Origin of the sequence: Tenacibaculum sp. (assembly GCF_050290165.1) — a bacterium.
GTDB lineage: Bacteria > Bacteroidota > Bacteroidia > Flavobacteriales > Flavobacteriaceae > Polaribacter.
The window spans coordinates 1-57,671 of record NZ_JBNKHD010000019.1; the positions used below are offsets into that span (position 1 = coordinate 1).

The window sequence follows — 57,671 nt, forward strand, 5'->3', positions numbered from 1 at the left end:
ACTTTTAGAAAAGTACAAATAACTGTAAATGAGTAAAGTATTATTTTAACCCCCTTTGTTGAATAATTTTTTTACAAAAAAATTCTTTAAAGTATTGTAATTTTTCAAATACCGATCTACATTTGCACACCATTAATCAACAATGGTTCACAAAATTCCTCCTTAGCTCAGTTGGTTAGAGCATCTGACTGTTAATCAGAGGGTCCTTGGTTCGAGCCCAAGAGGAGGAGCAAAGGCAACGTAGAAGCCGATAATTTCTACAACAAACATATATTTGTTCTACAAGAACATTCCTCAATAGCTCAGTTGGTTAGAGCATCTGACTGTTAATCAGAGGGTCCCTGGTTCGAGTCCAGGTTGAGGAGCAAAAAAGACTTACAATATTGTAAGTCTTTTTTTATTTTTACAGTATGCGATTTCCTAAAAAACTACATCAAAAGATTACACAACGAGTAGCTCAAAACTCTTTGAGAACACTCGGTAAAGAAAATTCACTTATCGATTTTTCTTCCAATGATTATTTGGGTTTTGCGAAATCAGAAAGCCTTTTTGATAAGACTCATCAATATTTAATTGATAATAACATTAAAATCAATGGAGCTACTGGGTCACGATTACTTTCAGGAAATCATAAGCTGTATACAACCGTTGAAAAACAACTAGCAGAACTTCATAATTCTGAAACGGCTTTAGTTTTTAACTCTGGTTACGATGCTAACATCGGTTTTTTTGCTTCGGTACCTCAACGTGGTGATATTATTTTATATGATGAATTTATTCATGCATCCATACGAGATGGCATACAACTATCGAACGCAAAATCGTTTAAGTTTAAGCATAACGATTTAATTCATCTTGAAGAGCTATTAAACCGTGTTCAGCATAAAGACTCAGAAATTTACGTGGTAACCGAATCTGTTTTTTCTATGGACGGGGATTCTCCCGACTTGGCAGCAATGTCTCAAATAATCAAGAAACACTCCAATGTACATTTTGTTATAGATGAAGCACACGCTCTTGGGGTTTTTGATTTTGGATTGATTCAGAAACTACAATTAGAAAATGACATTTTCGCTAGAATTGTCACCTTTGGAAAAGGTTTAGGGTGTCATGGCGCATCTATTTTGGGAAACGAACAACTCCAACAATATCTTGTTAATTTTGCACGTAGTTTTATCTACACGACGGGATTATCACCTCACGCATTGGCTACTGTAAAAATTGCTTACGACGAATTATCAATCAGCAATTCTAAAGAAAAGCTGCAACAAAACATTCAACATTTTGTTTCAGATTCAAACCGATTGCAATTAAACTTTATCAAGAGTAATTCTGCAATTCACTGTTGTATTATTTCTGGAAACGAACGCGTAAAAAAAATCGCTTTACTATTACAACAAAATGGATTTGATGTAAAACCTATTCTATCACCTACCGTTCCTCAAAACCAAGAACGCTTACGTTTTTGCTTACACTCTTACAATTCTAAAGAAGAAATCACTAATGTTTTAGAGAACCTTGCTACTTTTGTTTAAAAAATAAAATGCAAGATAACTATACCATTTTAGCAGTATTTGAATATTCTACTGAAGCACAAGTCGTAAAAGCTAAATTAGAATCAGAAGGGGTTAAAACCATGCTAATGGATGAAAAAACAATAGACTCTGACCCATTGATTAGTCAAGCTATTGGTGGTGTAAAACTACTTGTACACAACAATGATATAGAAAACGCTGCTACTATTTATAACGAAATACGAAATTACACAAAGGATGAAAATGGAAACGATATTCATTGTCCTAAGTGTGATTCAACAAAAATACTAGTTGCCGATTTACAACATAAAAACATCTTTTTTATGCTCTTTCCTTTTTTTGAAAGTAGAAAATTAATCTGCAACAATTGTAAAACAATTTTTAAATGAAGAAATATTTTATCACAGGAATATCAACAGAAGTAGGCAAAACAGTTGCTTCTGCTATCATAACTGAAGCCTTACAAGCCGATTACTGGAAACCTATTCAATCAGGCGATTTAGAGTATTCCGACACTCATAAAGTTGAAAAGTTTATTTCAAACTCAAAAACTGTTTTTCATCCAAACTCATATGCTTTACAAACACCTATGAGTCCGCATGCATCTGCTGAAATTGACGGCATTACTATTGAGATAGACAAGATTAAAGAACCTACAACAAAAAATCATTTAGTCATTGAAGGTGCTGGGGGGTTATTGGTTCCTTTAAATGACAAAAACACATTGCTTGATGTTATTAAACCCGATTATAAAGTTATTGTGGTTTCTCGTCATTATTTAGGAAGTATCAATCATACCTTATTAACAGTTAATTTACTAAAAGAAAAAGGATTTGAGGTTTCGTTAATTTTTTCTGGAAATGAATACAAAACAACAGAAGACATTATCAAAAAAATGACTGGTGTTCCTGTAATTGGCCGTATTGAAGAAGAACCTTATTTCGACAAAAATGTAATTAAAGAATACGCAGAGTTATTTAAAGACAACTTATAAATGAAAACCATTACCGCAAAACATCTTTGGTCTTTTCCTTTACTTTTTGGTTTTTTAGGAGCTATCATAGGTTTAGTTTTGCGCTACGCTTTTACAGGAAGTATTGCCAACTTCCCTTTTAAGTTTGTACTCCACTCACATTCGCATGTAATGTTGTTGGGCTTACTTTTTAATGCTCTAATTGTTTTACTCTTTACAAGGTTTACCAACGGAATAGACAAAACCTCTTACCTTCTTTATATTGCTCTACAAGTTTGTGTTGCTATTTTATTGATAGGTTTCGTCCTTCAGGGCTATGCCTTCGTTACTATTCTGTTCTCTACCATACATTTATGGATTAGTTATTGGCTAGTTATTAGATTATGGAGGCATTTGAAAGGTGAAAAAACTACTATAGTATTAATTAAATCAGGAATTGTTTTTCATTTTATATCTTCAATAGGTCCCTATGCTTTAGGGCCTTTAATGGCTTTGAAAATGCAAACTTCTCCTTGGTACCAACAAGCTATTTTTTTCTACTTACATTTTCAATATTTCGGATCGTTTTTCCTTTGGATGCTTGCCATACTCTTTCAAAAAACAACAATTAGCCTCTCAAAAACCCAAATTATCTTAATTGTTACTTCTCTTATATTATTGTATGCTCATTCATTAAAATACAGTTTTAATCATTCAGCTATTCAAATTGCAGGAAGTATTGGTGCAGGAATTTTAATCATAGCGCTTTTCAAACTTAAAAATTCATTTTTACATCAAAAGCTTCAATATCAACTACTTTTCGGAACTTTACTATTCATAGGAATTTTGAATGGTCTTGGTAGTATTCCTTACTTTTCTAATTTGGTAGTATCTAACAGATTTATGCTAATTGCCTGGTTACATTTACTTTTTTTAGGGATGTATGTACCTTTTATTTGGATAGAATTAAACCAAAGAATCTCAAAAAAAACATGGATTGGTTATGCTTTTTTTGTTCTCTCTTCTGAATTCATTTTAGTATTTCCTTCATTTTTTTCTGAGTTGTTTTCAATAGCCATTATGTGGTTATTGTTTCTTGCTTATTTTGGGATAGTTTTATGTATTTCTATCGTACATTTGACTGCTCTTTTTCAAAAGAATTAAACATTATGAATTTACAAGAACGCGATAAAAAACATTTGTGGCACCCACTAAAACAGCACCAAACACACCCTAATAGCTTAGGTATTGTGAAAGCTAAAGGATGTATACTAACCGACGAACACGGTAACGAATATATCGATGCGATTTCGTCTTGGTACACTTGTATGTTTGGGCATTGTAACGACTACATTACAAGTCGTGTTTACAATCAAATGCAAACTTTAGATCAAATAATGTTTAGCGATTTTACACATGAACCAGCGGTAAAATTATCGGAAGAGTTGATTAAAATTCTTCCCGAGAATCAAAATAGAATTTTCTTTAACGACAATGGTTCTACTGCTGTAGAAGCTGGTATTAAAATGGCTTTGCAATACTATTTTAATAAAGGTGAAAAGCGTACAACCTTTATTGCTTTTGAAGATGGTTTTCATGGGGATACTTTTGGAGCTATGTCTGTTTCTGGATTATCAGTGTATAATGGTCCGTTTGAAGAATTTTTAATGGACATTCAACGTATTCCTGTTCCGAATGGAGAAAATAATGATCTTATAAAACAGCAATTACAACAAATTATAGCTGAAAACGAAGTTGCAGGATTTATTTATGAACCCTTAGTTCAAGGTGCAGCTGGAATGAAAATTCACCAAGCAGAAGATTTAGATAAGATCTTAGAAATTTGCAAAAAAAATGACATCTTAACTATTGCCGATGAAGTAATGACGGGGTTTGGAAAAACAGGTAACAATTTTGCTTCTGATGAAATAGCAACCAAACCTGATATCATGTGTTTGAGTAAAGCCTTAACAGCTGGTTTGGTTCCTATGTCGATTACTTCGTGTACCGAAGAAATTTACACTGCCTTTTTAGATAATGATATTGCTAAAGGCTTTTTTCACTGCCATACCTATTCTGCAAACCCAATAGCATGTAGTGCTGCATTGGCTAGCATAAAGTTATTACAAACTCAAGAAATTCAGGATAATATTCAGTTTATTGAAAAGAATAATAAATCATTTGCTAAAAAGATAGAAAATCACTCAAAAGTAAATTCAACAAGAAATAAAGGTGTCATTTTAGCTATCGATTTAAACACCAATTCTGGTCGTTATGGGTCGTTACGTGACAAACTATTACAATCTTTTATGAATGAAGGTGTCTTCTTACGTCCGTTAGGGAATACCATTTACATTCAACCACCTTATGTGATTAGTGAAGAACAGCTTGATAAAATATATACAACTATTGAAAAAGTTCTAGATACTCTCTAGAACTTTTTCTTTTTCTAATAAATTAATTTCTTCTTGAGTTTCTTTAATTCGAACATACAAATCTTCATAAATCCACTCACCATCTAGTTTAATTCCTCTAACAATTAAAACTCCTTCACCTTTATCACCTCTTATCGGGATAGAAAAATCAACATTTCCATCATCGTTTGTTAGCGAAATATTTCCAGACGGAATTCCGTATTTTTCAATAGGTTCTCCTAAACTTTCAATAACTAATTCATTTTTGGATGCTTGCTCTATAGCATATTCTACAGGAGTAGAATTGTTTATCATTTTTGACACTCCAAAAAATGCTGCTCCTACACCTAAAACAATCAATAAAATAAACCCTAAACATCCTGTTAATGGTATAAACCACAACCAATTTCTCCCAAACCAACTTTTTTGACCTTGTTCACTCATAACTTAAAATTTTTCCCCAAGATAAATATTTTTATTTTCTTTAGAATCCCTGATTTTACCTTTATTTTTGCAGAAATTTTATAGTGTTGAAAGAACTTATCTCAATAACATCTTTTGCATCAGTTTCTGCCTTAGGAAGCACTTCCGAAGAAATATGGAAAAACTATCTGAACAACCATCACTTTTTAACTTTAAAAGAGTTCGAATCTTTTAAAGCATGGGTTGCACTATTAACTGAAGAAGATAAATATGCTATTGAGGAGGTTCAAAACTCAGACAATAAGTATAAAAATTTAGATCCTTCTGTTTTATACACCTTGTTTGTGGCTAGAAAAGCAATGGAGCAAACCAACTGGAAAGCTTCTGACAATTTTGGAATCAATATAGGTTCTTCTCGCGGTGCCACTTCTTTGTTTGAAAAATACCATAAAGAATTTTTAAAAACGGGTAAATCGTCAACCTTAAGTTCTCCAACCACTACTTTAGGAAATATTTCCTCTTGGATAGCACACGATTTACAAACTAACGGACCAGAAATTTCACATTCTATTACTTGTTCAACCGGACTACATTCTCTGTTAAACGGAGTTGCTTGGTTGCAATCGGGAATGTCTGAAAAGTTTATGATTGGTGCTAGTGAAGCTTCTTTAACCGACTTTACCATTGCACAAATGCAAGCCTTAAAAGTATATTCTAAAGAAAAAAATGGATACCCATGCAAAGCTTTCGACCTCAACAAACCTAAAAACACTATGGTATTAGGTGAAGCTGCTTCTGTTTTTTGTTTAGAAAAAGGAATTAAAGAAAACGCCTTAGCTTTTATTGAAGGTATAGGTTATGCTACAGAAGTTTTAAAACACAATACTTCTGTATCAACTAATGCTGAATGCTTTCAAAAATCGATGAAAATGGCTCTAGGTACTATTCCTTCTGATGAAGTTGACGCTATCATAATGCATGCACCAGGTACCATCAAAGGGGATCAGTCAGAAATCAACGCGATTCAAAAAGTATTTTGTAACAAAACACCATTTTTAACAACCAATAAGTGGAAACTTGGGCATACTTTTGGCGCTTCTGGCTTATTAAGTTTAGAATTAGCTGTATTAATGTTACAACATCAACAAGTTATTGAAGTTCCATTTGCTCAACCTCAAGAACATCCCAAAAAATTATCAAAAATTTTGGTAAATGCTGTCGGTTTTGGAGGGAATGCTGTTTCTGTTTTGTTAACGAAATAAAAATTGCCGCTTTCGGGCAATTTACATACTTTTAGTAGCTCATTTAAATAATTGCTTTATGATGGAATGGTTTTCTGAATTGACTTCTTTTCAAAAAATGTATTGGGGAATTACAGGTATTTTTACCCTAATTTTTGTGTTTGTACTTATTGGAAGTTTCATTGGTGCAGATACTGATGATATTGGTAATATTGATGCGGAAATAGATGCTGACACCGGAGCTGGATTTCAATTTTTTACCTTTAAAAATATGGTTGCATTTTTTACCATTTTTGGCTGGAGTGGTATTGCCTGTATAGACGCAGGCTATTCAAAAACTACTACTCTTTTTATTTCTGTTATCTGCGGATTATTAATGATGACCATTATGGCAGCCCTATTCTATTATATTAGTAAACTTACAGATAGTGGTACTTTAAAAATGAAAAATGCACTAAATCAAATTGGTGAGGTATACTTGACTATTGGAGCAAATCGCTCTAAAATGGGTAAAGTACACATTAAAGTACAAAATTCACTTCGTGAATTAGATGCCTTGACAGATAACGATACTGAATTAACTCAAGGAATGATTATTAAAGTAACTGAAGTTACCTCAAACGGAATATTAATTGTTAAATCTCAGAAATAAAAATTGACTATGTTAAAATTTACATTATTACAAATTGATGGTTTTGGATTTGCAGGTCCTATTGGACTTGTAATTGCCATTCTATTTATTTTCATTTTACTCGTTACCTTAATAAAACGATATAAAAGGTGTCCATCCGACAGAATTTTAGTTGTATATGGTAAAGTGGGTGGTGGACAATCGGCAAAATGTATTCACGGAGGTGCTGCCTTTATTTTTCCTGTAATTCAAGACTATGAATTCTTGGATTTAACACCTATTTCTATAGAAGTAAATCTAGTAAATGCTCTTTCTAAACAAAATATTCGTGTAAATGTTCCTTCTCGATTTACCATTGGGGTTTCTACTGAGCCAGGAGTAATGCAAAACGCTGCTGAACGTTTACTTGGTCTAGCAATGAACGATATTCAAGAATTAGCCAAAGAAATCATTTTTGGTCAATTACGTTTAGTGGTTGCTTCAATGGATATTGAAGAAATTAACTCTGATAGAGATAAATTTTTAACCAACATATCACAAAGTGTAGAATCGGAATTAAAAAAGGTTGGTTTAAAACTCATCAACGTAAACATTACCGATATTGTTGACGAATCAGGATATATTGAAGCATTAGGTAAAGAAGCTGCTGCACATGCAATCAACGCCGCTCGTAAATCTGTTGCTGAAAAAAACAGAGATGGTTCTATTGGTGAAGCAAATGCTGTACAAGATGAGAGAACACAAGTTGCTGCTGCTAATGCACAAGCTGTAGATGGTGAAAACACCGCAAAAATTGCAGTTGCAAACTCTGACTCATTACGTCGCCAAAGAGAAGCAGAGGCTGAAAGGGTAGCTATTGCTTCTGAAAAAGTACAATCAGCAAAAGCCTTAGAAGAATCATATGCTGCTGAAAAAGAAGCCGAAATTGCCAGAGCAGAGAGAGAACGTTCTTCGCAATTAGCCGATATTATTGTACCTGCTGAAATTGACAAACGAAAGGTTGAAATTGATGCAGAAGCAGAAGCAGAAAGAATTCGTAGAAAAGCGAAAGGAGAAGCAGATGCTATTTTATTCAAGGCACAAGCAGAAGCGCAAGGACTATATGAAGTATTAACCAAACAAGCAGCAGGTTTAGATCAAATAGTAAAAGCTGCTGGTAACGATTCACAAAACGCAGCCTTATTATTAATTGCTGACAAATTACCTGAATTAGTAAAATTACAGTCAGAAGCAATTAAAAACATTAAGATTGACAAAGTTACCGTTTGGGAAAATGGTGGAGGAAAAGATGGAAAAACCTCAACATCTAACTTTATTTCAGGAATGTATAATGCAGTACCACCGCTACAAGAAATGTTTAATATGGCAGGAATGCAATTACCTGATTATTTGAAAGGGAAAGAGCTCACAAACAACGATACAAATGTTATTGACCAAGACGATTCTCCTTCCATAAAAAAATAAGATTCATAAAATTCCGCTTTCGAAGCGGAATTTTTTATTTTTACCACCACAAACAACTCGAATTTATGAATGAAATTAGACACGATTGGACGAAAGAGGAAATTCTAGAAGTATACAATAAGCCTTTAATGGAGCTTTTGTACGAAGCTTCAACTATACATAGAAAATACCACGACCCAAATACGGTACAAGTAAGTACACTAATCTCAATTAAAACTGGTGGATGTTCTGAAGATTGTGGATATTGTCCGCAAGCAGCACGTTATCATACTGACATTGAAGGAAATGATTTGATGACAGTAAACCAAGTAAAAGCACAAGCTTTACGTGCTAAAGAAGGTGGTTCATCAAGAGTATGTATGGGTGCTTCTTGGAGAAACGTAAAAGACGGACCAGAATTTGACCAAGTGTTAGAAATGGTTCGTACTATTAATAAATTAGACATGGAAGTTTGCTGTACCTTAGGTATGGTAACCGAAAATCAGGCAAAACGTTTGGCAGAAGCTGGTTTATATGCTTATAACCACAATATTGATACTTCGGAAGATTATTATGATGATGTAATTTCTACACGTGCCTTTAAAGATAGAATTGATACTATTGAAAATGTACGTAAAACCAACGTAACAGTTTGTTCTGGAGGAATTATAGGTATGGGAGAATCATTAGAAGACCGAGCAGGAATGTTAGAAACCTTAACACGTTTTTCTCCACATCCAGAATCTGTGCCAATCAATGCTTTAGTTGCTGTTGAAGGTACTCCATTGGAAGAACAACCTCCTGTAAACATTTTTGAAATGGTTCGTATGGTAGCGACTGCTCGTATTGTGTTACCAGATTCGCAAGTACGTTTATCGGCAGGAAGAACTCAAATGAGTAGAGAAGGACAAGCTATGTGTTTCTTTGCTGGGGCAAATTCTATTTTTGCAGGAGATAAATTATTAACAACTCCGAATCCAGATATTAATGAAGATATGAAGATGTTTGAAGATTTAGGATTGAACACACAAAAGCCTTTCTTTAAACATGAGCAAAGAGAATCGATAGAAGCTGAAGATTCTCAATACGAAGCCTTAGGTGAAAAACCAAAATGGACAAGACCAGATCATAAAATTGAACGCAACGAACAAAAGAAGCAAGAAGCTATAGCAATAAGAAAGCAATAAGAAAAAAGCGATGTTTAAAACATCGCTTTTTTTATTAGAAGTCAAACCCTATGTAAAATTGCCAGACTCTATTTTTGGGTTTGTCTTCATCATAAATATCATTTAATCCTAAATGATACCTTACTCCTAAACTTACACCACTATTGGTTTTAAAACCTCCTCCAAAATTTACTCCCCAATCAAAATTATTGGGATTAAACTCTTGAGATGTATTATAAAGAGAAAAACCACTATCAAAAGTTTCTTTATGTGATATAGATAACCCTATCTGAGGTCCTGCCTCTAAAAAGAAATTTTCAGAAGGATATAGTTTCAACATTAAAGGAAGGTTGATATAATCTAACTCTTGTTTATAGTTACCAGTACCATCAATAATTTTATATCCTTGTTGCGAATACAATAATTCTAACTGAAGTGAAGCATTTGCACCTATAAAAGATTCTCCATAAAAACCTATATGGAATCCATGCAATTGTTCTGTTTCAGAATCTCCATCAAAACTAACTGCTGACAGGTTATAACCTCCTTTAATACCTGCTTTGGATTTTTTGTTGTTTTCTTGTGCATATACAGATGCACCAATCATTGTTATAAATAATATTACCAATTGAAAATTTTTCATCTAACTCCTTTTTATGTATTTACCTTACTTACGTAATTGTACTTGATTTGGTTTTAAAAAGCTTTAGGCTACTACTGGAGTAGCCATAAAGCTCCAATCAACTAACTTAAGAAATGTTTAATTTTTATATCTTTTTAAATGTAAGGGTTACAGACGCATCTGTTTTACTTTGTAATGTAACCATGGTGCTGGTATAAGTAGTAATAATCCAATCGTTACTTAAAGCGCTTAATGCTGTATTGCTTGCAAAAGAAATATTTAAAAACACTTTAATGTCTGAACTTACATTATAAGTTCCTTCAATATTTTCTAAGGTAGTATTTACAGTATTTCTTGCTATCAACTTTAAATCGTTTGTGAATTCTATGGTGTAATCTGCATATTCATTCGCTTTATTTATACCTGCCTCAATAAAGCTTTCTACCTTAAATTTAGACTTACTGATAATAACTTCTACTTCTTCAGCTGTTTCCTCTGCTGTCTCCTCTTCTTCTTCATAAGAAGTACATTCTTCTATTGAATCTTGGAACTCTGCATCGCTGTTCACCTGCACAGTAGTTTCATCACTTAATTTTACAGTAATAGGATACTTTACAGAAAAGTACTCGTCTGAGTTTAAATCGGTCATGAAATTGTATAACTGTTCTTCCGATTCTACTACAACAGCCCCTGTTTGTTCAATATTTGCATCATACGTTAGCATGGTAATTGGAAAGCTAATATTTACACACGAAATAGCATCTTCCATAGCATCAGACACTTCTTCACAATGTGATTTTAATTCATCAAAACCTGCTTCAGAAGCTATAGTCAATTCTATATAGTTACTTAATTTAACTCTAATTGGAAAGCTAAAAACAACCGTATCTTCATCGTCATTAAACTCTCCCATAATTTCTAATACCTTTACATAATCTAAACTACTTATCAAAGTTATTTCTTGGCCATTCACAGTAGCTGTTAATGGAAACAATAACTCTGTACATGAGTTGTTATCTAAGAAATCATCTTCAGAACCATCATTCATAGTTGTTCTTTCATAATTTTTAGCAGTTTGTGATGTTGATGAATTTGCATTAGGATTTTCACCTACTTGTACATATTCTTCAGACTGACACGAAGTAAAAACCGTCAAAGTTGTTAATGCAATTATGGTGATTATTTTTATCGTTTTCATTTTAGTAAATTTTAGTTTTTTAAACATTTGTTTTCTGAGCTCTTTCTGTCCTTTAGAAAACTATAAAACATTTTACCCTACCTTTGTTTCTGATTTTTTTTCTATTTTAACTCTATAAAAGTATTCATATGACTAAAAAATCATTGTGTAACGAAGAAGATTTTAACGAGTTTTATCGATCTAACATTCAATTTGTTACCAACTTCTCCTCGTATAAATCTAATGATAAAGATACTGCCCTAGATTTAATACAAGAAGCTTTTTTAAGAATGTGGGAAAAATGCTCGGAAATATCGTATGAAAAAGCAAAATCATATTTATTTACCAGCGTAAACAACCTTTTTTTAAACAAATTAAAGCACGAAAAAGTAGTTTTAAATTACGCTAAAAACTCCCCTTACATTGATATTAATAATCAAAGTCCGGAATACTTATTAGAAGAAGAAGAATTTAAAAACAAACTAAAAAGAGCTATAGAAGACTTAACAGAAGCTGAACGAGAAGTTTTTCTATTAAATAGAATAGATGGCAAAAAATATAGAGAAATAGCAGAATTACTTACGATCTCTCAAAAAGCAGTAGAAAAAAGAATGTCTTCTGCATTAAAAAAACTAAGAACAAAAATAGAATTATTATAAGGGTAGGGAAATTTACTTCTTTATTGTCTAAAAGTTAGTTAAGTACGAAAATGAAAGATGAGAAATACATATTAAAATGGTTAAACGGAGAAATTTCTGAAGAAGAATTGTCTCTATTAAAACAAGATAAAAGCTTTAAAAATCTTGAAAAAACAGCGCACTATTCTTCTCAAATAGAGACTCCTAAAGTGGACATTGAAAAAGCTCTTAAAGAGTTTGAATTGAAAAAAACTACTGTTAAAAAAAGCAAAGTTATTTCATTTAATTATAAGAGTGTATACAAGTATGCCGCTGCTGTAGTTGTTTTATTAGTTTCTTCCTACTTTTTATTTTTTAATAACTCCGCTAGCTTTAGTACGCAATATGCAGAAACAAAAACCTTCAATTTACCTGATGATTCTGAAGTAATATTAAATGCGAACTCTAACATTTCTTTCAATAAAAAAAATTGGAAAGACAATAGAAATTTACACCTTGATGGAGAAGCCTATTTTAAGGTAAAAAAAGGAAAATCTTTTACTGTAAATACTTCTTTAGGTAAGGTTACTGTTTTAGGAACTCAATTTAATGTTAAGGAACGTAAAAACTTTTTCGAAGTAAAAACCTTTGAAGGGTTGGTGAGTGTACAATATAAAGATACTTTAGTAAAACTCCCAAAAGGAAAAACTTTTAAAGTAATCAACAATACAATTCATGGAGTTACTACGTTTAACATTAATGATAAATATTGGCTACAAAATGAATCTAATTTTAAAAGTGTTCCCTTAAAGTTTGTTATTGACGATTTGCAAAATCAATACAACTATACCATACGTACTAAAAATGTAAATCTAGATCAGCTTTATACTGGTGGTTTTACTCATAACGATATAAATGTAGCTTTACAGGCAGTTACTATTCCATTACAGTTATCATATAAAATAGAAGGAAAAAATATTACTATTTATAAGTATGATAAGTAACAAAATAACTTTTCTTTTTCTTTTCTTTTTTTCTTTTGCTGTAAAAGCTCAAGATAACATAGCAAAAACTCTACTAAAGGATGTTTTAGTAGAAATTGAAAAAAAGCATCAAGTAACATTTACCTATTCTGATAAGGATTTAGAAAACATTTACATTGTAAAACCCAATAACGACTTATCATTACCTCAAACTATAGCTTACCTTAAATCAGTAACTCCTTTCAATTTTAAGATTTTAGATAGTCGATTTATTACAATATCGTACTTAGATAAGAAAATTACCATCTGCGGAAAAATTTTAGACTCCAACACTCTTGAACCATTAGCTTTAGCTACTATTATAGTTAATAATACCAACAACGGAACTTCTTCAGACAATAACGGTGAATTCGAACTTGACTCTGTTACCGTTAATGCTGACATTACCGTTTCATATGTAGGTTATAAGTCTATTACATTACCTGCAAAAAGCTTATTTTCTGAAGGCACATGTAAAGAAATTTACTTGGACGATTTGATGGAAAAGTTACCTGAAGTAATAATCCCTAATCTATTAACTACTGGATTACAAAAAAACATAGATGGTAGTATTGTTTTAAACACAAAGAAATTCGGAATTCTTCCTGGTTTAATTGAGCCCGATATTTTAAAAACCATTAAAGCTCTTCCCGGTATAGAAAGTGTAAATGAAAGTGTATCCAACATTAATGTAAGAGGAGGTACCAACGATCAAAATTTAATGCTTTGGGATGGAATAAAAATGTACCATACGAGTCATTTTTTTGGTTTAATTTCTGCATACAATCCATACTTAACTCAAAAAGCTACAGTAACCAAAAATGGTACTAGTACAAAGTTTAGCGATGGTGTTTCAAGTACAATTAACATGCAAACAACGAATACTATTTTCGATAAAATTTCTGGAGGTGCTGGTTTTAATTTATTGAGTGCTGATGTATTTATACAAATCCCTATAACTAAAAAATTAGGGCTTCATGCTTCGGGTAGAAGATCTATTACCGATTTTGTAGACACTCCCACCTATGACAATTATTTTAGTCGAAGTTTTCAAGAAAACTCTATCGCTTCAAACCAAGAAAATAAAGCTTCTACTGATTTTTATTTTTATGATTACTCTTTTAAGGTTTTATATGACATTAACCAAAATCATTTATTACGAGCCAATTTAATAAACATACAAAACAGCTTAGACTATACCGAAGAATATACCTCTGGAAGCACAACTATTGAAGAAAACAGTTTATTAAAACAAGAAAATATTGGAGCTAATATTAGTTGGAATGCTAAATGGACTTCTAGCTTTTCTACAGAATTTTCTGCTTTTATTTCAGATTACAAAATAAATTCATCAGACTTCAATAAAGAGACCGATCAGTTTCAAACTCAATTTAATAATGTTTTAGAAACCGAGATTAAATTTACTACGAATCACCTTCTTTCCGATGCTATGACTCTTACTAATGGAGCTGTTTTTAACGAAATAGGTGTTGCTAATAAAACAACTGTAAATGCACCTACCTATACAAAATCTGTAAAAGAAGTTTTGCTTAAATCTGCTCTTTTTTCTGAAATAGAATTTCATAAAAACAATACATATGCAAGGTTTGGTTTACGTGCCAATTACTTTCACGATTTCAATAAGTTTATTGTAGAACCAAGAATTAATGTTAGACAAAAATTACGTAATGGTTTCTTTTTAAAATTAGCCGGAGAATTTAAAAATCAAACAACCACACAGAAAATAGACTTTCAGGATAACTTTTTAGGTATTGAAAAAAGAAGATGGGTTTTAGCAGATAACAATAAAACTCCAATTATAAAAAGTAAACAAGCATCCTTTGGAACCGAATATTCTAAAAACAACCTGCAAATAGACATAACTGGGTTTTTCAAATTTGTTGAAGGGATAACTGTTGCTAATCAAGGTTTTTATAACAACGTACAAACATTAAACTCTATAGGAGATTATAAAGTAAAAGGAATTGAGTTTTTGGTCAATAAAAAAAGTGAAAAAATTAGTACTTGGATAAGTTATACTTTTTCTGAAAACAATTACGATTTTACAGAATTTACACCTAATACATTTCCTAGTAGCTTAGATATTACACATTCTTTTAGCAGTGCTTTAAATTATAACCTCAACGATAATATAAAACTCTCCCTGGGTGCTATTTTACGTTCTGGAGTCCCATATACAAAACCTGTTGTTGGTAACGAAACGATACAAGATGGAAATAGAATTATCGTAAATTACGATACTCCAAATAAAGAGAGACATCAAAATTTTTTCAGGGTTAATGCTTCGTTCAGTTATAACTTCAATCTGTCAAAAAAATTAACATCAATTGCTAGGGTTGGTTTTACTAATATTACAAACAGGAAAAATATCGTAAACACTTATTATATTGTTGATGAAAATGATACTGATAAAGCTAAAAGAATAGACACTTATTCATTACCATTTACTCCAAATCTTAGCTTCAGAATTAACTTTTAATTCTTATAAAATCTTCCTCAATTTTTAACACAATTAACTCAAAAATACATCGTAACAATTTCTTAACTTTGCTGCTTTAAACTGAGAGCTATGGGATTAAATCTTTCTAATGTTGATAGAGTAGAAACGATTACCAAAGAAGACTTTATCAAAAACTATTTTAAACCACAAAAGCCTGTGGTAATTGAACGCTTTATTGAAGATTGGCCTGCATATTCCAAATGGTCTTTAGACTATATGAAAGAAATTGCTGGTGACAAAACTGTTCCTTTATATGACGATAGACCTGTTGATTATAAAGATGGTTTCAATGAGCCTCATGCCACAATGAAAATGAGTGAATATGTAGATTTGCTAAAACGTGAACCTACTAAATTTAGAATTTTTTTGTGGAACATTTTAAAGGAAGTGCCTCAGTTGCAAAATGATTTTAAGTTTCCAGATTTTGGCTTAAGTTTAATGAAAGGGTTACCAATGTTATTTTTTGGCGGACGCGATTCATATACATTTATGCATTATGATATCGACTTAGCTAATATTTTCCATTTTCATTTTGAAGGAAAAAAGAAATGCATTTTGTTCGATCAAAAACAAAACAAGTTTTTATACAAAATTCCACACTCATTAATTACACGTGAGGATATTGATTTTAACAATCCTGATTTTGATAAGTGGCCTGCATTAAAAAAAGCTAAAGGATATGTTGCAGAGTTAGAACATGGAAATGTATTATATATGCCTGAAGGATATTGGCATTATATGCGTTATGTTACTCCTGGTTTTTCGATGAGTTTACGTGCTATTGCTCGTACACCTAAAAATTTAGGTAAAGCTGTTTATAATGTATTTGTTATGCGTACAGTTGATAATTTTATGCGTCGTATAAAAGGTCAAAAATGGATTGATTGGAAGAACGAACAAGCCATAACTAGAACAAATAAAGCAAACAAAATTGCATCATAAAAAAAGCGCCACTTTGGCGCTTTTCTTTTATATCTATTTCCCAAATAGTCTTTGAAAAAAGTTTTTAGTCTTTGTTTTTGACTCTTTAAATTCTTCCTTTGCTTCCTTAGCAAAATCAGCCAAATGCTCACTTGTCTCTCCTGCAACTTCAGAAGCCTTTTCTGTTATATCATCTAATACTTCTTTAGCTCCGTCGACAAACTCGTTCGCTTTCTCTTTTGCTTTTTGAACAGCTTCATCAGAAACAATTTCTTGAACTTTTTCTTTTGCTTCTTCAACCATGTCTACTATATGTTCACTAGCTTCTCCAACCAGCTCACTGGCTTGTCCAGCTACATCATCTATAACATCTTTTGCTTTATCTAAACCTTCGTTTAAATTACCTTTTATGTTTTTCTCTTTAGACATGATAAAAAATGGTTAGAACCAACCTCTTTGGTTTACTTGGTAAGTATCAATAAACTCTTGGTCAGATTTTGTTAAATAAATTATTCCTTCAATAAAAGGAATAATCCCAGCAAACCCACAAGTTATAATTGTGGCAACAAGTTGAATCACACCTTCTTTTGTGTATCCTAAAAGAAACTTATGAACTCCTATTGAACCAATTAAAATTGCTAAAACACCAGCTAACACTCGTTTACTTTCTTGATTAGGAACTGTATTCCCATTTTCATCGATTACATTCATTTTTTTGTTTTTTTATTAAATTATAAGATGCTAAATTTATAAAAAAGCTTCGTCTTTTGGCTCCCATAATTCAATTTTATTTCCATCTAAATCTAGTATCCAACCAAATTTACCATAATCATATTCCTCTATCTTATCTATAACTGTTACTCCTTTTTGCTTTAACCCTTCTAATAATTCTACTAAATTTTCAACTCTATAGTTAAACATAAAATCTTTTTTAGAAGGCTGAAAATAACTAGTATCCTTAGCAAACGGACTCCATTGTGTGGAAGCTTTTTTATCTTCGTCATCTTTCCACCAAAATGTACACCCCCAATCATCAGTATTAAATCCTAAGTTATTTTTATACCATTCTTTGGTCGCTTTAGGATCTTCTGTTTTAAAGAATACTCCTCCTATTCCTGTTACTTTACCTTTTTTCATTTTATTTATTTTTAATGACAGATTCGTAGATAGACACCCATTCATCAACAGATATTTTCGTACACAATTCAGCTATCAAATCGTATGGGATATCATCCATTTTTTTAAGACGGATGCAACTTTTACCCATATCTAATTTTCGTTTAGCATGTTTAGGATATTCCCCAACAAACCAATCGTGTAACTCTTTTTTAGCGTAAATTCCATTGTGATATAAGTTTACTGAATTCTTTTGCGACGCTAAATTCATAAAAGGTAACGGTAATTTTGGGTCACAATGATAGCCCTCAGGATATTTCGAATGAGGAACATAATATCCAATCATATTATAGTTGATTCCTTCTTCAAAACCCTCAGGTAAGTTTTTTCGAATAACTACTTGAAGCTTTTTTATTACCTCTTGTCTTTCTTCTGGTAATTGAGCTATGTATTCCTCTACTGTTGATGCTTCATATTTCATATTATATGAATTTGAAGCTACAAGTTAGCAAAATTTTGCTTTGATTTTATCTACAATGGTTTGCGCTAATTTTTCTTTACTTTCTATGGTCCAACCAGCTACGTGAGGAGAAAGCAACACATTCTCTGCATTAATTAAGTATTTAAAAGCTTCTGGCATTTCTTGATCTGTAAACAGATTTTCAAACGATTTCTTTTCATATTCCAGCACATCCAAACCTGCTCCTAATACTTTTCCTGATTGTAAAGCCTGAACCAAATCTTTGGTTACTACAGATTTTCCACGTGCTGTGTTTAACAACCAAAAAGGATTTGAAAAACCATTAATAAACTCTGAGTTAATCATATTCTCTGTTAACTCTGTTTGTGGAGTGTGTAGACTTAAAACCTCTGCTCTTTTTTGAAGTTCTTCTAAAGAAACTTGTTCACAATTTTCATCTCCTACATTTGGTTTAATATCATAACAAAGAACCTTTACATCAAACCCTCTAAGCTTTTTTGCAAAAGCTTTCCCCATGTTACCATAACCAACAATTCCAACTGTTCTCCCATCCAGTTCAATTCCTCTATTTTCTTCTCGCAACCATTTTCCTTCTCGTACTTCTTTATCTGCTTTATTCAATTTATTAAAGAGAGAAAGTAACATTCCTAAAGTATGTTCTCCTACCGCATTTCTATTTCCTTCTGGTGCTGAAATAAGCTCTACTCCTTTTTTTTCAGCATACTCACAATCAATATTTTCCAAACCAGCCCCCACACGACCAATAAACTTCAAATTTGTTGCTTTGTCTAAAAATTGACTATCAATGGTAAAACGACTTCGAATAACAATTCCTTCATACTGATGAATTTTTGTTTCAATCTCTGATTTTGTAGACGTGTAATCTTCGTAATTTTCAAAACCTAACTCTTGGAGTTGTTTTAATAATAAAGGGTGATTAGTATCTAAATGAAGTATTTTCATTTTTTATTCTGTTCTAAAACAAAAAAGCCTTCCAAAGGAAGACTTCATATTATTAATATTGTTCGTTTTCGTTTGGAAAGTCCTTGCTTTTTACATCAGCAATATACTGCTCAAATGCATTTGTCATTTCGGTATGTAAATCTAAATATCTACGTAAAAAACGAGGGTTGAATTCGTGCGTCATCCCTAACATATCATGCATTACTAATACCTGTCCATCAACACCAGCTCCTGCTCCAATTCCTATAACAGGAATTGTTAATGCTTCCGCTACTTTCTGTGCTAATTTTGCTGGTACTTTTTCAAGGACAAGAGCAAAACATCCTAATCTTTCTAACATTAAAGCATCTTGCATTAATTTTTCTGCTTCTTCCTCTTCTTTTGCTCTTACTGTATAGGTTCCAAATTTATAAATAGACTGCGGTGTTAACCCTAAATGTCCCATTACTGGGATTCCAGCATTTAAAATTCGTTTTATTGAGTCTTTAATTTCTTTTCCTCCTTCTAATTTAATTGAGTGCGCTCCACTTTCTTTCATTATTCGGATAGCTGAACGTAATGCTTCTTTAGGATCTGATTGGTAACTTCCAAAAGGCAAATCTACTACAACCAAGCAACGATCAATTCCTCTTACTACAGAACACGCATGATAAATCATTTGATCTAAAGTAATTGGCAATGTTGTTTCGTGTCCTGCCATTACATTTGATGCTGAATCACCAACCAAAATCACATCTATTCCTGCACCATCAACAATTTTTGCCATGGTGTAATCATAAGCTGTAAGCATAGAGATTTTTTCTCCGTTAGCTTTCATCTCTACAAGAGATTTTGTGGTAACTCTTTTATATTGTTTTTTTGCTACAGACATTTCTTTTGTTTTATGGAATGTAAAAATACACAATTATTCAATGTTATTATTCTTTATAACTACTTAACAAATTGTTTCTATTTTCTAAAGTCGTTAATCTTCTGTTAATTAAATATTCTTGGCTTATTTTTTTAATAGCTTTACTTACCAAAACCAAACTGACATGCAAAAAATACTCACCTTACTTATTGTCATCATCCTTTCATCAGTTGTAAACGCTCAAGAAAACTCACATAAAGAAGCTATTAAAAACACTATTGAAACTTTTTTTGAAGGGCTACATAAAGGTGATAGTACCATAGTTAGTACTACCTTGCATCCCAGTATCAAAATACAAACAACTTTTACCAACAAAGAAGGTAAAAAAATGTTAGTTACTGAAACCAGAAATAAGTTACTAACTAGCATTGCTAATAAAAAAGCCGAACACACTTATTTAGAAAAATTACTGTCTTGGGATATTAAAATCGATGGAAACTTAGCATCTGTTTGGACTCCTTATGAGTTTTATTTGAATGATGCATTTAGCCACTGTGGAGCGAATTCATTTCAGCTTTTTAACAATAATGGAAAATGGGAGATTATATACTTAGTTGATATGAGACGTAGAGGTGATTGTGAAGCTAACAAACAATAAATGCATGAAAAAGCTTAGTTTACTTTTCTTACTTTTTTCTTGTTTCTGTTTTGCTCAAGAATACAAACCCTTTATGCCTGAATTATTTCAAGGATTACCTAATGTAAGGGATTTTTCAATGAACAAAAACCATGATGAGTTTTATTTTACTGTTGAAAGCTACTTAAAAGAATTTTCTTTTATAGCCTATTCAAAAAAAATAGATGGAAAATGGCAAAAACCTAAGGTTGCCAATTTTTCTGGTCAACATAAAGATTTAGAACCTTTTTTATCTCCTGATGGATTGCAACTCTTTTTTGCTTCTAATAGAAAAGACAATATCTCTGGAGAAATAAAAAAAGATATGGATATATGGTATGTTACTAGAAAATCTTCATCTGGTGACTGGTCAGAACCTATAAATATTGGTAATAATGTAAATACAACAGCTGATGAATTTTATCCTTCAGTAACTGAAAAAGGGGATTTATTTTTTACTGCCGAATATGAAAATTCAAAAGGAAAAGAAGACATTTATGTGAGTAGGTTGGTTAATGGAGTTTATACAAAACCAACTCCTCTTAGTGCCGGAGTAAACTCAGAGAAATATGAATTTAATGCCTTTGTAGCACCTGATGAAAGTTTTATCATTTTTACTTCATATGGTAGAAAAAATGATTTAGGAAGAGGTGATTTGTATATCAGTAAAAAAGACAAAAATAATCAGTGGCAGCCAGCAATTCATTTAACAAAAGTCAATTCTAATAAACTTGATTATTGTCCGTTTGTTGATATGAGTGCCAATACTCTATATTTTACTACAAGTATTTCCAGTATTGCTAAATCTCTACCAAAAAAAATGATTATGAATGAAATTATCAATTATATAAACCAAAATCCTAATGGATTGAGTAGAATTTACGTAACTTCTTTCATCAAAAAATAGCCTTATCTTTGAATAAATGACTCAACTAGATCCTTCTAACATATTATCGCCTGACAAGTGGGTAGACAACTATGCTGATTATTTATTTAATTATGCCATAGCTCGTGTAAATAATGCAAACGTTGCCAAAGATTTGGTACAAGAAACGTTTTTTGCTGGGCTAAAATCTGCCAAAAATTTTGAAGGAAAATCTACTGAAAGAACATGGTTGATTTCAATATTAAAACGTAAAATTATTGATTACTATCGAAAAATAAATTCTAAGAAAGGACAAGCCGAAGTTAGAGTAAATTTTTATGATAGCGGTGATAATGAAGGTAGTTGGATTGAAGAACGTGTTCCTCAATCGTGGAACAATGAAGCTGAACAAAATATTGAAAATGAAGAATTGAGAATTCAATTAGATAAGTGTATTGATAAGTTACCAGAAAAATATGCCATGGTTTTTAGAATGAAAACTATTCAGCAATTTGAAACTGAGGATATTTGTAAGGAGTTAAATATTTCTCCGTCGAATTTATGGGTTATCATTCACAGAGCACGAACACAATTAAGAAGTTGTATGGAAAAAAACTGGTTTAATAAGTAATAACAATGTTTAAATTTTTTAAAATTACATGTGATCAAGCCACTACTATTTGCGATAAAAGTCAATATGGTGAAGCTTCTGTATATGAAAAAATGCAACTTAATTGGCATTTACTGGTTTGTAAAATTTGTGCTTTATACTCTAAACAAAACAAAAGAATGTCCGAAATTTTTAATCTAAAAAACGGTCATTGTAATAAAAATAATGCTTGTTTATCGAGTAAAGATAAAGAAGCTTTGAAAGAACAATTAAATAATTTTAATTAACCGATTTGGTTTTTAAAAACCATTTTTTTGATTTTTTGTTAGATTGAGACGGAATTTATCGCAGTGATAAATTCCGTTTTTTTAATTTTGCTCCAGAAAAAATAATAGTATGCACTTTTTACCAGAAAAACTAGATAATTATGTTGTTGAGCATTCTCAAGCTGAACCAAAACTACTACAAGAATTAAGTAGAGAAACTTGGCAAAAAGTGTTAAATCCTCGCATGTTAAGTGGTGCTTTTCAAGGAAGAGTTTTGTCTATGCTTTCAAAATTAATTCAACCTAAATCAATTTTAGAAATTGGAACTTACACTGGGTATTCTGCTTTGTGTTTAGCAGAAGGATTGGCTAAAGATGGTATAATTTATACCATTGATAAGAACGAGGAATTAGAAGAACTTCAACACAAGTATTTTCAAAAATCGGAATATAAAGATCAAATAACTCAGTATGTAGGAAATGCTCTAGACATAATTCCAACTATAGACAACAAGTTTGATTTAGTGTTTATAGATGCCGATAAATCTAACTATGTAAACTATTTTCATTTGATTATTGAAAAAATGAATAAAGGGGGGATTATCTTATCTGACAATGTACTTTGGAGTGGTAAAGTAGTGGAAGAGCTAGATCCTAAAGATATAGACACTAAAATTCTTTTAGAGTATAATAGACTTTTAAATGAAGATAGTCGCTTAGAAACCGTTTTATTACCCATACGAGACGGTTTAACAATTAGTAGAGTCTTATAAAAACAAAAAGCAAACCTTGAGGTTTGCTTTTTAACTTTATAGCTGTAATAAGGATTTAATTATGCGTTAATCTTTCAGCAATAAATAACTCTTTTGCATAGTCTTCAATAAAAGCATCTATTTGCCATTTTTCTATCCCAGGTACACAAATAATGTGAGCCATATCATTTTCTGAAGCCAATTGGTATTTTTTACATAAAACATCAGATGGTTTATCTAACACCACGGTTAGCGCTTCATTATTTCTCCAAGCTTTTACTCCTATTGCGTTTAATTTTTGTTCTGTATACCCCGCTAATTCTTGTGATTTTCTTGCTCTGGATATCAATCCTTCTTTCCCATGTTTTTCTATAAAAGCCCATAACAATAAAGGTGTTAATCCATTTCTTGAACCAGTAATAGTAGTATCTAAAGTTCCAACATATGAAACTGAGTTTACAATTCTGTTTCTATGCTTACGCTTCGCTAAAACTATTCCGCAAGGTATTGGCCCACCAATAAACTTGTGCCCAGATATAGAAATACTATCAATTCCTTCTGCAAAGTCAAATTTTGGTTTTGGATCAACAAAAGGAGCAATACATCCTAAAAATGCAGCATCACAATGAATGTAATAATCTTTGATAGCGTACTTTTTAATAATTCCTTTTATTCTATCTAAGTCATCTACAGCTTCTGTCATGGTAGTTCCAATATTTAAAAAGAAAACTGCTGGTTTATCTCTATGTAGGGTTATCAAATTCTCTAAATCTTCATAATCCATTTCACCATTCTCTTGACTTCTTACAACTATATTTTTCAAGTTAAGCAGGTGTAAGTTCTTTTTTACACTGTAATGTGTAGACTCACTGTAGTAAACTACTGGATTATTAAAACTTTCTCTCGCTAAATACAATCCATACAGGTTCCCTTCTGTACCTCCATTAGTAACATAACCCCATACATCATCAGTTGAAGAAGATAACATATTGGCAAAAAAACTAATAACCTCTCTCTCAACATCCTTAGTATCTATAGATAATGTTGAAGGAGATTCTGGGTCACCTACATTGTTAATACATAAATTTAAAAAAGGTGCAAATTCACTGTAATTGAAATCTTTTGCTAAAGGATAACCAAGAAAATGAGATGAAGCCTCGCTAATTCTATCATAAATTTCTTTTATTCTGCTCATATTTACCTGTTTTAAATATTATTAAATCACTTAACAAATATATCCTTAAAGGATATATATCTATAAAACACATATCAATAAAGAAAAAAAAACTATTTTTAAACTTTAAACAGGTATAAATACTTTTTAAGAGTAAAAAAGTATTTTAAAACAGAAAAACTTACCATGCATCAATTAGATAACGTAGATAAAAAGCTCTTAGAGGAGCTACAAAAAGACTGCAAACAATCCATAAAACAACTAGCAAATAAGGTAAATCTATCCATAACTCCAACCCATGAGCGTATTAAAAAAATGGAAACCATTGGGATTATAGACAAATATGTTGCCTTATTAAACTTAGAAACAATTGATAAGAGTTTAATTGTGTATTGCCAAGTAACCTTAGTAAAACATCAAGAAACTGCCTTTAAAGAATTTGAAGAGTATATGTCTAAAATAGATGAAATCGTAGAAGTATCTTACATCGCTGGTGTGTACGATTTCTTATTAAAAGTTGTTTTGAAAGACATGAATGAATATCAAGATTTTGTACTAAAAAAATTATCGCAGTTAGAAGTCATTTCAAACATTCAAAGCTCATTTGTAATGAAGCAAGTAAAAAACACTACAAAAATAAAATTGACATAGTTTTTGTAAACTATGTCAATTTTATTGGTTTAACGATTTCTTTTTATAGGTCCTGTAAAATCGTCAATATTATCTTTTACTTCGTTTACTTCGTTTTTTATATCTCTTACAAAGTCGGTATCTATACCTTGATTTTTGGCACTCTCATTAATTTCACGTTTAATATCGTTTGTAGCATCTTTAATTTGACGCATACCCTTTCCTAACCCTCTAGCTATTTCAGGGATTTTATCGGCTCCAAACAGCATTACAACGATTAACAAGATTACAAAAATCTCTGGTCCTCCAATAAATAAAAATATTCCGTTCATCACTACAAAGATAATTAAATTCGATGTGCTATTTTCTTTAAGAGAATAAAAAAAGCAACCTAAAACGGTTGCTTTTTATTTTATAATAATGCGAACTAGTCTGCTAGAATAATCGCTTTGTTATCTTTCATTTCAATGGTTCCTGATTTGATAGCTAACGTTAAAACTTTATCATCTCCTGCTAACCTTTCAATGCTTCCATGTAAGTCATCAAAAACTAAATGATTTTGAGTATGTACGTGTACTTTAACTCTTCCTTCATTTAAAATAGACACTACAGGTGCGTGATTATTTAAAATTTGGAATTCTCCATTTACACCTGGCACTACAACAGAATCAACTTCTGATGAAAATAAAATAGCTTCTGGTGTTACAATTTCTAAATACATAAATTTAATGCTTTAGGCTTTAAGCTATAAGCTTAAGGCAATTAATTACGCTTCTGCTAACATTTTCTCTCCAGCATCAATTGCTTCTTGAATTGATCCTTTTAAGTTAAATGCCGCTTCAGGATATTTATCTAACTCTCCATCCATAATCATGTTGAATCCTTTGATAGTATCTTTAATATCTACTAATACTCCTGGGATTCCAGTAAACTGCTCAGCAACGTGGAATGGTTGAGATAAGAAACGTTGTACACGACGTGCTCTATGAACTACTAATTTATCTTCTTCAGATAATTCTTCCATACCTAAAATTGCGATAATATCTTGTAATTCTTTATAGCGCTGTAAAATCTCTTTTACTTTTTGTGCACAGTTATAGTGCTCATCACCTAAAATATCAGCAGTTAAAATTCTTGATGTAGAATCTAATGGGTCAACCGCAGGGTAAATACCTAACTCAGCAATCTTACGAGATAATACTGTAGTAGCATCTAAGTGAGCAAACGTTGTTGCTGGTGCTGGATCCGTTAAATCATCCGCAGGTACATAAACCGCTTGTACAGATGTAATAGATCCTTTCTTAGTAGAAGTAATACGCTCTTGCATTGCTCCCATCTCTGTTGCTAATGTTGGTTGGTAACCTACCGCTGATGGCATACGCCCTAATAATGCTGACACCTCAGAACCTGCTTGTGTAAAACGGAAGATATTATCAACGAAGAATAATACGTCTTTTCCTTGTGCTTCACCAGCTCCATCACGGAAATACTCAGCAATTGTCAATCCAGATAAAGCTACACGAGCACGTGCTCCTGGTGGCTCATTCATCTGACCGAATACGAAAGTTGCTTTAGAATCTCTCATTCCAGCTTTATCAACTTTTGATAAATCCCATCCTCCATTTTCCATAGAGTGCATGAAATCATCACCGTACTTGATAATTCCTGATTCTAACATCTCACGTAATAAATCGTTTCCTTCACGAGTTCTTTCACCTACACCAGCGAATACAGATAAACCTCCGTGTCCTTTTGCGATGTTATTAATTAACTCCTGAATTAATACAGTTTTTCCTACTCCTGCTCCTCCGAACAATCCAATTTTACCTCCTTTTGCATAAGGCTCAATTAAATCGATTACTTTAATCCCTGTAAATAACACTTCGGTAGAAGTTGATAAATCTTCAAACTTTGGAGCTGTACGGTGAATTGGTAAACCAGCATCTCCTTCTTTAGGTAAATTCCCTAATCCGTCAATTGCATCACCTGTTACGTTAAATAATCTCCCGTAGATATCATTACCTATTGGCATTTGAATTGGGTTACCAGTAGCAATTACTTCTTGCCCTCTTTGTAAACCATCAGTCGCATCCATAGAAATAGTACGAACTGTATCTTCACCAATATGTTGTTGAACTTCTAAAACTAAAATTGAACCATCGGCTTTTTTTATTTCTAACGAATCATAAATCTTTGGTAATTCAGCATTTTCTGTATTAAACTCAACATCGATTACTGGACCAATAATTTGAGAAACTTTACCTGTTATTGTAGACATTACTATGTGTAATTAAAGTTATTTTATTTACTATATGAGCTTTAGCTCGTTTTTTCAAGGTGCAAAGGTAATTTTTTTAATGGAATTTAAAAAACGTTTCCAAGTATTTTTCCGTAAAAAAATTAAACAAAAAAAAGCCCCACTTTCGTGAGGCTTATTTTATATAGAAGTGTTTATTAAATTACTTAACTAATTTAATTTCAACACGTCTGTTTTCAGCTCTACCAGCTCTTGTTTTGTTATCAGCAATTGGATAGTCTTCACCAAATCCTGCAGAAGTTAATCTATCAGCAGCGATTCCACCTTTACCTACTAAATAATCTAAAACAGCTTTAGCTCTTTTTTCAGATAATTTTTGGTTAGTAACGTTAGAACCTGCACTATCTGTGTGACCTTGGATACTGAAGTTAGCTTTTGGGTACTCCTTCATGATTCCAGCGATTAAATCTAATTTACCAGTAACTCCAGTTCTGAAAGTAGATTTTCCTGAGTTAAAGTAGATAGCTCTTGCGAATTCGTTTAATTGCTTAACAGCTTCTTCTTTGATTACTACTTCTGGACATCCGTTGTTAGATGCAACACCAGCTTCGTTTGGACACTTATCATCTTTGTCTAATACTCCGTCTCCGTCAGTATCTGGCCAAGGGCATCCGTTGTTTTCAGCTGGACCAGCAGTTTCAGGACATTTATCTTTTCCATCTACAACACCGTCTCCGTCAGCATCAGGACATCCGTTGTTAGCTTGAGTTCCTTTTTCTGTTGGACAAGCATCATCTTTATCAGCAATACCATCTCCATCAGCATCAGGACATCCGTTTAAAGCAGCTAAACCAGCAACTTCTGGACAAGCATCGTCAGAATCTTTGATTCCGTCTCCGTCAGTATCAGGACACCCGTTGAATTCTTTTAATCCAGCAACTTCTGGACAAGCATCATCTTTATCGTAGATTCCATCTCCGTCAGTATCTTTACCTCCGAATCTGAATACTAAACCAATTGAGTGTTGGAAGTGATCACGAACTTTATCAGCAAATTCTTTTTTCCCTCCAGTTTGAAAGTTTAAACCTAAGTTATCGTTAAACCAAGTATTGAATCCTGCTCCAACATTTAACATTCCTTCACCTTCATCAGCCAAAGAAGTATAACCTCCACCAACATATACATAAGGATCCCACCATCCGGTTTCTCCAATTAAGTTGTTTAAGTCATACTTTACGTTAGCATCGATAGCCCAGTAAAGCTCGTCCATATCATCCTCTACACTGAAAGTTTCAATTTTATTTAACGACCCAGCTAACTGTAAAGTAAATCCGTCGTTTAAATATCTATCAACAGTTACTCTTGAAATTGAAGGCAAGATATTCCAGTCACTAGTACCGATATAATCTTTAGCATAATCTCCAAATTCTGAAGGGATTCTAATGTCAACTGCATTAACCCCGAAACCAACCGCCCAAGGGTTGTTTGAATCCTGTGCGCTAACGTTTACAGCAGCAAACGTAATTAAAGCCATCACAGCTAATTTTAATTGTTTCATTATTAAAAATTTAAATTAAAAGTTCGTTTATATACTCGCAAATGTAAGTTGTTAAAACTTATTTACAAAAACAAATCTACAAAAACTTATAAAAATTGCAAGTTTTTGACTAAGATATTTATATCACGTTTAACTCTTTTCCAACCTTGATAAAAGCGTTTATTGCTTTATCTAAATGCTCTTTTTCATGAGCTGCTGAAAGCTGTACACGAATTCTTGCCTGATCTTTTGGAACCACAGGGTAAAAGAACCCTATTACATAAATACCTTCTTCTAATAGTTTATTTGCCATTACTTGCGACAACTTTGCATCATACAGCATTACTGGTACAATAGCTGCGTCAGCTCCTACCAAATCGAAACCTGCTTTTTCCATTTCTGCACGGAAATAATTCGTATTCCATTCTAATTTATCTCGTAATGATGTATCGTTAGATAACAAGTCAAATACTTTTAAAGAAGCTCCTACAATCGCAGGTGCTAAAGAGTTTGAAAACAAATACGGACGTGAACGCTGACGTAAGATTTCAATAATTTCTTTTTTACCTGTCGTATACCCTCCCATTGCTCCTCCTAGGGCTTTTCCTAGAGTTCCTGTAACAATATCAACACGATTCATTACATTTTTAAGTTCTACTGTTCCTCTTCCTGTTTTTCCGATAAACCCAGCTGCATGACATTCATCTACCATCACCATTGCATCGTACTTATCTGCTAAATCACAAATCTCATCTAACTTCGCTACGATTCCATCCATAGAAAAAACTCCATCAGTTACAACAATCTTAAAACGGTGACCTTGCTTGTTCGCTTCAATTAATTGTTCTTCTAGTGATGCCATATCATTATTATCATAACGATATCGTGCCGCTTTACACAAACGCACTCCATCAATAATAGAGGCATGGTTTAAACTATCAGAAATAATAGCATCTTCACTTGTTAATAATGGCTCAAAAACTCCACCATTTGCATCAAAAGCTGCAGCATATAATATAGTATCTTCTGTAGTGTAAAAATCAGCAATCTTTTTCTCTAACTGTTTGTGAATATCTTGCGTACCACAAATAAAACGCACAGACGACATTCCAAAACCATGAGTATCCATTGTATCCTTAGCCGCTTGAATTACTTCTGGATGATTAGACAGCCCTAAATAGTTATTAGCACAAAAGTTAATCACCTCTTCTCCTGTAGAAATTTTTATTACTGCGTCTTGCGACGAAGTAATAATACGTTCTGATTTATACAATCCAGCATCTTTAATATCCTGAATTTCCTGTTGTAACTGTTCTTTTATTTTTCCGTACATAATTTATGTTTGAAAGTTGTTTGCTATATATAAAAGGTCAAAGTTAGTTTTTAAACTTCTTCAACCAAAATTTCTTCATCAATATATACAAGTAGTTTTTTTTGCACTTTAAAATTCATTGTCTGCAACACTCTAGCATATCTTAATAATTGTTGATGATAAGCTTTCGATGGTTTTCCTGTTTTATAATCAATAATAACTACTTCATTATTTTGGTTAAACACCAATCGGTCTGGAATTACAATTTGACCATCAACATCTACAATTTCGCGTTCATTATAAACTGTTACCTCGTTAGAAAAATATTTTTCCAATAAAGGATGATTTACAATTTGTTCAATATTTTTAGTCACTTCTTCCTTTTTCTCCTGAGGAAGAATTCCCTGTTGTTCATATCGGTGTACTATTTTATCAATATCTTTTGCAGTGATAATTTTAGCCATCATCTCATGAACCAAATTACCAAACTCAATAGCCTTTCCTTGTTCGGTATCCCACAATTTAGAAGCACTTGCTAACATGTGAATATTGTGCTCTCGCCAAGGTGTAGAAATAAATGTTTCTTGAATTTCTGTTGCATTAATTTCTTGTTTACGTTCACCGACTCTTCCCGAATTACCAATAACATATTCTAATTGCTCTTCATTCCACAAGTTTTGAGCTTTTAAATAATTGATAAAAACTCCTGAGTAAAAATTTGTGTTTTCTTCACCTTTTGACGAAATTTTCTTTTCCGTTATAACATGTAATTGCTCTACCGCTCTTGTCAGTGCAACATATAATAGGTTAAAATTATCTAACTCTAACTCTTCCCTTTGTTGTTGGTAAATCTCCGAACCTTGATCATTCACATAATTCAAATCTTTATTAAATGGAACCAATAACTCTTTAAATCCATCAAAACTTTCTGGCAACTCATTTAGCCAAACTTTCGGATTCACTTGTCGGTATACATCTAAATCATACGGAAAGATAACCACAGGAAACTCCAATCCTTTCGATTTGTGAATCGTCATAACTTGCACCGCATTTCCGCTCTCTGGAGCCACAATACTCAACTTATCTTTTTTATCTGACCAAAAATCTAAAAACTCTTGAATACTTGTCCCTTTCCGTTGCTGCTCCAATACCACATCTAAGAAAAATTGTACATACGCATCAGAAGAAGTAATCAATTGAAATCCTCTAATAATCTCTTCTACTTTTTCATAAAAAGGTAGTTGATGAAAAGTTGATAATTCAAAAGAAGCTCCATAGTTTTTTAATTGTTGAAAAATGGTTTCGTTAGGTTGGTGAATCAGTTCTGCTATAAATGAATGTTTATCTTCTACAGTCTTTAAATGTTCCTGCAAAAAATAAAGCATTTCCAAACAGGTTTCTTTATCATTCGGATGTTGAATTACCTGTAAAACATCCATGATAAACTTTACTTTAGAACTATTTTCTAACAATAAGGTTTCTGAAGAAATGATATCAATTCCATTTTCTGACAAATAATTTGCAACCGCTATTCCGTCTTTCTTTTTACGAACTAGAATACATATTTCATTCAAAGAAAACTCTTTTTCTAATCTTTTGACAATCTCTAAAACTTTCTTAGGGTATTTTATCTGTTCCTCCTCTTTATCTTCTTCTTTTTCTAAAAAAGTTAATGACACACAACCTCCTTTTTTTGAGTTCTCTAACTGTTTATTTCCATCAATAAACAATTGCTTATAGGATTCATTTTGCAAGAAGTTTGCTATATGTTGAAAAAATTGATTATTAAAATTTATTACCTCAGCATAACTCCTAAAATTAGTCTCTAAGGTTTTTACTTCTTTCGAAATTTGAAACGGATTATCTTTCTCTGATCCTAATCCAATAAACTGTTCAGACTTTCCTCCACGCCAACGATAAATTGCCTGTTTACCATCACCCACCAACAACAAATTACTATTTTCTTGCGCTAGCGCATTATCGATTAACGGAATTAAATTTTGCCATTGTAAAGTGGAAGTATCTTGCATTTCATCAATAAAATAATGCATGAATCTTTGCCCAATACGTTCATAAATAAATGGTGCAGGCTGATCTTTAATATTATCAGAAATTAACTGATTGAACTCAGCGTTTAATCGTAAGTTATTTTCTTCTTTTAAGTGTGAAAGTTCTTGATTGATATTGTTTAAAACTGCCAGCGGAATCAAACTTTTTAACGCCAAGTTATTCATCAAAAATTGCTGACACAACTTTTCTGACTCAGTATATAATCGAAGTAATTCTGGTAAAAGTCCTTCGATAGCTGTTTTTATATCTTCTGACTTTGACTTAGCGTAAAAATTATTTTCTTCTATTCGTTCTCTAAGAGCACTTTCGTCAAAAAACTTAGCTTTTTCAGGATTTTGAGACAACGCCACAAAGTGATTAGGTAACATTGAACGATAAAAGTCATTATGCGCCAACTGCATACTTTCAATCATTTTTAACGCCTCCTCCCCAATTTCTTTCCAACGTTTTTTTATTTCTTTTTGATGTTTGGACAACTTCGCTTTTAAACTGGTAAAATCAGCGAGTTGTTTATCTACCAGTTTTCTAAAATGCTTTATATCATCTTCATTCAGTAATATTTTTGAAAACTCATTTAGTTCACGGGAAATATCCCACGATTTATCATCATCCGCTTTATCCAATGAAAAATCAATCAATAACTTTGTTAAAGCCTCATCGGTTCCAATTTTTGAAATGAGTACATCTACTGCTTCTTTTAGTAGCGATCCAGCATCCATTTCAACTTCAAAATTGAGCGGTAATCCTAAATCGTATGCAAAACTCTTGATAACTTTATGCGTAAAACTATCAATTGTAGTAATTGAAAACGCTGCATAATTCCGAAGAATCTCATCTAATATTTTTTTACTTCGATCTTTTACAACATTTCGATCAAGTGAAGTTTCTTCTAAAATAATTTCTAGTAAATCATTACTTCCTCCTTCTGAAAAAACTTGTAGATTGTGCAACACACGCTCTTTCATTTCACCAGCAGCTTTATTAGTAAACGTGATTGCTAATATCTTTTGAAAGCGAAAAATATCTTCAGACAGCAATAACACCTTTAAATACTCTTTTACTAAAGTAAAGGTTTTTCCACTACCTGCTGAGGCATTATATACTTGAAATACAGAATGATTTTGCACTACTTGATTTTAACGCAAAATACAAAAACCAAGTAAAACTGTTTTTATAGGTTGTGTTTATTTTCTCAATTACTTTAAGAGAAGATTCTCCAAATTTGAGCTACTAAAAAAGTTACTACAAAACCTGCTATAACAGGAAGAATAGAAGCAACAGCTGTCCATTTTTTACTCTTTGTTTCTTTATAAATGGTATAAATAGTAGTACTACAAGGATTATGTAATAAACTAAACAGCATCACATTCACTGCTGTTAACAAAGTCCAACCTCCAGCTTTTAAAACATCACTCGTAGCTGTTACTGAGTCTAGTTCAAACATTACTCCTGCACCTGCACCTGCATCAATGCCCACAACCATAACCGTTAACATTAATATAGTTGGAATTACAATTTCATTTGCTGGTATTGCTACTACATATGCTAGCAAAACAACACCATTCAACCCTAACAAGAATCCAAAACCATCCAACGAATGCACTAACCAAGCAGCAATACTTTCGTTACCTATATAAATATTACAGATCAACCAAATAACCGCTCCTGCTGGTGCTGCAAAAACAATAGCTCTCCATAATACGATCAACGTTCTATCAATTAACGAAGTGTAAATTGTTTTCCAAAATACGGGTGGGCGATACGGTGGTAATTCTAAATTAAAAGTAGAAACCTCTCCCTTTAATACTGTTTTTGACAAGGCCCAAGAAAAGAAAAACATAAAGAAAATTCCTAAAACTGCTATTCCGATTACTGCCGATAACGAAGCTAAACTCGAATAAGATTCTGGTACAACAGCTCCAATGAATATAGTGGCTAGCAATATTTGTGTTGGCCAACGACCATTACACAATGAGAAATTATTGGTTATGATTGCTATTAATCGTTCTCTAGGACTGTCTATTATTCTTGTTGCAACCACTCCTGCTGCGTTACAACCAAATCCCATGGTCATAGTTAACGCTTGTTTTCCATGTGCTCCTGATTTTTTAAACAAAGCATCCATATTAAATGCAACTCTTGGCAAGTACCCAAAGTCTTCTAATAAAGTAAACAGCGGAAAAAAGATAGCCATTGGCGGTAACATTACCGCAATTACCCAAGCTACAGCCAAATACACTCCATCAATTAAAAAACCTGACAACCACCAAGGAAACTCTAAGAAGCTCGCTCCATTTTTCAACATCGGATGAATCGTATCCAACAATAAACCAGCCAACATTGAAGACGGATAATTAGCCCCTATGATGGTAACCCAAAGTACTACTCCTAAAAGAAACAACATTATTGGAAACCCCCAAATTTTACTGGTTACAATTTTATCAATTTGAGCATCAATTCTAAACTTTCTTTTTTGGTCATCTTTTTTTACTGAACCTTCTACTATTTTAGAAGCTTCTGCATAAATACTTTCCGACAAAACATCATGAAAGTCATCTCCAATTTGCCATCGAAGATCTTTAGATAACGAAATTATATTCTCTATATTTTTAGCACTCATTTTTCTACTTCTTATATAAACTTTCCTGTCCTTAGACCCTCTATCACCTGCTTATCTCCTTCTAACAATCGAAATGCCAACCATCTACTATTTGCTATAGTTGGATATTCCTTTTTTATTGACATACTAAGTTCTTCTACTGCTTTTTCAATGTTATGTGGAATGTTATTTATTTTTCGTGGTTTGCATGTAATTTTTCTATTAGCCAACTCACTTATAGTTTTAAGCAGCTCTGGAATTCCTTCTTTAAATCTAGCACTGGTAGCCACTACAGGAATTCCTAAATCTTTAGACAGTATTCGTGTGTCAATTTCTATATGGTTTCTCTTAGCTTCATCCATTAAATTCAAACATAAGATAGCGTGATCCGTAATTTCTAATATTTGTAATACCAAATTCAAATTTCGCTCTAATCTACTTGCATCTACTACGATTACGGTAAGCGTAGGCTTACCAAAAAGGATAAAGTTTCTGGCTACTTCTTCATCCTCCGAAGTAGAGAGCAACGAATAAGTTCCTGGTAAATCTACTAACTTATATTTTTGAGCATTGTATTCAAATCCTCCCTCTGCTCTTGCTACCGTTTTCCCTGGCCAATTACCTGTATGTTGACGCAATCCTGTTAACGCATTAAAAACCGTGCTTTTTCCTGTATTAGGATTCCCTGCCAACGCCACTACAAAATCAAAATTATCGGTATTTACCCCTAACTTTTTTAACCCTTCTGCATTGTAGTGCGTACAAGTTTCACATGGGCTTTTTGTCTGTTTTTCCATCACTATTCTTTTTTAATCAGAATTTTTGAAGCTTGGTTTTCTCGTAAAGCAATAGATGTGCCTTTTATTAAAAAAGCAGTAGGGTCTTTTAACGGATTTCGCAAATCAACCTCTACTATTGCTCCCCTCACAAAACCTAAGTCTAACAATCGTCTTCTGTTTTCTCCTCTACATTCTTTAGATAACCCTATTATTTTTGCGACTTCATTTTCTTGCAAACTAGATAATCGCATAATATTTTCTTCAGATACTGATTGGTCTTCAAAAACCAATACAGTAATATTTCCTGCTACTACTGGTGCTAAAACAAATTTTTCTCCTTCTGAATGAAACACTACTCTCATTCTGTTATTTTCAACAACACGAATTTGAGAATCTAAATGTATTTTCTCCGCCAGTATTTGTTTATAGATAATCTCTGGCTCATCTTCTATATGAATTATTCGACCCACCTCACCCACTGAAAGTTCTGACAATTGAACCCCTTTTTTAGGAGCTATTTTTCCTGTTTTAGTAGGAATAGGATCTCCATGAGGGTCGTACTTCGGGTTTCCTAAAAGCTCTGATAATTGATTGGTTTCATCAACACTTAATTCATGTTCTTTTCGCTCCGCTCTTTGATGCCATTCTTTCTTATCAAAACCTGTTTTTTCTGACAAGAATTTCTCCCACAACCTATGTGCTCTAACGATTTGAAGCGCATATTCATTCCCTAATTCTGTCAATCGATACGAATCATCTTCCATATAAATAAGTTCACTCTCAATCATTTTACTAATACTTTCAATAAGCAATCGATTGTTATAATTCAACTTATCCGTCAAATCATTAGTAGTTAACTTTTTATTAGATACTTGATTGTGATATAGAAGTTTTAAAATATCTTCTATAATCGTTTTTGTTTTAAACTTGTAATTTTTTTTCAATAGATAATAAATCCCTTTTGTTGGCCTAAAAATATAGTACAACAGTATAGCCAAGCTAAAAAACACCAAAAGAGAAACTATAGGATTTACTGTACTCATTGTTTTTGTATATATAAATTACTTGCTATCTTATTTGAAACAGAAAATGCTTTACCTTCCATTTCTATTACCAACGAACCATCAAAAGGCTCTTTATCTAACACTTTAATTTCTTTACCCAAAGAAATTCCTTGTTTATCTAAAAATCGTAAAAACTCTGACGAACTATCATCCACTCCAACACAAACTCCCATCTCATTTTCCTTTAAAGTTGACAACAAACTCTTGTCTATCATTTGTAAATTACCATCTTTATCTGGAATTGGGTCTCCATGTGGATCTCTTTTAGGATACCCCAAAAAAGCATCCAACTCGTTAATCAATTTAGGCGATTTAATATGCTCTAATTGCTCTGCCACTTCATGCACCTCATCCCAAGAGAAATTCAAAGTATCAACTAAAAAAACCTCCCATAATCGGTGCTTTCTAATAATATTAGCCGCTATTTTTTTACCAAAATCAGTTAAGGTTACTCCTTGATACTTTTTATACACTACCACTTTTTTATCAGATAGCTTTTTCACCATATCAGTAACCGAAGATGCTTTGGTTTCTAATTTCTTAGCAATTGAATTAGTACTAATTCCATTTTTTGAATCAGCAGTTAAATGATACATTGCTTTGATATAATTTTCTTCAGACTGACTAAACATATTCACTTTTTAGATTATACAAATGTACAAATTTGTTTCATATAAACATATTTTTAGACTTATCTAAAATTTATTTTATATTTGCATAAATTTTTAATTCAAAATCTGTTTATCAGTAAATTATTTAAAATGAAAAATTACATTGCCTTAGCAATCATTCTACTTTCAAGTGTTATTAATGGGCAAACTTTAAAAGGAAAAATCACCTCTTCTACAGGTGAAATCATTCCATTTGCTTCTATTTTTATAAAAAATACAAATACAGGAGCTACAGCTGACGAACATGGAAACTATGAACTAAAAGCGACCAAAGGTAAACTTGCTATAGTAGCGTCAACTGTTGGATTTTTATCTGAAAGAAAAATTATAACATTACATTCATCAGAAGAAAAAATAGTAGACTTTACATTGACAGAAACCGCTGAAATTTTAGATCAAGTTACCGTTACTGGAACTCGTACCGATAAACGTCGTACAAACAGTCCTGTTATTGTAAATGTTATCAATAGTCAAACATTAGCAGATGTTCAGGCTTGCAATTTGTCAGAAGGACTAAAATTCCAAACAGGTTTACGTGTGGAAACCGATTGTCAAACTTGTAATTATACTCAATTACGCATGAATGGTTTAGCAGGTGGATATTCTCAAATTTTAATCAATGGTCGTCCTATTTTTAGCCCATTAACCGGCTTGTACGGTTTAGAGCAAATACCTACTAACATGATTGAACGTATTGAAGTAGTGAGAGGTGGAGGTTCTGCTTTGTATGGATCGAGTGCTATTGGTGGTACTGTAAATGTGATTACTAAAATTCCAAAAAAGAACAATTATAGTATTGGTTATACCTATCAAAACATTAAAGGAGCTTCTGACCACATCATTGCTGGAAATGCAACTGTAATTAATGAAAATCGTAATGCAGGGGCTTCTTTCTTTATCAACAACCGAAGAAGAGCAATGTACGATGCTAATAACGATAACTTCTCTGAACTTCCTGAATTAAAAAACAATTCGTTTGGAACTAATTTATTCTTCCTTCCTACAGAAAATCAAAAAATAGAAGTTAACTTTAGTAAAATGAATGAATACCGCTATGGAGGAGAGATGGTCGATAAAGCTCCACATTTTGCTATGCAATCTGAAGAACGTGTTCATGATGTATATGTAGGAAATATTGATTACCAAATTAATTTTAATGAAGACAAAAGTTCAATCATCACCTATTTTGCTACACAATATACTGGAAGAGAACATTACACAGGAATTCGCCCTGAAGCAAATACTCCTGAAGATACAGAACACTTAGCAAATCCGCCATACGGAAACTCTACCACTACTACTTTTCAAGGAGGATTGCAATTCAACCATAAGTTAGAGGAGTTTTTAGGAGGTAACAATGTAATAACTATTGGAGGAGAGTTTGTGCAAGATGATGTTTTTGATGTTATTGATGCATACCAGTACAAAGTAGATCAATTAACACAAAACTTTGGATTCTTTTTCCAAAGCGATTGGGAAATTTCTGACAAATGGAATTTATTAACTGGTGTACGATATGATAACCATACATTAAACTCACTTAAAACTGATGGTTCTAAAAAAGACATCATTAATAATATTGCTAGTCCAAGAGTATCTTTATTGTTCAAACCGTTTGAAAACACTCAAATCAGAGGAACTTGGGGTACTGGTTTTAGAGCCCCACAAGCTTTCGATACCGATTTACATATAGCTTTTGCTGGTGGTGGAGTATCACGAGTAGTGTTAGCAGACAATTTAAAAAGAGAGCGCTCTAATAGCTACACTATTTCCTTCAACTACGATAAACCAACCGAACATTATATTTATGGTTTTACAGTTGAAAGTTTTTACACCAATTTAAAAGACGCCTTTTACTTAGAATCAATAGGAGAAGATACTTACGGTGAAGTTTTCGAAAAAAGAAATGGAGATGGTGCTGTTGTACAAGGAATCACTTTAGAAACACGCTTAAATTACGATGGAATTTTACAAGTAGATGCTGGATTCACCTATCAGTCTAGTAAATATGACACCGCAGTAAATAACTCTGATGATTTACCTCTTAAAAGAGAATTTTTACGCACACCTACTACCTATGGTTATGCTACAGCAACCTATACTCCAAATCAAAAGTTTAAAACTTCTCTAAATTTAGTTTATACAGGTAAAATGAATGTATTACACTTAGCTTCAGAACTTCCTAATATTACAACAGATGAATATTTTACTTCACCTTCCTTTTTTAATTTAGGAATTAACAGTAGTTATACATTTAACATAGAAAAACTTAACACCAATATAGAGCTTAACGCAGGTATTAGGAACATTTTCAATGATTACCAACCTATTTTCGATGTTGGCAAAGACCGCGACAGTAATTTTATTTATGGTCCTTCAGCACCCAGAACCTATGTTTTAGGACTAAAATTTACAAGTAATTAATGTTAAGGTAACATATATTCTTTTCGTTAACGTTAAATAAACATTCTAATAATAGAATAGTAATTCCTACATAACATTAGCTTTACTATTTAACGTGAATTTTGCGGCGTAAATAAACAGAATTCAAAGATTAGAATGAAAAAAATATTATTTATAGCTTTTTTAAGCTTATGTAATTTAGCATTTTCTCAAAGCAAAGGTACTGTAACAGGTACGGTTACTGACAAAGAAATGAATGGTGAGGCATTACCTTTTGCTAACGTCTTTATCAAAGGAACATCTATAGGTGGAACTACTGATATGGATGGTAAATACACACTAAACGTTCCTGCAGGTAACCAAACTATTGTTTTTAGCTTTATTGGATATCAAACTATTGAAAAACCAATTACTGTAAAAGCTAGCGAAAGTTTAATTGTAAACCAAGAATTAGGAGCTAATGAAGGTGTAACATTAGACGAAGTTAAAATTAACGCTTCTGTTAGTAAAGAAAAAGAAAGTGCATTACTTTTAGAACAAAGAAAAGCTGTTACTATAGAAACAAAAATTGGTAACCAAGAACTTTCTAGAAAAGGTGTTAGTGATATTGCTACTGCTGTTACCAAAACTACTGGAGTTTCAAAACAAGAAGGTTCAGGAGGTAGTATTTTTGTTAGAGGTCTTGGAGACAGATATAATGTAACTTCATTAAATGGACTTCCATTACCTTCTAACAATCCGTCAAGAAAAAATATAGATCTTAGTATTTTTTCTACAGACATTGTTGAGTATATAGGTATAGATAAAACTTATTCAACCAAAAACTATGGAGATTTTGGTGGGGCTAACATTGACATTGCCTCTAAAATTTATAAAGGCGATGGCTTTGTACAGATTAAACTAGGGTCTTCTTTAAATACAATTGCTAGTCAAAAAAGTAAATTCTATGTAGCTGACGGACCAAATGATTTTGGTTTTTATAAAACATACTATCCAGCTTTTCCTTTAAATAACTACAACTTTACAACAAGCTGGGATAGAAAAACTGGAAACTACCCTATTAATTCTTCTTTGTCTATCAAAGGAGGTGATTCGTATAGTCTATCTGATAATACTAAAATAAGCTTTTTTGCTGTAGGTTCATTTGATAACGATTATAGTTATAAGCAAGGTGTTGCCAGAGGTGATGTTAACGTTTCTGGGGTAGCAAGAAAAAACTTAACTAGAGAATCGTATTCATATGGTACTAATACTACTTTTATGGGGAATATTCGATTAAAACATAAAGGGCAAGAGTTAAAGTATAATGGGTTAATGGTAAATAACTCAAGTAATTCTCATGATGACTATCAAGGTATTTATGATGTTTTTGACAATGCCCCAGAAGGTGGTGCTGTAATTCAAAGACAAACATTTATGAGAAACACCTTATATGTTCACCAATTATTAGGAAATCATAGAATTAGTGATGCATTTAAGGCTGAATGGGGAGCTTCTTACAATTTTAATAAAAATAATGTTCCTGATCGTAGACAAACAACTGTTTTACCTAACAGAAATGATGACCCTGATGGTCCAAAATCATTTTTATTAATCAGTAATGATTCTGATAACCATAGATTTTATTCTGATTTAGAAGAAGAAGAATTAGCCGCTAATGCAGCATTTACATATCAATTTGCCAAAAACAATGATGATATATATAGAGCTAAAGTTAAGTTAGGGTATAGTGGAAGGTTTAAAAATGTAGATTTTGATGCTACTCAGTTTAACTTTGTTATTAACCAAAGAACTGCTCAACCATTCATTGATGATGTTTATAACTTAGACAGCTATTTTAATCAAGCTAATTTCAATGCTGGATTATACTCTATTAGAACATTTAGAGGAGGACTAGGAACTTCAACAAATGTTTTACTACCTCAAACATATGGAGGCGATCAGAACATTAATGCTGGGTATTTAGAATTTGAATATAAATTTTCGGATAAGTTTACTGGTATTTTTGGAGTAAGAGGAGAACAAATTAACCAATCACTTAAATATGATACTTCTGTTAATTCAGGTCAAAGTGAGTTAGATCAATTACAAATATTACCAGCAACATCTTTAAAGTATGCCATAAATGATAAACATAACTTAAAATTTGCAGCAAGTAAATCGTATACTTTACCGCAATTTAAAGAAAGAGCTCCGTTTTTATATGAAGGTGTAGTAAATAGTTCTATTGGTAACCCTAACCTATATTCTTCAGATAACTATAATGCTGATTTAAAATGGGAATTTTTCCCAGAAAGAGAAGAGATTATTTCTGTAGGAGCATTTAGTAAATACATTGAAAACCCAATCAACGAAGTTAGAATAAACTCTGCATCAAATGATATTAGTTATGCTAATACTGGAGATTGGGGTATTGCTTATGGTGTTGAGCTTGAATTAAGAAAAGTTTTATTCAATAAAGAAACTGGTAAAAACGCTCTTAATAGTAAATTAACTTATGGTCTTAATGCATCATACATGAACCATAAACAGGAATTAAATAAAGAAAAAGTTATTGCCGAAAACCCTGGAATGAGTGTAGATTTTAGTAAAACAGAAGACGGTTTTGCAGGAGCTTCTGATTTATTAATAAATACTGATTTAAGTTACTCAAAAGATTTCAATAACGGGACAAATATTCAATCTACACTAGTGTATAACTATTTCTCAGATAGAATTTTTGCCTTAGGAACAGAAGGAAAAGGAAATTTAGTTGACAAAGGGTTTGGAACACTTGATTTAATCTTAAAATCAAAATTAAATGAAAAATTAAGTCTTGGTGTAACAGCAAAGAACTTATTAAACCCAACTATCAAAAGACTTCAAGATAATCAAGACGTTACAATATCTTCTTATAAAAAAGGTGTTGACTTTAAATTATCATTATCTTATAACTTTTAATTAACAATCCTATAACCCAACATTAATTTTATCTGAACACTAAATTAATGTTGGGTTCTTTTTTTTGTAGCAAATAAATTAACTAAAAAACAAAATGAGAAAACAACTTTTTACTTTAATGATAATGGCTGCTACCCTAACTACGGTAGTTTCCTGCGGAGAAGATGATCCTATCCAAACTTCTTCATGTTCTGATGGGATTCAAAATGGAGATGAAACAGGTATAGACTGTGGTGGATCTTGTCAGCCTTGTGCTGAAGCAAATTTATCAGGAGAAATTTTGACTGAAGTAACTTTAGATGCTAGTGTTACTTATAAATTAACTGGTTCATACGTAGTAAAAGAGGGAGGAATTTTAAATATTCCTGCTGGTACAAAAATAGAAGCTACTGGAGGTACTTCTGCTTATATCGCTGTAGCTCAAGGAGGAAAAATCTTTGTTAACGGTAATAAAGATAATCCTGTAATTATGACTTCAGGATCTTCAAACCCTGCTGCTAAAGATTGGGGAGGATTAGTTGTATGTGGTAAAGCTCCTACAAATGTTGGTAGCACTGCTACATCAGAAGTTGCTGGTTTAACTTATGGAGGAAATATTGCTGATGATAACTCTGGTTCTATCCGTTATTTAAGAATTGAATATACTGGTGCTACTTTTAACTCTTCTAAAGAATTTAACGGTCTTTCTTTATTTGGTGTTGGTTCTGGAACTACTTTAGAATATGTACAATCATTCGAAGGTGGAGATGACGGAATCGAATTCTTTGGTGGTACTGTTAATGGTAAATACTTAGTTTCTACCAATTCAGGTGATGATTCTATCGATTTCGCTGATGGATGGGCTGGAACTGGTGAATACTGGTACATTTCTGGAAGCGCTAAAGCTGGTGTAGAAGGATCTAACAATGGAGACAACGGAAATGCTGCTCCTGTTACCAATGCTACTTTAAAAAATATTACAGTTGTAGGACCTGTTACTGAAGGTGCTTTATACTACAAAGAGGGTGGAGGTAACTTTACTATTGATAACTTCTACATCTCAGGAGTTGATTTAGGTGTAAAAGTAAAATCTACAGATGCTGAGGCTGGTACAAGAATTGAAAATGGAGATTTAAAAATGACTAATATCCAATTCGCAGAAAATGTTGATGGTTTTAAATTAACAGATTATACTGGTGCTAATCAGGATTTTATCAACCAAGGTATTGCTTCTGGTGCTGGTAATGGAGCTGCTGCTCCTGATTGGGCTGCTGGATGGACTAGAGGTTTAAGCAATAGTGGAGTTTCTAAAGAAAACTTAGCAGGTCAAGTTACTGGTGAAGTTTCTTTAAAAGCTGATGTAGAGTACCAACTAACAAGTGCTTTTGTAGTAAAAGACGGAGGAAAATTAACAATCCCTGCAGGAACAGTTATCAAAGCTACTGGAGGAACTTCTTCTTACATCGCTGTTGCTCAAGGAGGACAAATCTTTATCAATGGTGAAGCAAACAATCCTGTAGTTATGACTTCAAACTCTGCTACTCCAGCTGCTAAAGATTGGGGAGGATTAGTTGTATGTGGTAAAGCTCCTACAAATGTTGGTTCTGTTTCTACTTCAGAAGTTGCAGGTTTAGCTTACGGTGGAGACGTTGCTAATGACAATTCTGGGTCTATTCGTTATTTAAGAATTGAATATACAGGAGCTTCTTTTAACTCTTCTAAAGAATTTAACGGGCTTTCTTTATTTGGTGTTGGTTCTGGAACTACTTTAGAATATGTACAATCATTCGAAGGTGGAGATGACGGAATCGAATTCTTTGGTGGTACTGTTAATGGTAAATACTTAGTTTCTACTAATTCAGGGGATGATTCTATTGATTTCGCTGATGGATGGGCTGGAACTGGTGAATATTGGTACATTTCTGGAAGCGCTAAAGCTGGTATTGAAGGATCTAACAATGGAGACAACGGAAATGCTGCTCCTGTTACCAATGCTACTTTAAAAAATATCACAGTTGTAGGACCTGTTACTGAAGGTGCTTTATACTACAAAGAAGGTGGAGGTAACTTTACTATTGATAACTTCTACATCTCAGGAGTTGATTTAGGTGTAAAGGTAAAATCTACAGATGTTGAAGCTGCTGTAAGAATTGAAAATAATGATTTAATAATGACTAATGTTCAGTTTGTAAATAATGTAGTTGGCTTTACTTTAACTGATTATACTGGAGCTAACCAATCATTTATTTCTCAAGGAACTGCTACTGGTGCTGGTAACGGTGCTGACGCTCCTGATTGGGCTGCTGGATGGACTAGAGGTATATAAATAGACATTTTAACAAATAATAAAAAACCGAGCAAATTGCTCGGTTTTTTTTATTGTTTATATAACATTGAATTAACTTTCATGAATACAGAGTGTAATTATCTTGTATGATAATTTAAGTTTAAAAATTTTAATATGAAAAAAGTATTTTTACACTCCTTTTATTTGCATTTTACGCATTCAGAGTTAACGCTCAATATGAGATAGGTTATGAAACAAGATATTTAGGAGTAAACCAGTCCGATGCCGAAAGCTCTTGGTGTTCGGGTAATATTTCTAACAGTAGTGTTTTAGGACGATTTAATGTATTATCTAGTTCGGAGAATCCTCTAACCCTAAACAAACTGTATAAGAGAAATGAAAATGGAGAAATTCGTTATTATTATATAATAAGAAAGAATGCAAATACTTATAGCGATAGAGATTCTTTTTTAAGTTCAAACTTTACCATGTTGAATCCTTTGTGTGAAACAGGATATGAAACAAGATATTTAGGAACTAATGAATCAAATGCTAAAAACATAGTATGTTCTGGAAATGCTTCAAATAGCGGAAACTTGTCACGTTTTAATGTGTTATCTACTGTAGGAGGAAGTCCGTTAGAAACTAATAAGTTGTATAAAAATAATGAAGATGATGTACTCTATTTTTATTACATAGTAAGAAAAAACACAAGTGCTTATAGTGATAGAGATTCATATTCAGCTTCAAATTTCACCAAATTAATTCCGTTTTGTGATAATGATAATGACGGAGTTGAGAATAGTGTAGATAATTGTGTGAATTCATCAAACCCTGATCAAGCAGATTCAGATGGAGACGGAGTAGGAAATGTTTGCGATAGCTGTCCAACTCAAGCAGGTCCTTCTTCAAATAATGGTTGTCCTGTAGGTAACCCTGATTTAAAACCTAGCAATATTATTATATATAGTGAATGTACTTCGTGTTCTTCAAATTTAGATAATTTAGGATCTAACAAACATATTATTTCTAGGAATGGTGGTATACTTTCTATGAATATAGTCATAGAAAATATTGGTAACGCAAACTCTTATCCAACAAAAATAAATTTCTACACCTCATTAAACGGCAACACTTTAGATGCTAGCGATTATAAATTAACTCTACAAAACTCAACTAGCATTTCTTCTATCAATAAAGGAAGCTATAAAACACTATCTACTACTATTTTTGGAAGTGAAATAAAAACAGGTGATAGTTATGATGCTGTTCATTATGGAAATTATTATATAATTGGAGAAATTGAAAACATTAATGAATCTAATGATAACAATAATACATTTGTAATTCCTATATATTTTAGAGAGTATATGAGTAAAACCCCGACTCAGTTAACCATACATGATATAAATGGTAATAAGATTGAAGAAACAACTATTAATAGTAAATCTGAAGAAACTGAAATTATCAAAAAATTACCTAAAGGACTTTATTTCATAAATAAGGACGGTAAAAAAAGTAAAATTTACAAAAAGAATTAATATTCTTTTTCCTTATAAAAAAGCCGAGCAAATTGCTCGGTTTTTTTATTCTTTTAAATTAGAAAGGTTATATAAAAAATCTTCTAACTTTTTTAATTCTTTGGGTGGGTTTCCTGCATCAAAAGTAGTTGATGTATACTCTTTATCTCCTATTTTAATCACAAATTCCGCATGCAAAGCTCCATCTGTTATTCTCTTTTCACTTGGCGCTTTTAAAGCCGCTATTCCTTCTAAATTTAAAGCACCAACTATTTCTTTCAATTCATCTAATTGCTTTTTTGAAACTTCTTTAGTTCCTTCACCTTGATTTGATTTATAAGACAGTTTACTTCCTTCAACTGTTATTTGGATTAAACTTCCTCTAGTTTGAGCTTCATAGGCTATAGTATCAAAACTTTTAGCGGTGTTTTGAGCTGCACAGTTCGTCATTAATAAAAAAACTACTGGCGCTATTATTTTTAAGTATTTCATCTATTCTTATCTTTTATAATTTACCTTAATAAAAAGACGCTCTTTAATTAAAGAACGTCTTAATATATGAATTCGTATTAGATCTGATTAGTCTGCCATAGTAGCTCTAAATCCACCTGGAGCAAAAACTGCATCCATTCTAGCTTTTTGACCTTCTGTAAACATATACATACAGCTATCGTCAGAATAATCCATAAAGTTCATCGTCATGTTAGCACTTCCACACTCAATTACTGGGTAAGTAGGACATCCTCTACTATTACCATCTGCATCTGGAGTATCATCTACAAAGTCGCTAGCGCCACATCCTCCGTCACCCCAAATGTGACGTAAGTTAAAATAGTGACCTACTTCGTGTGTAGCTGTTCTTTGGTTACGCCCTACAAATTTGTGTGCTAAAACTACACCGTCTGTTGACCAGCTACCTCCAGGGAACTGAGCATATCCTAAAATTTGACCTCCGTGATATGGCATTACGTTAACCACCCAAATATTTAAAAACTCTTGTGGGTTTACAACATCACTACCTCCAGACGAAGTAAATTTCATAGAGTCGTCTGGTCTCCAGCTTCTCTTTTTAGTGTTTTCTACTCTAATTACATCTTCAAGAGCAAAATCAATATTCACATTCGCTTCTACTCCTGCAAATTCTGCTGGCATAGCACCTCTGTTAGGGTTTTGCATATTAAAGTCTTCGTTTAACGCTGCAATTTGATCCTGTAATACCGATAAAGCTAAATTTTCACTTGCTTGACGATAAATTACGTGAAAAACAACTGGAATCTGAATTTTCCCATTTACTAATCGTGCAGATACTTCTCCTCTTTTTACTTTTTCGATGTAGTTAGCGGTAAAATTTTCAATGTTCTCCATGCTACTTTTTAAGCTAGGATCTTTAGCCATATTCGCATTTAAAACATCGTTAGCAAAACATTGTTGATCTGCTTTTTGTAAAACTGAAGCTTCTACTTCAGGTTCTGAATTTGGGTTTTGTTCATTGGTTTGGCAACCTACTAAAATTCCAGCAGCAATTGCCATGGTAAGAAAAATTCTTTTCATGTTGTGAAAAATTTAAAAATTAGTTATTTGTAAACACTTTATGTGTTCTTTGTTTTGTCAAAAAACTAGTAACAAAACTTTTAAAAAAGAAGTTGTTAATTTTTTGTTATTTTAATAACAAATTGAAGGGTTTTTTAACGAAATCTAATATACACATATTTAAAAACCCTCCAAAAATAATTTAACAACTGGTTTACAACACCTTAAACCCTTTATACATCAATCCTAAAGCTATTTCAGTTTGAAAAAATTTTCAATACAAACTTTATAGAAAACAGTAAAAAACGTCAAATGGAAAAAATCTTCTATTATTTTTTTTAAAGTTTTAATCAAAAAAAAAGACGCCTTTAAAAGGCGTCTTTTTTATTTATATAACTTAGTACTACTACTTAAGTTTTTTCTTAACTGCTACTTCAATGTAAGCCTCGATAACGTCACCTTCTTGAATGTCGTTATATCCTTTGATTTGAAGTCCACAATCGTATCCTTTCGTTACTTCTTTAACATCGTCTTTAAAACGTTTTAATGAAGTTAATTCACCATCATGAACAACGATTCCTTCTCTAACAATACGAACTTTAGAATCTCTTGTAATCTTACCTGACATAACCATACATCCTGCAATGTTACCAACCTTAGAAATCTTATAAACTTCTCTAATTTCAACATTACCAAGAACTTCTTCTTTCATTTCAGGAGATAACATTCCTTCCATCGCATCTTTCAAGTCGTTGATAGCATCATAGATGATTGAGTACGTTCTGATATCTACTTCTTCTCTATCGGCTACGGCACGTGCATTACCTTGCGGACGTACATTAAATCCAACAATAATGGCATCAGATGCAGTTGCTAACAATACGTCAGACTCTGTAATAGCACCAACTCCTTTATGGATGATATTTACTTGAATTTCTTCAGTAGATAATTTTTGGAATGAATCTGTTAAGGCTTCTACCGAACCATCCACATCTCCTTTTAAGATGATGTTTAATTCTTTGAAATCTCCTAATGCGATACGACGTCCAATTTCTGCAAGTGTCAATGTTTTCTGAGTTCTTACAGATTGTTCACGTTGTAATTGAGAACGTTTTGCTGCAATTTGTTTTGCCTCGCGTTCATCATCAAATACATTGAACTTATCTCCTGCTTGTGGTGCACCATCTAAACCTAAGATTGATACTGGCATAGAAGGTCCTGCTTCTTTTACTTTTTTACCTTTATCATCAAACATAGCTCTTACTTTACCACTATGTTTTCCGGCTAAGATATAATCTCCAATTTTTAAAGTACCTGCTTGTACTAAAATCGTAGATACATACCCTCTACCTTTATCTAATAAGGCTTCTACTACAGCACCATTAGCGTTTTTATTAGGGTTTGCTTTTAACTCTAATACTTCTGCTTCTAACAACACCTTTTCTAGTAATTCATCAACCCCTTGTCCTGTTTTTGCAGAAATCTCTTGTGATTGAATACTACCTCCCCAATCTTCTACTAATAAGTTCATAGCAGATAATTGTGTTTTGATATTGTCTGGATTTGCGTTTGGCTTATCTATTTTGTTAATCGCAAATACAATTGGTACTCCTGCTGCTTGTGCATGAGCAATTGCCTCTTTTGTTTGCGGCATTACATCATCATCGGCAGCAACTACAATAATAACTAAGTCGGTAACCTGAGCTCCACGAGCACGCATTGCTGTAAAGGCCTCGTGACCAGGGGTATCTAAGAACGTAATTCTTTGATCTCCAACTTTTACAGAGTATGCACCAATGTGCTGTGTAATTCCACCTGATTCTCCCTCAATTACGTTTGCTTTACGAACATAATCTAATAATGAAGTTTTACCGTGATCTACGTGTCCCATTACTGTTACAATAGGTGCACGTGTAATTAAATCTTCTGGACTATCTTCTATCTCTTCAATTGCTTCTTCTACTTCAGCTCCAACAAACTCTACAGTGTAATTGAACTCTTCTGCAACAATTGATAATGTTTCTGCATCTAAACGTTGGTTCATTGTTACCATCATTCCTAGCATCATACATGTAGAAATAATTTGAGTAACTGGAACATCCATCATCGTAGCAACCTCACTTACTGTAACAAACTCAGTTACTTTTAACACTTTGCTTTCTGCTTGTGCTGCTTGTAATTCTGCCTCACTTTGTTGACGGTGAGCATCTCTCTTGTCTCTACGATACTTTGCACCTTTTCCTTTTTTAGATTTCCCTTGAAGTTTCTCTAAGGTTTCTCTAACTTGTTTTTGGATTTGTGCTTCAGTTAACTCTTCTTTCGGAGCTACACTTGGCCTTCTACCGCCTCGTTGTTGTCCACCTCGGTTTTGACCACCTCTTTGTTGTCCTCCTCGATTTTGACCTTGGTTTGGCCCTTGATTAGGTCTTGCTGCATTTCCTCCTCCAGCAGCACCAGCTGGTTTACTGATTCTCTTACGCTTCTTCTTATCTCCTTCGCTTACAGCTCCTTTATTCTCAGGTTTTTTCTTCTTAGGTCTTTCAAATTGCTTTAAATCAATTTTTTGACCTGTAATTTTAGGACCGTCTAATTTTTTATACTGAGTTTTTATTTTTTCAGCATTTTCTGGAGTAATTTCAACCTCTCTTTCCGGTTTTTTTACTTCTGCAGCTTTAGTTTCAACTGTTTTTGCCACTTCTTTTGGTTGTTGTTCTATTTTAACTTCCTTTTTAGGAGTTTCAATTACAGTTTCTTTCGGCTTTTCAGCTTTTTGAGGCTCTGGCTTCTTTTCTTCAACCTTTACAGGCTCTTCTACTTTTTTAGCTTCTTGAACTGGTTCTTCTACTTTTTTAGTTTCTTGAACTGGTTCTTCTTCTTTAGTAACTTCTACCTCTTGTTTAGTAACTTCTACTTCTTGCTTCTTTGCAGGCTCTGGTTGTTGTTCTACTACTTTACCAGTTTCAACATCAATCTTTCCTACAGTTTTAAGTTCTAACTTTTCAGCTTTGGCTTTTAAAACTTCTTGTTTTTTAGCTTCCTCCTCTAATCGTTTCTTCTCTTGCTCCTCTTCTAATTGCTGACGAATTGCCTCTTTTTCTTTTCTCTTTTCTTCACTTACTTCCTTAGAGGCCACCTTTTTAGATTTATCTGTTTGAAAACCATCAAATAAAATTTGATATTCTTCATCAGATATTTTAGTAGTAGGACGAGCTTCTATATCATGACCATTCTTTGCCAAGTGTTCTACAGCCCTATCTAAAGAAATGTTTAATTCTCTTAAAACCTTATTTAGTCTTAACTTTTTGCCTTCAGCCATATATTGTTTAATACTTTTTTATTCAAAAAACACACTTTATACTTAACGTATAGTTATGTTTTTTTTCTTTTTTTGCTAGCTTTTATAGATTTCTATCACATAGGATGCTAACTTCCTTTTATTAATTTTTAGTCTTCGAATTCTTCTCTTAAAATTCGTTGAACATCTAAAATAGTTTCTTCTTCTAAATCGGTTCTTTGTACTAACATTGACACGTCTTTTTCTAAAACGCTCTTCGCTGTATCTAAACCTATTTTCTTGAATTCTTCAATTACCCAAGCTTCGATTTCGTCAGAGAATTCTGTTAACTCTACATCTTCTTCTTCAAGACCTTCTCTTTTAACGTCGATTTCGTAACCTGTTAATTCACTTGCTAAACGAATATTAACTCCAGCTCTACCAATTGCTTTTGATACTTCTTCTGGTTTTAATAAAACCTCTACACGTCCTTTTTTACCATTTTTCTCTTCGTCGAACATTTCTATTTCAACAGAAGTTACTTTTGCTGGACTTAATGCTCTAGCTACAAATAATTGCTCATTCTTGGTATAGTTAATTACGTCGATGTTTTCGTTTCCTAACTCACGAACAATACCGTGAATACGAGAACCTTTTACACCAACACAAGCCCCTACAGGGTCAATTCTATCATCGTACGAATCTACAGCAATTTTTGCTTTATCTCCAGGAATTCTTGCAACACCTTCAATCGTAATTAAACCATCAAAAACTTCAGGAATTTCTTGTTCAAATAATTTCACTAAGAACGCTGGTGAAGTTCTTGATAATATAATCGTTGGTTTATTACCTCTTAACTCTACCGATTTAATCACCCCACGAACCGCATCTCCTTTTCTAAAAAAGTCTGAACGGATTTGCTCACTCTTTGGTAATACGATTTCGTTTCCTTCATCATCTAACAAAATTACAGCATTATGGCGAATATGGTGCACTTCTGCACTATAAATTTCACCTTCTAAATCTTTAAACTGCTTAAATATGTTAGTACTATCGTGCTCGTGAATTTTAGATATTAAGTTTTGACGCAATGCTAAAATGGCACGTCTCCCTAAATCTATTAATTTTACTTCTTCAGATACGTCTTCACCAATTTCAAAATCTGGCTCAATTTTTCTCGCCTCTGAAAGTTCAATTTCTTCATTATCGTCTTCAGACATCCCGTCTGCAACCACTACTCGGTTTCTCCAAATCTCCAAATCTCCTTTATCTGGATTGATAATAATATCAAAGTTATCGTCAGACCCAAACCTACGTTTTAAGGCTGCACGAAATACTTCTTCTAAGATAGACATTAAGGTTACCCTGTCTATACTCTTATTATCTTTAAATTCCGAAAACGATTCAATTAACGCAATATTTTCCATTACATTCTCTAATTAAAATATGATCTTCACTTTTGCTTCTTTAATATCTTGATACGCTAGTGTTATTGTTTTTTCTACCGTATGCTTTCCTTTGCCTACTGGCTTTGGCTCTCTTGCTTTCCATTGTAACGTAATAGTATCTTCCGTTACTTCGGTTAATGTTCCTTCGAATTCTTCAGTTGCTGTTTTAACTTGTAGAATTCGATTGATATTCTTTTTATACTGACGATTAACAGTTAACGGGCGTGCAATATCTGGTGTGGTAACTTCTAACGAAAAATCTTCTTCTTCTCGATCTAAATTATGTTCGATTTTTCTACTAATACGAATACACTCACTTAACGGTACTCCTAAATCTCCATCTACTATTACCTTTATTTTATTGTCTGACAAAAACTGTAAGTCTATTAAATATAACGACTCGTTTTCTTGCAAAGCTTCTTGTAATAATTCCTTAACTCGTTGTTGATTCATCTTAGGTATAAAAAGAGGGGACTATCGTCCCCTTCATCTATCTGATTAATAAATTTGCTGCAAATATAGTAAGTTATTCATTAACATACAAATACAATTGCTTTTCTTTTTTAAGTTCTTTTTCGTATATTACGGTAACTATCTCTCTTTAAATCTTTCTATTATGAAAAAAATACTTGTTCCTATCGATTTTTCAAAACCTTCAGAGCACGCATCTAAGCTTGCGGCCAAAATTTCTAAAAAAACAGATAGTGAAGTTCATTTACTACATATGGTTGAGCTTCCTACGGGAGTTATAGACATGGGTGTTGGAAATAATTTTAGTATTCCAGAAAGCATGTTATACATTAGAAAAGTTCGTGAAAGACTGCTTGATTATAAACTACGATATTTTTCTAATGATGAAAATGTAAAATACGCAATCCTCTTTAAAAATCCTTATGATGGAATTTGCGATTATGTTAAAAAAAATGATATCGACTTTATTATTATGGGGGCTAAAGGACATACTCCGTTAGAAGAAATTCTTATTGGCTCTAATACAGAAAAAGTTGTTAGAACGTCTGAAGTTCCTGTTTTGGTTACTAAAAAAAACGGGGAGAATTTTAGCCCCAAAAATTTAGTTTTTGCTTCAAGCTTTAAGCCAGAAAAAAACCAAGCCTTTGAACGCTTTTTAGAGTTTGCTCGTAACTTCGACAGTACTATCCATTTATTAAAAATTAATACGCCTCAAAAATTTGAGGATAGTCAACACACAAATGAACGTATTCAAAACTTTATCAATAAATATGGTTTAAAAAATTACTCTATAAATATTTATAACGATTCTTCAATCGAAAAAGGTATTCTAAATTTTTCTAACAAAATTAATGCAGATATCATTGCCTTGGCAACACATGGTAGAAGTGGTCTATCACATATTTTTAATGGTAGCATTACCAAACACTTGGCTAAAAAATCTATCAAACCAATGCTTACCTTTAAAGTTTAATGAAATTGAGAACAAAAAGAGAGCCAGAAAGTATATTCTTTCTGGCTCTCTTTTTGGGTTTAATAAAACGACTACTATAATAAACTAGTCTCCGTCGTTATCAGTAACTGTAATGATTACTGAGAGTGTACTAGCCACATCGGATTTTAATAACACTAATAAATCTCGAACAGCATTGTATAAATTAGTTACCTCTTCTTTTTCATTGACAAGAGCTTCTTTTAATGAAGTAGTTTTAAGTTTTAACAAAATAGTATTAAGTGTCTCAAATTGCGCTTCAATTCTATTATTAAGTTCTTGAGTATTAGTTATAGAAAAGACATAATCATCTAAACCATTTTCATCGCCAAAGTATAGTTTTTTTATCCCTTCAAGATTTTGTTCTATCAAAAACAAAGAATAGCTACTCTTTTCAGCCTGTAATAGTGTAGCGTCAACAGCAGTTGTCTTTTCAATTCCTGCTGGTTGTCCAATTTTAAAACTTTTTACATCTTCTAACAAAGCATACATACTGTTAACTACTTGGTTCACTCCACCGTTAATTCCAGTTGCATTATTCTCTATAAAAGTATCCTTAAAATTATCCCATAAAGAAGTGTACGTTGTTATTTTTTCTTCTAAGTTTTCTCCTAAGGTTTTTAAATACTTCAATCTTCTTGTATTTTTAAAATCTTCTAAGGTTTCTGCTACTGACTTTTCATAAATCAAAAACTCAATTGCGCTTAATCCTCTCGTGTTGGTAGCTACTGAATTGAAAGCTTCTTTACTAATTTCATTGGTAGAGGCTATATAACTCTCAATCGCACTTTCATTAGCACTCCAACTATAAAATGCCGTTTGAATAAAAGAATCTTTTATATCACCAATATTCAACACTTCAATTAACGAATAGTTTGCAGCTGCTTGCTTCCAAGCTTCTTTTAACAAGTTTAAATTTTGCTCATTTACAGTATTCGCAAAAGTTATAATACTATTGTTTAACTGTGTTATACTCTCTGAAAAATCTGCTACTACAGGTGCTTCAACAGAATTTATAATATCAACTCTAAGTTGTTTTACATTAAAACTATTTGTTGGCTCTGTATTATCACTGCTACAAGAAATTAAAAGTGCTAACAGAAATATAGATGTAATTTTTTTTATCATGTTACAAAGAGTTTATAAAAGATAAAACGGCCGCTCTATCTTCCTTGGTTAAGTTTACATATTCTTCTTTACTTTTACTAGCTTCACCACCATGCCACAGTATAGCTTCTTCAATATTACGTGCTCTACCATCATGCAATAAAAAAGTGTGTCCGTTTACTGTATTTATCATTCCTATTCCCCATAAAGGTTGCGTACGCCACTCTTTTCCTGTTGCATTAAAATCAGGTCTATTATCCGCTAAATCATCTCCCATATCGTGCAATAAAAAATCAGAAAAAGGTCTTATTGTAACATTTTCTAAAGTTGGGTTAAAAGGATAATCATTAGAAGTAGTAAAAGATTCTACATGACAACTTGCACATTTCATCTCTCTAAAAAGTTGTTTCCCTTTTAAAACATTTTCATCTTTAAAATTTCTTCGAATAGGAACTGATAGCGAAGTTGAATAGATCATAACATTATGCAATGACTTGTCTGTCACTTCTGGACTTCCTCCATTAGGAGCATCATAACAATCATTTTGAGGTGACGGACAATTTTCATCAGGAAATAATGACGTTGTTAATCCCATGTCACCATTAAAAGCACCTGCCACTTGTTGTTTTAAATTAGGTTGATTGGCTTTCCAACCAAATCTACCTAACTCAGTTGTTTTAGTGACCACATTCCAAACATAATTTGGTTTACCAGAAATACCATCATTATCCACATCGTTCTCATCAGCGTTTGCTAGAATAGCTTCCGTAGCAATGGCATCTACTAATCCTAAACCAATAACTTGTTGTCCAACTCTTGGTGAGGTCAACACATCTTGTAAAGAACCAAATTGCTCTTCACCAATACTATAAATAGGCTTTTGTAATTCATAAGCTTCTCCGTCAGCAAAAGCCCCATTGATGGTTTCATATCTCACCGTTACTTTAGCTTCAAATGGAATACCAAAATTAGCATGTTCTTGAATTTGATCACCATAACCAAGAACAGGATTAGGTCCTCCATTTTCACCTACACCAAGAGTACTTATCCTCATTAAAAAACCAGTAGAAAATTCTTGTCCTACCTCTATAGGCTTACCTCTACCATCTTTATCATGACACGAACTACAAGCTCTCGCATTAAAAAGAGGCCCTAAACCATCTCTAGCAGTAGTAGAAGATGGAGCACTCACCCAATTTTGACGAAATAGTGAGTTACCGGCAAAAAATAAAATATCGTCTGTTTCTGACAAGCCTGGAACTGCCTGATCAAAAGCATTGGCTCCCAAAATAGTAGTTGTTAATTTACCTGCAGATAATTCTTCTCCACTTTCGTATTTATAAACAGGAGTATAATCATCATCTGTGCTACAAGAAAACAACATTAGGATAACCATACATGGAAAAAAGAAACTTTTTTTCATTGTGTTTACTATTTTACATTCAAAAATCAAGCTGCTATATAGCAGCTTGATTTTACTTAGTTTATAATTGATTATACTGATGGATCAATGTTCTTATTAGAAATTGTTTTCCCTGCTTGAACCAGTTTATCTCCTTGCCTTCTTAAGGAAGAAACAGTAGACATGATAGGTTTACTTGTATTATCTTCAGTTTCACCAATAATTTGATAATCGAAAAACTTTTTATCAGATATCTCTTGTACCTTTACCATTACTTCATCTGCTGTACTTTTTAAAGAAGCACTTTCTGTTGAATTCACCAATTTTAAAACTTCTAGTAATGAAGTTCCTGAAATTTTAGTCCCGTCAACTTTGGTATATGTTCCGTTAATGATATTGTTTATTGATAATGCATTTAAAAAGATATCTCTGTGTGTATTATCAGAAAAACAAGAATGCTCATCTTCTTGATCTTGATTTACAACAGCAGTAGCTATTCTTTCTCCTGCTAATTCTCCGTTACTTAATTTTGCAGCACCTGTTAAGATTTTTTCAATAGCATTGTCTTTCGATAAAGCTAAAAACTCATCTCTGTATGCTGCTCCTGGTTTCCACTGCACAACTACCGATTCTAAATCTTCAACCAAAATATCAACCGCAATTTTTAAATAGCTCTTACGTCTATCTGCGTTTTCTTTTGTAGTATAATCAGTAAAAGGTCTTTGACCCGCTTTTTTTTCTGATGGATCAGTAATATCTTGACCCCACAATAAAAATTCTATCGCGTGGTAACCTAACGTAACATTAGTTTCTCCACCTTCTCCATTTAAAGATTTAATATTCTCTGCTGTCAATTCAAAAGTATTATCAGCAATTAAGTTTTTTGAACTTCCTTCTGTTCCACCAACTACATAATCGATAAGCCCTTCATCTAATGGCCACGCATTAATAGAACCTTCAGGC

General features: G+C 32.6%; 50 protein-coding genes, 2 tRNA genes and 1 pseudogene (1 of these 53 running past the window's edge). 26 read left to right on the plus strand and 27 right to left on the minus strand.

All coding sequences use genetic code 11. The features are described from left to right. The first annotated feature begins 156 nt into the window (after positions 1–156). The 7 genes from ACQY6M_RS15165 to bioA all read left to right on the plus strand — a co-directional run bounded on the left by ACQY6M_RS15165 (position 157) and on the right by bioA (position 4,922). Positions 157–230, plus strand: a tRNA-Asn gene (locus ACQY6M_RS15165). Between the two features lie 61 nt (positions 231–291). Next, positions 292–365, plus strand: a tRNA-Asn gene (locus ACQY6M_RS15170). Between the two features lie 45 nt (positions 366–410). Next, positions 411–1,535, plus strand: coding sequence for an aminotransferase class I/II-fold pyridoxal phosphate-dependent enzyme (locus tag ACQY6M_RS15175; RefSeq protein ID WP_428740952.1), 1,125 nt, complete (start codon positions 411–413; stop codon positions 1,533–1,535). A gap of 8 nt (positions 1,536–1,543) precedes the next feature. Further along, positions 1,544–1,924, plus strand: a complete 381-nt coding sequence (locus tag ACQY6M_RS15180; protein WP_428740951.1) for a putative signal transducing protein — start codon at positions 1,544–1,546, stop codon at positions 1,922–1,924. Further along, positions 1,921–2,529, plus strand: coding sequence for a dethiobiotin synthase (bioD, locus tag ACQY6M_RS15185; protein ID WP_428740950.1), 609 nt, complete (start codon positions 1,921–1,923; stop codon positions 2,527–2,529). The genes ACQY6M_RS15180 and bioD overlap by 4 nt, the downstream gene beginning before the upstream one ends. Continuing rightward, the gene (locus tag ACQY6M_RS15190; protein ID WP_428740949.1) at positions 2,530–3,651 is read left to right on the plus strand and encodes a hypothetical protein; all 1,122 of its coding nucleotides are present in this window, start codon (positions 2,530–2,532) and stop codon (positions 3,649–3,651) included. 5 nt (positions 3,652–3,656) lie between these two features. After that, positions 3,657–4,922, plus strand: coding sequence for an adenosylmethionine--8-amino-7-oxononanoate transaminase (gene bioA, locus ACQY6M_RS15195; protein ID WP_428740948.1), 1,266 nt, complete (start codon positions 3,657–3,659; stop codon positions 4,920–4,922). Here bioA and ACQY6M_RS15200 read toward each other — a convergent pair. Further along, a complete protein-coding gene (locus tag ACQY6M_RS15200) occupies positions 4,908–5,345 on the minus strand; it encodes a cytochrome c oxidase assembly factor Coa1 family protein (protein WP_428740947.1) in 438 nt (145 codons plus the stop codon). The genes bioA and ACQY6M_RS15200 overlap by 15 nt on opposite strands. Positions 5,346–5,431: 86 nt before the next feature. On the opposite strand from ACQY6M_RS15200, the gene ACQY6M_RS15205 reads away from it, so the two are divergent. The 4 genes from ACQY6M_RS15205 to bioB all read left to right on the plus strand — a co-directional run bounded on the left by ACQY6M_RS15205 (position 5,432) and on the right by bioB (position 9,826). Next, entirely contained in the window at positions 5,432–6,586 is a 1,155-nt protein-coding gene (locus ACQY6M_RS15205; RefSeq protein WP_428740946.1) for a beta-ketoacyl synthase N-terminal-like domain-containing protein, read from the plus strand. Between the two features lie 58 nt (positions 6,587–6,644). Beyond that, on the plus strand, positions 6,645–7,217 hold the full coding sequence (locus tag ACQY6M_RS15210) for a hypothetical protein (protein ID WP_428740945.1): 573 nt from the start codon (positions 6,645–6,647) through the stop codon (positions 7,215–7,217). Positions 7,218–7,226: 9 nt separating this feature from the next. Further along, entirely contained in the window at positions 7,227–8,660 is a 1,434-nt protein-coding gene (locus ACQY6M_RS15215) for a flotillin family protein (RefSeq protein ID WP_428740944.1), read from the plus strand. Positions 8,661–8,725: 65 nt separating this feature from the next. Then, on the plus strand, positions 8,726–9,826 hold the full coding sequence (bioB, locus tag ACQY6M_RS15220) for a biotin synthase BioB (RefSeq protein ID WP_428740943.1): 1,101 nt from the start codon (positions 8,726–8,728) through the stop codon (positions 9,824–9,826). Between the two features lie 34 nt (positions 9,827–9,860). Here the strand turns inward: bioB and ACQY6M_RS15225 are convergent, their stop codons facing one another. Continuing rightward, positions 9,861–10,448 carry a porin family protein gene (locus tag ACQY6M_RS15225; protein ID WP_428740942.1) on the minus strand — a complete coding sequence of 196 codons (588 nt, stop codon included), beginning with the start codon at positions 10,446–10,448 and terminating at the stop codon, positions 9,861–9,863. Between the two features lie 124 nt (positions 10,449–10,572). Next, positions 10,573–11,625, minus strand: a complete 1,053-nt coding sequence (locus tag ACQY6M_RS15230) for a hypothetical protein (RefSeq protein WP_428740941.1) — start codon at positions 11,623–11,625, stop codon at positions 10,573–10,575. A 128-nt stretch (positions 11,626–11,753) separates the two neighbouring features. Here ACQY6M_RS15230 and ACQY6M_RS15235 point away from each other — a divergent pair, with 128 nt between their 5' ends. From ACQY6M_RS15235 to ACQY6M_RS15250, 4 genes are all read left to right on the plus strand, one after another. After that, on the plus strand, positions 11,754–12,263 hold the full coding sequence (locus tag ACQY6M_RS15235) for an RNA polymerase sigma factor (protein WP_428740940.1): 510 nt from the start codon (positions 11,754–11,756) through the stop codon (positions 12,261–12,263). A 50-nt stretch (positions 12,264–12,313) separates the two neighbouring features. Further along, positions 12,314–13,225 carry a FecR family protein gene (locus ACQY6M_RS15240; protein ID WP_428740939.1) on the plus strand — a complete coding sequence of 304 codons (912 nt, stop codon included), beginning with the start codon at positions 12,314–12,316 and terminating at the stop codon, positions 13,223–13,225. Continuing rightward, positions 13,215–15,743: a TonB-dependent receptor gene (locus ACQY6M_RS15245; RefSeq protein WP_428740938.1), complete on the plus strand. Its 2,529-nt coding sequence runs from the start codon at positions 13,215–13,217 to the stop codon at positions 15,741–15,743. Before ACQY6M_RS15240 ends, ACQY6M_RS15245 begins: the two co-directional genes overlap by 11 nt. A 90-nt stretch (positions 15,744–15,833) precedes the next feature. After that, a complete protein-coding gene (locus ACQY6M_RS15250) occupies positions 15,834–16,706 on the plus strand; it encodes a cupin-like domain-containing protein (RefSeq protein WP_428740937.1) in 873 nt (290 codons plus the stop codon). Between the two features lie 33 nt (positions 16,707–16,739). Here the strand turns inward: ACQY6M_RS15250 and ACQY6M_RS15255 are convergent, their stop codons facing one another. From ACQY6M_RS15255 to panB, 6 genes are read right to left on the minus strand one after another with little or no spacing between them, the layout of a single operon-like run. Continuing rightward, a complete protein-coding gene (locus ACQY6M_RS15255; protein WP_428740936.1) occupies positions 16,740–17,114 on the minus strand; it encodes a hypothetical protein in 375 nt (124 codons plus the stop codon). A gap of 12 nt (positions 17,115–17,126) precedes the next feature. After that, complete coding sequence (locus ACQY6M_RS15260; RefSeq protein WP_428740935.1) at positions 17,127–17,396, minus strand: TM2 domain-containing protein; 270 nt, start codon at positions 17,394–17,396, stop codon at positions 17,127–17,129. A gap of 36 nt (positions 17,397–17,432) precedes the next feature. Then, positions 17,433–17,822 (minus strand): VOC family protein, encoded by a 390-nt coding sequence (locus tag ACQY6M_RS15265; protein WP_428740934.1) that lies wholly within the window; start codon positions 17,820–17,822, stop codon positions 17,433–17,435. A gap of 1 nt (position 17,823) precedes the next feature. Beyond that, positions 17,824–18,282, minus strand: coding sequence for a DUF1801 domain-containing protein (locus ACQY6M_RS15270; protein ID WP_428740933.1), 459 nt, complete (start codon positions 18,280–18,282; stop codon positions 17,824–17,826). A 24-nt stretch (positions 18,283–18,306) separates the two neighbouring features. Then, positions 18,307–19,245, minus strand: coding sequence for a 2-hydroxyacid dehydrogenase (locus tag ACQY6M_RS15275; protein ID WP_428740932.1), 939 nt, complete (start codon positions 19,243–19,245; stop codon positions 18,307–18,309). A 52-nt stretch (positions 19,246–19,297) separates the two neighbouring features. Beyond that, positions 19,298–20,116 (minus strand): 3-methyl-2-oxobutanoate hydroxymethyltransferase, encoded by an 819-nt coding sequence (gene panB, locus ACQY6M_RS15280; RefSeq protein ID WP_428740931.1) that lies wholly within the window; start codon positions 20,114–20,116, stop codon positions 19,298–19,300. A gap of 163 nt (positions 20,117–20,279) precedes the next feature. On the opposite strand from panB, the gene ACQY6M_RS15285 reads away from it, so the two are divergent. The 5 genes from ACQY6M_RS15285 to ACQY6M_RS15305 all read left to right on the plus strand — a co-directional run bounded on the left by ACQY6M_RS15285 (position 20,280) and on the right by ACQY6M_RS15305 (position 23,284). Next, on the plus strand, positions 20,280–20,753 hold the full coding sequence (locus ACQY6M_RS15285; protein WP_428740930.1) for a nuclear transport factor 2 family protein: 474 nt from the start codon (positions 20,280–20,282) through the stop codon (positions 20,751–20,753). Positions 20,754–20,757: 4 nt separating this feature from the next. Then, positions 20,758–21,678 carry a TolB family protein gene (locus ACQY6M_RS15290; RefSeq protein WP_428740929.1) on the plus strand — a complete coding sequence of 307 codons (921 nt, stop codon included), beginning with the start codon at positions 20,758–20,760 and terminating at the stop codon, positions 21,676–21,678. Between the two features lie 16 nt (positions 21,679–21,694). Further along, complete coding sequence (locus ACQY6M_RS15295; RefSeq protein WP_428740928.1) at positions 21,695–22,267, plus strand: sigma-70 family RNA polymerase sigma factor; 573 nt, start codon at positions 21,695–21,697, stop codon at positions 22,265–22,267. Between the two features lie 5 nt (positions 22,268–22,272). Next, on the plus strand, positions 22,273–22,533 hold the full coding sequence (locus tag ACQY6M_RS15300) for a hypothetical protein (RefSeq protein WP_428740927.1): 261 nt from the start codon (positions 22,273–22,275) through the stop codon (positions 22,531–22,533). A 109-nt stretch (positions 22,534–22,642) separates the two neighbouring features. Beyond that, positions 22,643–23,284, plus strand: coding sequence for an O-methyltransferase (locus tag ACQY6M_RS15305; RefSeq protein ID WP_428740926.1), 642 nt, complete (start codon positions 22,643–22,645; stop codon positions 23,282–23,284). A gap of 55 nt (positions 23,285–23,339) precedes the next feature. On the opposite strand, the gene ACQY6M_RS15310 is transcribed toward ACQY6M_RS15305, so the two are convergent. Then, the gene (locus ACQY6M_RS15310) at positions 23,340–24,458 is read right to left on the minus strand and encodes a histidine decarboxylase (RefSeq protein ID WP_428740925.1); all 1,119 of its coding nucleotides are present in this window, start codon (positions 24,456–24,458) and stop codon (positions 23,340–23,342) included. A gap of 165 nt (positions 24,459–24,623) precedes the next feature. Here ACQY6M_RS15310 and ACQY6M_RS15315 point away from each other — a divergent pair, with 165 nt between their 5' ends. After that, a complete protein-coding gene (locus ACQY6M_RS15315; RefSeq protein WP_428740924.1) occupies positions 24,624–25,088 on the plus strand; it encodes an Lrp/AsnC family transcriptional regulator in 465 nt (154 codons plus the stop codon). A 29-nt stretch (positions 25,089–25,117) separates the two neighbouring features. On the opposite strand, the gene ACQY6M_RS15320 is transcribed toward ACQY6M_RS15315, so the two are convergent. From ACQY6M_RS15320 to ACQY6M_RS15360, 9 genes and pseudogenes are all read right to left on the minus strand, one after another. Beyond that, positions 25,118–25,399 carry a Sec-independent protein translocase subunit TatA/TatB gene (locus ACQY6M_RS15320; RefSeq protein ID WP_428740923.1) on the minus strand — a complete coding sequence of 94 codons (282 nt, stop codon included), beginning with the start codon at positions 25,397–25,399 and terminating at the stop codon, positions 25,118–25,120. Between the two features lie 95 nt (positions 25,400–25,494). After that, entirely contained in the window at positions 25,495–25,788 is a 294-nt protein-coding gene (locus ACQY6M_RS15325) for a FoF1 ATP synthase subunit delta/epsilon (RefSeq protein WP_428740922.1), read from the minus strand. Between the two features lie 45 nt (positions 25,789–25,833). Continuing rightward, complete coding sequence (gene atpD, locus ACQY6M_RS15330; protein WP_428740921.1) at positions 25,834–27,345, minus strand: F0F1 ATP synthase subunit beta; 1,512 nt, start codon at positions 27,343–27,345, stop codon at positions 25,834–25,836. Between the two features lie 181 nt (positions 27,346–27,526). Beyond that, the gene (locus tag ACQY6M_RS15335; protein WP_428740920.1) at positions 27,527–28,882 is read right to left on the minus strand and encodes an OmpA family protein; all 1,356 of its coding nucleotides are present in this window, start codon (positions 28,880–28,882) and stop codon (positions 27,527–27,529) included. Positions 28,883–29,000: 118 nt separating this feature from the next. Next, complete coding sequence (kbl, locus tag ACQY6M_RS15340; RefSeq protein ID WP_428740919.1) at positions 29,001–30,194, minus strand: glycine C-acetyltransferase; 1,194 nt, start codon at positions 30,192–30,194, stop codon at positions 29,001–29,003. A 50-nt stretch (positions 30,195–30,244) separates the two neighbouring features. Then, the gene (locus ACQY6M_RS15345; RefSeq protein WP_428740918.1) at positions 30,245–33,370 is read right to left on the minus strand and encodes a UvrD-helicase domain-containing protein; all 3,126 of its coding nucleotides are present in this window, start codon (positions 33,368–33,370) and stop codon (positions 30,245–30,247) included. 74 nt (positions 33,371–33,444) lie between these two features. Further along, a pseudogene (gene feoB / locus ACQY6M_RS15350) lies at positions 33,445–35,639 on the minus strand (ferrous iron transport protein B). A 2-nt stretch (positions 35,640–35,641) separates the two neighbouring features. Further along, complete coding sequence (locus ACQY6M_RS15355) at positions 35,642–36,664, minus strand: iron dependent repressor, metal binding and dimerization domain protein (RefSeq protein WP_428740917.1); 1,023 nt, start codon at positions 36,662–36,664, stop codon at positions 35,642–35,644. Further along, a complete protein-coding gene (locus ACQY6M_RS15360) occupies positions 36,661–37,317 on the minus strand; it encodes a metal-dependent transcriptional regulator (RefSeq protein ID WP_428740916.1) in 657 nt (218 codons plus the stop codon). Before ACQY6M_RS15360 ends, ACQY6M_RS15355 begins: the two co-directional genes overlap by 4 nt. 129 nt (positions 37,318–37,446) lie before the next feature. Here ACQY6M_RS15360 and ACQY6M_RS15365 point away from each other — a divergent pair, with 129 nt between their 5' ends. The 4 genes from ACQY6M_RS15365 (at position 37,447) to ACQY6M_RS15380 (ending at position 46,506) form a co-directional block, all read left to right on the plus strand. Continuing rightward, positions 37,447–39,780 carry a TonB-dependent receptor gene (locus ACQY6M_RS15365; RefSeq protein ID WP_428740915.1) on the plus strand — a complete coding sequence of 778 codons (2,334 nt, stop codon included), beginning with the start codon at positions 37,447–37,449 and terminating at the stop codon, positions 39,778–39,780. 135 nt (positions 39,781–39,915) lie between these two features. After that, a complete protein-coding gene (locus ACQY6M_RS15370) occupies positions 39,916–42,699 on the plus strand; it encodes a TonB-dependent receptor domain-containing protein (RefSeq protein ID WP_428740914.1) in 2,784 nt (927 codons plus the stop codon). A gap of 94 nt (positions 42,700–42,793) precedes the next feature. After that, the gene (locus ACQY6M_RS15375) at positions 42,794–45,004 is read left to right on the plus strand and encodes a hypothetical protein (protein ID WP_428740913.1); all 2,211 of its coding nucleotides are present in this window, start codon (positions 42,794–42,796) and stop codon (positions 45,002–45,004) included. A gap of 449 nt (positions 45,005–45,453) precedes the next feature. Further along, positions 45,454–46,506, plus strand: coding sequence for a thrombospondin type 3 repeat-containing protein (locus ACQY6M_RS15380; protein ID WP_428740912.1), 1,053 nt, complete (start codon positions 45,454–45,456; stop codon positions 46,504–46,506). A 45-nt stretch (positions 46,507–46,551) separates the two neighbouring features. On the opposite strand, the gene ACQY6M_RS15385 is transcribed toward ACQY6M_RS15380, so the two are convergent. The 5 genes from ACQY6M_RS15385 to rimP form a co-directional block, all read right to left on the minus strand. Further along, entirely contained in the window at positions 46,552–46,977 is a 426-nt protein-coding gene (locus ACQY6M_RS15385) for a hypothetical protein (RefSeq protein WP_428740911.1), read from the minus strand. An 87-nt stretch (positions 46,978–47,064) separates the two neighbouring features. Then, positions 47,065–48,036: a M43 family zinc metalloprotease gene (locus ACQY6M_RS15390; protein WP_428740910.1), complete on the minus strand. Its 972-nt coding sequence runs from the start codon at positions 48,034–48,036 to the stop codon at positions 47,065–47,067. A 385-nt stretch (positions 48,037–48,421) separates the two neighbouring features. Continuing rightward, the gene (gene infB / locus ACQY6M_RS15395; RefSeq protein ID WP_428740909.1) at positions 48,422–51,331 is read right to left on the minus strand and encodes a translation initiation factor IF-2; all 2,910 of its coding nucleotides are present in this window, start codon (positions 51,329–51,331) and stop codon (positions 48,422–48,424) included. Positions 51,332–51,459: 128 nt separating this feature from the next. Beyond that, complete coding sequence (nusA, locus tag ACQY6M_RS15400) at positions 51,460–52,716, minus strand: transcription termination factor NusA (RefSeq protein WP_428740908.1); 1,257 nt, start codon at positions 52,714–52,716, stop codon at positions 51,460–51,462. A gap of 12 nt (positions 52,717–52,728) precedes the next feature. After that, the gene (gene rimP, locus ACQY6M_RS15405) at positions 52,729–53,190 is read right to left on the minus strand and encodes a ribosome assembly cofactor RimP (protein WP_428740907.1); all 462 of its coding nucleotides are present in this window, start codon (positions 53,188–53,190) and stop codon (positions 52,729–52,731) included. A 163-nt stretch (positions 53,191–53,353) separates the two neighbouring features. On the opposite strand from rimP, the gene ACQY6M_RS15410 reads away from it, so the two are divergent. After that, positions 53,354–54,181 (plus strand): universal stress protein, encoded by an 828-nt coding sequence (locus ACQY6M_RS15410; RefSeq protein WP_428740906.1) that lies wholly within the window; start codon positions 53,354–53,356, stop codon positions 54,179–54,181. Between the two features lie 84 nt (positions 54,182–54,265). Here the strand turns inward: ACQY6M_RS15410 and ACQY6M_RS15415 are convergent, their stop codons facing one another. The 3 genes from ACQY6M_RS15415 to ACQY6M_RS15425 form a co-directional block, all read right to left on the minus strand. Beyond that, positions 54,266–55,327 (minus strand): imelysin family protein, encoded by a 1,062-nt coding sequence (locus ACQY6M_RS15415; protein ID WP_428740905.1) that lies wholly within the window; start codon positions 55,325–55,327, stop codon positions 54,266–54,268. Position 55,328: 1 nt separating this feature from the next. Then, positions 55,329–56,729, minus strand: a complete 1,401-nt coding sequence (locus ACQY6M_RS15420; protein ID WP_428740904.1) for a di-heme oxidoredictase family protein — start codon at positions 56,727–56,729, stop codon at positions 55,329–55,331. 71 nt (positions 56,730–56,800) lie between these two features. After that, positions 56,801–57,671 carry the 3' portion of an imelysin family protein gene (locus ACQY6M_RS15425; RefSeq protein WP_428740903.1) on the minus strand. 332 nt of this gene lie beyond the right edge of the window, so 871 of the gene's 1,203 nt are visible here — the last part of the coding sequence; the start codon falls outside the window, past its right edge; the stop codon is at positions 56,801–56,803.

Coding starts and splice junctions, on each gene's coding strand:
- ACQY6M_RS15175 (WP_428740952.1), top strand. CDS start 411: ATGCGATTTCCTAAAAAACTACATCAAAAGATTACACAACGAGTAGCT.
- ACQY6M_RS15180 (WP_428740951.1), top strand. CDS start 1,544: ATGCAAGATAACTATACCATTTTAGCAGTATTTGAATATTCTACTGAA.
- bioD (WP_428740950.1), top strand. CDS start 1,921: ATGAAGAAATATTTTATCACAGGAATATCAACAGAAGTAGGCAAAACA.
- ACQY6M_RS15190 (WP_428740949.1), top strand. CDS start 2,530: ATGAAAACCATTACCGCAAAACATCTTTGGTCTTTTCCTTTACTTTTT.
- bioA (WP_428740948.1), top strand. CDS start 3,657: ATGAATTTACAAGAACGCGATAAAAAACATTTGTGGCACCCACTAAAA.
- ACQY6M_RS15200 (WP_428740947.1), bottom strand. CDS start 5,345: ATGAGTGAACAAGGTCAAAAAAGTTGGTTTGGGAGAAATTGGTTGTGG.
- ACQY6M_RS15210 (WP_428740945.1), top strand. CDS start 6,645: ATGATGGAATGGTTTTCTGAATTGACTTCTTTTCAAAAAATGTATTGG.
- ACQY6M_RS15215 (WP_428740944.1), top strand. CDS start 7,227: ATGTTAAAATTTACATTATTACAAATTGATGGTTTTGGATTTGCAGGT.
- bioB (WP_428740943.1), top strand. CDS start 8,726: ATGAATGAAATTAGACACGATTGGACGAAAGAGGAAATTCTAGAAGTA.
- ACQY6M_RS15225 (WP_428740942.1), bottom strand. CDS start 10,448: ATGAAAAATTTTCAATTGGTAATATTATTTATAACAATGATTGGTGCA.
- ACQY6M_RS15230 (WP_428740941.1), bottom strand. CDS start 11,625: ATGAAAACGATAAAAATAATCACCATAATTGCATTAACAACTTTGACG.
- ACQY6M_RS15235 (WP_428740940.1), top strand. CDS start 11,754: ATGACTAAAAAATCATTGTGTAACGAAGAAGATTTTAACGAGTTTTAT.
- ACQY6M_RS15240 (WP_428740939.1), top strand. CDS start 12,314: ATGAAAGATGAGAAATACATATTAAAATGGTTAAACGGAGAAATTTCT.
- ACQY6M_RS15245 (WP_428740938.1), top strand. CDS start 13,215: ATGATAAGTAACAAAATAACTTTTCTTTTTCTTTTCTTTTTTTCTTTT.
- ACQY6M_RS15250 (WP_428740937.1), top strand. CDS start 15,834: ATGGGATTAAATCTTTCTAATGTTGATAGAGTAGAAACGATTACCAAA.
- ACQY6M_RS15255 (WP_428740936.1), bottom strand. CDS start 17,114: ATGTCTAAAGAGAAAAACATAAAAGGTAATTTAAACGAAGGTTTAGAT.
- ACQY6M_RS15260 (WP_428740935.1), bottom strand. CDS start 17,396: ATGAATGTAATCGATGAAAATGGGAATACAGTTCCTAATCAAGAAAGT.
- ACQY6M_RS15265 (WP_428740934.1), bottom strand. CDS start 17,822: ATGAAAAAAGGTAAAGTAACAGGAATAGGAGGAGTATTCTTTAAAACA.
- ACQY6M_RS15270 (WP_428740933.1), bottom strand. CDS start 18,282: ATGAAATATGAAGCATCAACAGTAGAGGAATACATAGCTCAATTACCA.
- ACQY6M_RS15275 (WP_428740932.1), bottom strand. CDS start 19,245: ATGAAAATACTTCATTTAGATACTAATCACCCTTTATTATTAAAACAA.
- panB (WP_428740931.1), bottom strand. CDS start 20,116: ATGTCTGTAGCAAAAAAACAATATAAAAGAGTTACCACAAAATCTCTT.
- ACQY6M_RS15285 (WP_428740930.1), top strand. CDS start 20,280: ATGCAAAAAATACTCACCTTACTTATTGTCATCATCCTTTCATCAGTT.
- ACQY6M_RS15290 (WP_428740929.1), top strand. CDS start 20,758: ATGAAAAAGCTTAGTTTACTTTTCTTACTTTTTTCTTGTTTCTGTTTT.
- ACQY6M_RS15295 (WP_428740928.1), top strand. CDS start 21,695: ATGACTCAACTAGATCCTTCTAACATATTATCGCCTGACAAGTGGGTA.
- ACQY6M_RS15300 (WP_428740927.1), top strand. CDS start 22,273: ATGTTTAAATTTTTTAAAATTACATGTGATCAAGCCACTACTATTTGC.
- ACQY6M_RS15305 (WP_428740926.1), top strand. CDS start 22,643: ATGCACTTTTTACCAGAAAAACTAGATAATTATGTTGTTGAGCATTCT.
- ACQY6M_RS15310 (WP_428740925.1), bottom strand. CDS start 24,458: ATGAGCAGAATAAAAGAAATTTATGATAGAATTAGCGAGGCTTCATCT.
- ACQY6M_RS15315 (WP_428740924.1), top strand. CDS start 24,624: ATGCATCAATTAGATAACGTAGATAAAAAGCTCTTAGAGGAGCTACAA.
- ACQY6M_RS15320 (WP_428740923.1), bottom strand. CDS start 25,399: ATGAACGGAATATTTTTATTTATTGGAGGACCAGAGATTTTTGTAATC.
- ACQY6M_RS15325 (WP_428740922.1), bottom strand. CDS start 25,788: ATGTATTTAGAAATTGTAACACCAGAAGCTATTTTATTTTCATCAGAA.
- atpD (WP_428740921.1), bottom strand. CDS start 27,345: ATGTCTACAATAACAGGTAAAGTTTCTCAAATTATTGGTCCAGTAATC.
- ACQY6M_RS15335 (WP_428740920.1), bottom strand. CDS start 28,882: ATGAAACAATTAAAATTAGCTGTGATGGCTTTAATTACGTTTGCTGCT.
- kbl (WP_428740919.1), bottom strand. CDS start 30,194: ATGTACGGAAAAATAAAAGAACAGTTACAACAGGAAATTCAGGATATT.
- ACQY6M_RS15355 (WP_428740917.1), bottom strand. CDS start 36,664: ATGAGTACAGTAAATCCTATAGTTTCTCTTTTGGTGTTTTTTAGCTTG.
- ACQY6M_RS15360 (WP_428740916.1), bottom strand. CDS start 37,317: ATGTTTAGTCAGTCTGAAGAAAATTATATCAAAGCAATGTATCATTTA.
- ACQY6M_RS15365 (WP_428740915.1), top strand. CDS start 37,447: ATGAAAAATTACATTGCCTTAGCAATCATTCTACTTTCAAGTGTTATT.
- ACQY6M_RS15370 (WP_428740914.1), top strand. CDS start 39,916: ATGAAAAAAATATTATTTATAGCTTTTTTAAGCTTATGTAATTTAGCA.
- ACQY6M_RS15375 (WP_428740913.1), top strand. CDS start 42,794: ATGAGAAAACAACTTTTTACTTTAATGATAATGGCTGCTACCCTAACT.
- ACQY6M_RS15380 (WP_428740912.1), top strand. CDS start 45,454: ATGTTGAATCCTTTGTGTGAAACAGGATATGAAACAAGATATTTAGGA.
- ACQY6M_RS15385 (WP_428740911.1), bottom strand. CDS start 46,977: ATGAAATACTTAAAAATAATAGCGCCAGTAGTTTTTTTATTAATGACG.
- ACQY6M_RS15390 (WP_428740910.1), bottom strand. CDS start 48,036: ATGAAAAGAATTTTTCTTACCATGGCAATTGCTGCTGGAATTTTAGTA.
- infB (WP_428740909.1), bottom strand. CDS start 51,331: ATGGCTGAAGGCAAAAAGTTAAGACTAAATAAGGTTTTAAGAGAATTA.
- nusA (WP_428740908.1), bottom strand. CDS start 52,716: ATGGAAAATATTGCGTTAATTGAATCGTTTTCGGAATTTAAAGATAAT.
- rimP (WP_428740907.1), bottom strand. CDS start 53,190: ATGAATCAACAACGAGTTAAGGAATTATTACAAGAAGCTTTGCAAGAA.
- ACQY6M_RS15410 (WP_428740906.1), top strand. CDS start 53,354: ATGAAAAAAATACTTGTTCCTATCGATTTTTCAAAACCTTCAGAGCAC.
- ACQY6M_RS15415 (WP_428740905.1), bottom strand. CDS start 55,327: ATGATAAAAAAAATTACATCTATATTTCTGTTAGCACTTTTAATTTCT.
- ACQY6M_RS15420 (WP_428740904.1), bottom strand. CDS start 56,729: ATGAAAAAAAGTTTCTTTTTTCCATGTATGGTTATCCTAATGTTGTTT.